42 protein-coding genes and 5 pseudogenes (1 of these 47 only partly in view) are annotated in these 51,059 nt (G+C 60.9%); 8 read left to right on the top strand and 39 right to left on the bottom strand.

Going from position 1 to position 51,059, the window contains the following annotated elements:
• The 14 genes from U0S50_RS16145 to U0S50_RS16210 all read right to left on the bottom strand — a co-directional run.
• Positions 1 to 489: the 5' portion of a UbiA family prenyltransferase gene (locus tag U0S50_RS16145; protein ID WP_322309703.1), read on the bottom strand. The gene continues 960 nt to the left of window position 1, outside the view; the window shows 489 of its 1,449 coding nt (coding positions 1–489); its start codon is at positions 487 to 489; its stop codon lies beyond the left edge, outside the window.
• 24 nt (positions 490 to 513) lie between these two features.
• Positions 514 to 882: a hypothetical protein gene (locus U0S50_RS16150; protein WP_322309704.1), complete on the bottom strand. Its 369-nt coding sequence runs from the start codon at positions 880 to 882 to the stop codon at positions 514 to 516.
• A gap of 272 nt (positions 883 to 1,154) precedes the next feature.
• On the bottom strand, positions 1,155 to 1,508 hold the full coding sequence (locus U0S50_RS16155; RefSeq protein ID WP_322309705.1) for a hypothetical protein: 354 nt from the start codon (positions 1,506 to 1,508) through the stop codon (positions 1,155 to 1,157).
• Positions 1,505 to 2,080, bottom strand: a complete 576-nt coding sequence (locus U0S50_RS16160; RefSeq protein WP_322309706.1) for an RNA polymerase sigma factor — start codon at positions 2,078 to 2,080, stop codon at positions 1,505 to 1,507. Before U0S50_RS16160 ends, U0S50_RS16155 begins: the two co-directional genes overlap by 4 nt.
• Positions 2,073 to 2,435, bottom strand: a complete 363-nt coding sequence (locus tag U0S50_RS16165; RefSeq protein WP_322309707.1) for a DUF6249 domain-containing protein — start codon at positions 2,433 to 2,435, stop codon at positions 2,073 to 2,075. Before U0S50_RS16165 ends, U0S50_RS16160 begins: the two co-directional genes overlap by 8 nt.
• A gap of 64 nt (positions 2,436 to 2,499) precedes the next feature.
• A complete protein-coding gene (locus U0S50_RS16170; RefSeq protein ID WP_322309708.1) occupies positions 2,500 to 3,894 on the bottom strand; it encodes a serine hydrolase domain-containing protein in 1,395 nt (464 codons plus the stop codon).
• Positions 3,895 to 4,438: 544 nt separating this feature from the next.
• Positions 4,439 to 5,629 carry a dipeptidase gene (locus tag U0S50_RS16175; RefSeq protein WP_322309709.1) on the bottom strand — a complete coding sequence of 397 codons (1,191 nt, stop codon included), beginning with the start codon at positions 5,627 to 5,629 and terminating at the stop codon, positions 4,439 to 4,441.
• On the bottom strand, positions 5,626 to 7,197 hold the full coding sequence (locus tag U0S50_RS16180) for a serine hydrolase (protein WP_322309710.1): 1,572 nt from the start codon (positions 7,195 to 7,197) through the stop codon (positions 5,626 to 5,628). Before U0S50_RS16180 ends, U0S50_RS16175 begins: the two co-directional genes overlap by 4 nt.
• Positions 7,194 to 8,324 (bottom strand): hypothetical protein, encoded by a 1,131-nt coding sequence (locus U0S50_RS16185; protein ID WP_322309711.1) that lies wholly within the window; start codon positions 8,322 to 8,324, stop codon positions 7,194 to 7,196. The genes U0S50_RS16180 and U0S50_RS16185 overlap by 4 nt, the downstream gene beginning before the upstream one ends.
• Positions 8,321 to 9,361, bottom strand: a complete 1,041-nt coding sequence (locus U0S50_RS16190) for a DUF1611 domain-containing protein (RefSeq protein WP_322309712.1) — start codon at positions 9,359 to 9,361, stop codon at positions 8,321 to 8,323. The genes U0S50_RS16185 and U0S50_RS16190 overlap by 4 nt, the downstream gene beginning before the upstream one ends.
• Before the next feature lie 20 nt (positions 9,362 to 9,381).
• Positions 9,382 to 11,574 (bottom strand): TonB-dependent receptor, encoded by a 2,193-nt coding sequence (locus U0S50_RS16195; protein ID WP_322309713.1) that lies wholly within the window; start codon positions 11,572 to 11,574, stop codon positions 9,382 to 9,384.
• 1 nt (position 11,575) lies between these two features.
• Positions 11,576 to 12,718 carry a dipeptidase gene (locus U0S50_RS16200; RefSeq protein WP_322309714.1) on the bottom strand — a complete coding sequence of 381 codons (1,143 nt, stop codon included), beginning with the start codon at positions 12,716 to 12,718 and terminating at the stop codon, positions 11,576 to 11,578.
• Positions 12,719 to 12,809: 91 nt separating this feature from the next.
• Complete coding sequence (locus U0S50_RS16205) at positions 12,810 to 13,817, bottom strand: dipeptide epimerase (protein ID WP_322309715.1); 1,008 nt, start codon at positions 13,815 to 13,817, stop codon at positions 12,810 to 12,812.
• On the bottom strand, positions 13,817 to 15,796 hold the full coding sequence (locus tag U0S50_RS16210) for a serine hydrolase domain-containing protein (protein WP_322309716.1): 1,980 nt from the start codon (positions 15,794 to 15,796) through the stop codon (positions 13,817 to 13,819). The genes U0S50_RS16205 and U0S50_RS16210 overlap by 1 nt, the downstream gene beginning before the upstream one ends.
• Positions 15,797 to 15,975: 179 nt before the next feature.
• Here U0S50_RS16210 and U0S50_RS16215 point away from each other — a divergent pair, with 179 nt between their 5' ends.
• Entirely contained in the window at positions 15,976 to 16,560 is a 585-nt protein-coding gene (locus U0S50_RS16215; RefSeq protein ID WP_322309717.1) for a helix-turn-helix domain-containing protein, read from the top strand.
• Positions 16,561 to 16,919: 359 nt separating this feature from the next.
• Here U0S50_RS16215 and U0S50_RS16220 read toward each other — a convergent pair whose 3' ends face one another.
• Genes U0S50_RS16220 through U0S50_RS16230 form a run of 3 tightly spaced genes read right to left on the bottom strand, consistent with a single transcriptional unit; the run spans position 16,920 to position 20,088 of the window.
• Positions 16,920 to 18,209 carry an amidohydrolase family protein gene (locus U0S50_RS16220; protein ID WP_322309718.1) on the bottom strand — a complete coding sequence of 430 codons (1,290 nt, stop codon included), beginning with the start codon at positions 18,207 to 18,209 and terminating at the stop codon, positions 16,920 to 16,922.
• A gap of 35 nt (positions 18,210 to 18,244) precedes the next feature.
• Positions 18,245 to 18,463 (bottom strand): hypothetical protein, encoded by a 219-nt coding sequence (locus U0S50_RS16225; protein ID WP_322309719.1) that lies wholly within the window; start codon positions 18,461 to 18,463, stop codon positions 18,245 to 18,247.
• A complete protein-coding gene (locus U0S50_RS16230; protein ID WP_322309720.1) occupies positions 18,460 to 20,088 on the bottom strand; it encodes a D-aminoacylase in 1,629 nt (542 codons plus the stop codon). The genes U0S50_RS16225 and U0S50_RS16230 overlap by 4 nt, the downstream gene beginning before the upstream one ends.
• Positions 20,089 to 20,733: 645 nt before the next feature.
• On the opposite strand from U0S50_RS16230, the pseudogene U0S50_RS16235 reads away from it, so the two are divergent.
• Both U0S50_RS16235 and U0S50_RS16240 read left to right on the top strand, forming a co-directional pair.
• Positions 20,734 to 20,841, top strand: a pseudogene (locus U0S50_RS16235) (transposase); the annotation flags it as partial.
• A 132-nt stretch (positions 20,842 to 20,973) separates the two neighbouring features.
• Positions 20,974 to 21,933 (top strand): annotated as a pseudogene (locus tag U0S50_RS16240) (IS481 family transposase).
• Between the two features lie 116 nt (positions 21,934 to 22,049).
• Here the strand turns inward: U0S50_RS16240 and U0S50_RS16245 are convergent.
• From U0S50_RS16245 to U0S50_RS16280, 10 genes and pseudogenes are all read right to left on the bottom strand, one after another.
• Entirely contained in the window at positions 22,050 to 22,463 is a 414-nt protein-coding gene (locus U0S50_RS16245; protein ID WP_322309721.1) for a hypothetical protein, read from the bottom strand.
• 124 nt (positions 22,464 to 22,587) lie between these two features.
• Positions 22,588 to 23,505: a hypothetical protein gene (locus U0S50_RS16250; protein ID WP_322309722.1), complete on the bottom strand. Its 918-nt coding sequence runs from the start codon at positions 23,503 to 23,505 to the stop codon at positions 22,588 to 22,590.
• A 9-nt stretch (positions 23,506 to 23,514) separates the two neighbouring features.
• A complete protein-coding gene (locus U0S50_RS16255; RefSeq protein ID WP_322309723.1) occupies positions 23,515 to 26,142 on the bottom strand; it encodes a hypothetical protein in 2,628 nt (875 codons plus the stop codon).
• The gene (locus U0S50_RS16260) at positions 26,139 to 26,942 is read right to left on the bottom strand and encodes a molecular chaperone (protein ID WP_322309724.1); all 804 of its coding nucleotides are present in this window, start codon (positions 26,940 to 26,942) and stop codon (positions 26,139 to 26,141) included. The genes U0S50_RS16255 and U0S50_RS16260 overlap by 4 nt, the downstream gene beginning before the upstream one ends.
• 116 nt (positions 26,943 to 27,058) lie before the next feature.
• Positions 27,059 to 27,814 carry a hypothetical protein gene (locus U0S50_RS16265; protein WP_322309725.1) on the bottom strand — a complete coding sequence of 252 codons (756 nt, stop codon included), beginning with the start codon at positions 27,812 to 27,814 and terminating at the stop codon, positions 27,059 to 27,061.
• A 141-nt stretch (positions 27,815 to 27,955) separates the two neighbouring features.
• Positions 27,956 to 28,480, bottom strand: coding sequence for a hypothetical protein (locus U0S50_RS16270; RefSeq protein WP_322309726.1), 525 nt, complete (start codon positions 28,478 to 28,480; stop codon positions 27,956 to 27,958).
• Between the two features lie 744 nt (positions 28,481 to 29,224).
• Positions 29,225 to 29,776: pseudogene (gene trbL / locus U0S50_RS16275) on the bottom strand (P-type conjugative transfer protein TrbL); the annotation flags it as partial.
• Positions 29,773 to 29,874, bottom strand: a complete 102-nt coding sequence (locus U0S50_RS18545) for a hypothetical protein (RefSeq protein WP_416195005.1) — start codon at positions 29,872 to 29,874, stop codon at positions 29,773 to 29,775. The pseudogene trbL and the gene U0S50_RS18545, both read right to left, overlap by 4 nt.
• A 137-nt stretch (positions 29,875 to 30,011) precedes the next feature.
• Positions 30,012 to 30,275, bottom strand: a pseudogene (locus U0S50_RS18550) (Arm DNA-binding domain-containing protein); the annotation flags it as partial.
• Positions 30,276 to 30,622: 347 nt separating this feature from the next.
• Positions 30,623 to 31,519, bottom strand: a complete 897-nt coding sequence (locus U0S50_RS16280) for a LysR family transcriptional regulator (protein ID WP_322309727.1) — start codon at positions 31,517 to 31,519, stop codon at positions 30,623 to 30,625.
• Between the two features lie 109 nt (positions 31,520 to 31,628).
• Here U0S50_RS16280 and U0S50_RS16285 point away from each other — a divergent pair, with 109 nt between their 5' ends.
• Together U0S50_RS16285 and U0S50_RS16290 are read left to right on the top strand one after the other, a co-directional pair.
• On the top strand, positions 31,629 to 32,579 hold the full coding sequence (locus U0S50_RS16285) for an alpha/beta hydrolase (RefSeq protein ID WP_322309728.1): 951 nt from the start codon (positions 31,629 to 31,631) through the stop codon (positions 32,577 to 32,579).
• A gap of 35 nt (positions 32,580 to 32,614) precedes the next feature.
• Positions 32,615 to 33,577, top strand: coding sequence for an alpha/beta hydrolase (locus U0S50_RS16290; protein ID WP_322309729.1), 963 nt, complete (start codon positions 32,615 to 32,617; stop codon positions 33,575 to 33,577).
• A 277-nt stretch (positions 33,578 to 33,854) separates the two neighbouring features.
• Here the strand turns inward: U0S50_RS16290 and U0S50_RS16295 are convergent, their stop codons facing one another.
• From U0S50_RS16295 to U0S50_RS16310, 4 genes are all read right to left on the bottom strand, one after another.
• Positions 33,855 to 34,481, bottom strand: coding sequence for a hypothetical protein (locus U0S50_RS16295; RefSeq protein WP_322309730.1), 627 nt, complete (start codon positions 34,479 to 34,481; stop codon positions 33,855 to 33,857).
• Positions 34,482 to 34,496: 15 nt separating this feature from the next.
• The gene (locus U0S50_RS16300) at positions 34,497 to 36,050 is read right to left on the bottom strand and encodes a hypothetical protein (protein ID WP_322309731.1); all 1,554 of its coding nucleotides are present in this window, start codon (positions 36,048 to 36,050) and stop codon (positions 34,497 to 34,499) included.
• Positions 36,025 to 37,050, bottom strand: a complete 1,026-nt coding sequence (locus tag U0S50_RS16305; protein ID WP_322309732.1) for a nucleoid-associated protein — start codon at positions 37,048 to 37,050, stop codon at positions 36,025 to 36,027. Before U0S50_RS16305 ends, U0S50_RS16300 begins: the two co-directional genes overlap by 26 nt.
• Positions 37,051 to 37,280: 230 nt before the next feature.
• A complete protein-coding gene (locus U0S50_RS16310; RefSeq protein WP_322309733.1) occupies positions 37,281 to 38,192 on the bottom strand; it encodes a hypothetical protein in 912 nt (303 codons plus the stop codon).
• A gap of 292 nt (positions 38,193 to 38,484) precedes the next feature.
• On the opposite strand from U0S50_RS16310, the gene U0S50_RS16315 reads away from it, so the two are divergent.
• Entirely contained in the window at positions 38,485 to 39,678 is a 1,194-nt protein-coding gene (locus U0S50_RS16315; protein WP_322309734.1) for a Fic family protein, read from the top strand.
• Positions 39,679 to 40,219: 541 nt separating this feature from the next.
• On the opposite strand, the gene U0S50_RS16320 is transcribed toward U0S50_RS16315, so the two are convergent.
• The 3 genes from U0S50_RS16320 to U0S50_RS16330 all read right to left on the bottom strand — a co-directional run bounded on the left by U0S50_RS16320 (position 40,220) and on the right by U0S50_RS16330 (position 44,192).
• Complete coding sequence (locus U0S50_RS16320; protein ID WP_322309735.1) at positions 40,220 to 42,724, bottom strand: AAA family ATPase; 2,505 nt, start codon at positions 42,722 to 42,724, stop codon at positions 40,220 to 40,222.
• An 86-nt stretch (positions 42,725 to 42,810) separates the two neighbouring features.
• The gene (locus U0S50_RS16325; RefSeq protein ID WP_322309746.1) at positions 42,811 to 43,572 is read right to left on the bottom strand and encodes a macro domain-containing protein; all 762 of its coding nucleotides are present in this window, start codon (positions 43,570 to 43,572) and stop codon (positions 42,811 to 42,813) included.
• Positions 43,573 to 43,688: 116 nt separating this feature from the next.
• Complete coding sequence (locus U0S50_RS16330; protein ID WP_322309736.1) at positions 43,689 to 44,192, bottom strand: TIR domain-containing protein; 504 nt, start codon at positions 44,190 to 44,192, stop codon at positions 43,689 to 43,691.
• A gap of 232 nt (positions 44,193 to 44,424) precedes the next feature.
• On the opposite strand from U0S50_RS16330, the gene U0S50_RS16335 reads away from it, so the two are divergent.
• Positions 44,425 to 44,565, top strand: coding sequence for a hypothetical protein (locus U0S50_RS16335; protein WP_322309737.1), 141 nt, complete (start codon positions 44,425 to 44,427; stop codon positions 44,563 to 44,565).
• 834 nt (positions 44,566 to 45,399) lie between these two features.
• Here the strand turns inward: U0S50_RS16335 and U0S50_RS16340 are convergent.
• The 5 genes and pseudogenes from U0S50_RS16340 to tnpA form a co-directional block, all read right to left on the bottom strand.
• Positions 45,400 to 45,591: a DUF6771 family protein gene (locus U0S50_RS16340; protein WP_322309738.1), complete on the bottom strand. Its 192-nt coding sequence runs from the start codon at positions 45,589 to 45,591 to the stop codon at positions 45,400 to 45,402.
• A 231-nt stretch (positions 45,592 to 45,822) separates the two neighbouring features.
• Positions 45,823 to 46,719 carry a hypothetical protein gene (locus tag U0S50_RS16345; RefSeq protein WP_322309739.1) on the bottom strand — a complete coding sequence of 299 codons (897 nt, stop codon included), beginning with the start codon at positions 46,717 to 46,719 and terminating at the stop codon, positions 45,823 to 45,825.
• A gap of 85 nt (positions 46,720 to 46,804) precedes the next feature.
• A pseudogene (gene tnpC / locus U0S50_RS16350) lies at positions 46,805 to 48,378 on the bottom strand (IS66 family transposase).
• Positions 48,379 to 48,507: 129 nt separating this feature from the next.
• A complete protein-coding gene (gene tnpB / locus U0S50_RS16355) occupies positions 48,508 to 48,861 on the bottom strand; it encodes an IS66 family insertion sequence element accessory protein TnpB (RefSeq protein ID WP_322309740.1) in 354 nt (117 codons plus the stop codon).
• Positions 48,858 to 49,316: an IS66-like element accessory protein TnpA gene (gene tnpA / locus U0S50_RS16360; RefSeq protein ID WP_322309741.1), complete on the bottom strand. Its 459-nt coding sequence runs from the start codon at positions 49,314 to 49,316 to the stop codon at positions 48,858 to 48,860. The genes tnpB and tnpA overlap by 4 nt, the downstream gene beginning before the upstream one ends.
• A 200-nt stretch (positions 49,317 to 49,516) precedes the next feature.
• On the opposite strand from tnpA, the gene U0S50_RS16365 reads away from it, so the two are divergent.
• Positions 49,517 to 50,938 (top strand): bifunctional DNA primase/polymerase, encoded by a 1,422-nt coding sequence (locus U0S50_RS16365; RefSeq protein ID WP_322309742.1) that lies wholly within the window; start codon positions 49,517 to 49,519, stop codon positions 50,936 to 50,938.
• The last annotated feature ends 121 nt before the right edge of the window (positions 50,939 to 51,059 follow it).

Genomic DNA, 51,059 nt, shown 5'->3' on the forward strand with positions numbered 1-51,059 from the left:
ACCCACCGACCAGCTCTGTCGCGCCTCGCGCCAGATACAGCGATCGGCGCGGCTGTCCCCGACATAGTCGAACTCGCCCTGCCCGCCTGTCCGCTGCCGTATCGCCTCCAGCTTGGCGGCCCCTTTCAGGTTGCGACGTCCGCGCGTGGCGAGAATGGGCTCCGAAAGTTCCAGATGCTCCGCAACACGGCGGATGTTGCGCCAGTGGCTGGCGCTCGCCAGGATAACGGGGCGTCCATCGGCTTTCGCGCTTTCGATCAGGTTGAGCACCTCGAGCCGATAAGGAAGCGCCGAGACATCCACCCGGTCGCGTCGTGCCGCCATTGTTTTGGCAATCGCCCGCCCGCGAAGAAGCCAGACGATCAACGCCATGAAAGCCAGAAGGCCCGACCGCCCGATCCGCACGAAGCTCTCGAGCGAAATGTCGGCGCGCGTCAATGTGCCGTCGACATCCACGAACAATGGAATGGGAGCGGTGTGATCGGACACGGACGACCCACGCATGGAAGGCCGTCAGGCCGATCGCGCGACAAGGACGCAGCCCGCCGCGATCATCAAGGTCCCCGCCACGCGCGCGACACCGACACTCTCCCCCAGCACGAGCGCACCGGCGAGCATGGTCAGCACGAAACCCATTCCGACAAAGGGATAGGCAAGCGACAAAGGCGCGCGGCCCAATACGAAGAGCCACAACATCGCGCCCAGACCATAGAGCGTCAGCCCCACCAGAACCCATGGCGATTGAAAAAGGCCGAGCAGTTCGCCGCCAACCCCCTGCGCCCGCCCCACCGCAACCTTGTCCGTCCCCATTTTCAAGGAAAGCTGCGCAAGCGCGGACAGGCCAACGCTGACAAAAATCAACAAGAACAGCCGCAACGTCACAGAAAAATTCTTTCAAAACAAAGGATTATAACGATAATATGGCACTAATATCAAGGAATGATGAAGAAGGAAGCGCCTCACCATTCCGAGGGAAAGAAGAAAATTCAAAGGGTGTCGGCAATATCCAATCCCGTCGATACTGGTGAAAGCCCATCAAGCAGTCAGTCCGCCGCTTCGCGCAGTGACTGTCGAGACACGATGGGACACCTCGAACAATCAATGGAGCAGGTCAGCGAAACGGGACCGTTCGTACCGCCGCCGGCGCTGCACTTTCATCGGAAGGCCAGGCGAGATGATCCGCCGTATCGATCATCAGCCTCGGCGATCGTCCACGCCAACGCCAAAGCCGTCATGCTCATCATCGATATCAAGAGCGTCATGGTTGATGTGGACGGGTATCCCGAAAGCCAGTCCCGCCAACCTGCAGAGGTGATCGGATCCGACCATAAACTGAACCAGCACGCCGCCACGCCAGCGAGTATCCCGGCAGCCATGGGCCAATTATTGCGACGCCGCCTGGCTGGGAGCCGATCAACCACGCGGGCGCAAAAGCCTTCGTCTGGCACTGGCCCTTCGAAATGTTCGCGCAGCAAAGCGTCAAGAACGTCCTCCGCCTCGTCGTTCATTGTTCACGCTCCTTCAGAGATTCCGTTTGCCAGTCCGCCAGCAGCGCGCGCAGCTTCGCCTTGCCCCGCCTTGCATGAGATTTCACAGTACCAAGCGGCATGGCCAGCACATAAGCAGCCTCATCATGCCCCAGACCGAGTTGCACGACATGTAATAATACGGCTTGCTCGGTCGCGGACAAGTGGCGCATCGCGCGCTCGACATCGAGCCTCAATTCGGCCGCTTCGCGCGGCATAGTGGGCGGATCGAACACAGCGGTCTCGATGCCTTCGGCTGCCGATGATTGTTTTCGATGGGCTTGCAGAAAACAGGAATAGGCGATGCGATAGAGCCAGGTCGAAAAGCGTGCTTCGCCACGAAACTGGTGCAGTTTGCGCCATGCCAGCAGGAATGTTTCCTGCGCGAGATCATCGGCCTTGGCTTCGTTGCCACGAAGAAGGCGACGCAGCTGCGCACGCACCATGCCCTGATGGCGCCGCACCAGCTGTTCAAACGCGCGCCGATCATCCGTCAGTAGAACGCGGGCCACCAACGCATGATCGACTTGCATTACGTCGACAGGATCAGCCACGCATGTCATCGCGCCGGTTGAGCCACCAGCTTGCCAGGTAGCCAAGTCCCGTCATCAGCGGCAACAAACCGAAGCCCCACAGGCTGGCAATGCGCTGTCCGCTATGAAGCTCGAACGGCAACGCGAGGAACATGGCCATCAACCCGACGCCGCCGCTTATGAGCACCAGCGCCCGGCGCCGATCGGCGTCGGAAGCACGGGGTTCGAGCAGCAGTTGATGCGGAAGTTCCACGCCCTTTTCAGCAAGCTGCAACAGCGTGCGATAGCGCTCTTTCGCCAGCGCCGTACGATAGCGCAGGAAAATCAGGAGGATTGCAACGGGGGTCAGCATGACCACGCCGGGAATAAAGAACATTACAAAGTCCATTGGTACCGCTCCTGAAAAAATTGCGGGATTATCGGATATGCGCAGCGGGACATCATGGCATTTTCCCCTGCGAGGCGAGCAGATCGGCGATACGCTCACTCAGCAGCATGGCAGTCGGGGTATCGCCTTGATTGCTCGTCACGGCAACCGCCGCGCCCGTTTCCCATACCATGGCAAGATTTGCGTTCATGCCTTCGGCACCGCCCGCATGGCCACGGATATGTCGCCCGTTTGATGGGCGATCACCGAACCCGGCGGCATATTTTCCGGGCCCTGCCGGTACGCCATCTTCAAACATTTTTTGCAAGGTCGCCGCCCCGATCAGCTTTCCGCCGCGCAACGCGTTCGCAAATCTCAGCAAATCGCCATTGGTCGAATAGCCACCGCCAGCCGGGCTCCCCTTGAACGGAAGGGTCATCCAGTTGGCTTTCCAAGAGGTCGCAAACGCCCCTTCCTTGAAATAGCCGATCGCCAGTTTCTCGGTGACGTCCTCCTGACTGTCGAAGCCGCTGGATGCCATGCCGGCTGGCGCAAAGACGTGCCGCTGAATATAATCGAAATAGGGTTCGCCAGAGACATTTTCGACGATCCGTCCCAGCACCACATATCCGGCATTGCTGTAGTTCCAGTCCCCACCCGGATCGGACAGCGCTGGCTGGCGGGCAATCAGGTCGAGATAGTCGCCCGGATTGACGAATTTTTCGCGATTCTGAAAAAATTCGGGAACGAAAAAATCTCCTAGCCCGGCGGTATGATGCAGGAGGTGCCACACAGTGATCTTCGCCGCCGCCGCCTGATCGGGGTACTCAGGCACGACTTCGGCAAGCGTGCTATCCCACCTCAACTTGCCTGTCTCGACAAGCTGGGCGATCGCAACCGCCGTGAACATCTTGTTCATCGATCCGATGTGAAATTTCGTCTGGCGATCCACCTTCACGCCAAAACTACGGTCAGCCAAGCCGCGGCATTCATCGAATATGATGTTCGCGCCATTCGATATGCTGAGACATCCCGAAAAATCCGTCGTGCGCTGAAGCTGGTCCAGCGCGGTATTGGCGAGCTCGGCAATCTCATCCTGCGACGCGCCGGTCTTGGGCCAGGCAGCATAGAGCGCGGGATCATCGACCGGAACGATGTCGGCCATGGCCAGCTTTCCTGGCTGCTCCGGATCGGGCAACAGCACGAGCGCGACCCGTTGGCCGGTCCGTCGTCCCTTGATGGTGACCACGAGCATACCCGGCGGCCCCTGCGTTCGCGCATCGACAAACTCGACCCCACCACTGTCCCGCACGGCCACGACAAGCTGTTTGAGAATGGCCGCTCGCATATCGGCATCGACAGATGTTGACAGGATAGTCGAAGCCCATTGCTGGATGCTTTCGGGGGTGTCGGCATTGATATGCGCGATCATCATCTCGCCAATCTCGCCGGCAGCTGTTCGCGGCATGGCGGTACTGATGGGACCAGCGATCGCCGGCGAACTGGTGACAGCAGTGCATGCAAGAACGGGAGCCAAAAGCGACGATAGGAGCGGAGTGCGTCGGATTGATAGCTTCATTGTCGATATCCCTGTGTGCGCCACATGGCGGTTGGCAGTAATGTCGACAGCTTAGATGCAGCATTGAGCGCATTTGGATGCAAAGAAATTTGTAGCGGGCAGCAGCCCCTGCTCAGTGAGCAGCGGATACGTTCTGGTCGAGCGATCAAACATGGCTGCCGTGCCGACCAAAGCCCTGCCCCGTCGGACAATCATGAAGCAGCCGATCAAACAACGACTTGCATCGCTCATGGCGTTCAACGCAGTCCGGCCCTGCAACCGCCAAGCTCAGTAGGTGATCACGTTGATCGCCGGGGATAGGGCTACGGCAACAGAAACGCGGGTTTCGCCTAGCGCCGGGGCGCGACCCGTCAGTCCGACGCGAACAGTCCGGGGCGAATTCCGGATCGCAGCCCCAGGGCCGACGTTTACCGGGATGATAATACCGGCTGGCCTATTTCCCCTGCGCTGCCAGCAGGCGCAAAATATTCCCGCTCCACATCTTTTCGATGTCGGTGTCTGAATAGCCTGCGGCCTTCAGCCGCTCGGTCACCTTCGGCAGCGCCGAAATATCTTCAATCCCCGGCAGGCCGCCGCCGCCGTCCCAGTCCGCACCAAAGCAGATATGATCGACCCCCGCGACTTCGATCGCGCGAAGAGTCATCTTCATATAGTCTTCGAAATCAGCGGCCCAAAGCCGCTCGCTCTTGTCCAGCTCCCGCCAGCGACGATTAAGATCGGCCTGCTCGGCGGGTGTCATGCTCCCGATACGCTCATACTGGCCGAATAGCTCGCCGCGAGCAGACGACATGTTCATCTCCGACATGAAGATTGTCGAAATGCACATCGCGCCACCTTTCGCCGCAAGGGCTCGCAATCGCGCCTCGTCGAGGTTGCGCGGGTGATCATAGGCCGATCGCAGGCTCGAGTGCGAAAGCAGGATCGGATATTTCGATAGCGCAAGGATCTGGTCGAACGCAGCATCCGACGCGTGGCTCGCATCGATCACGATGCCGAGCCGGTTCATCTCCGCGACCCACTGCTTGCCGAGCGGACTCAGCCCCTGCCAGCGCCCCCCGCCGGTCGCGCTGTCGGCCAACTGGTTGTCCTTCGAATGCACCGGCCCCGCAAGACGCACGCCCTTGTCGTAAAACTCCTTGAGCAATGAGATATCTTCGCCAAGCGGGTAGCTGTTCTCCATCGACTTGAAGGCGATCAGCTTGCCCGCCTTGTTCAACCGCACGGCATCGGCCACGTTCAGTGCGTGCGCAATGGCATCGGAATTCACCGCAATAGTTTTGTCGATCAGATCCGAACGCTTTCGGGCGAACGCCAATGCGTCCGCATAGCCCTTTTCGGTCAGCGGTCCCTGCTCGGTGTAGATCACGAAGAAGCCGCCATCGAGATGGCCGTCCTTCATACGCGGAATGTCGAGTTGGACCATGTCATCCGACAGCGCGTGGCGGTCAGCGAAGCTCCAACCCGCGCGCTCGAAATGGAGCGGCGTATCGAGATGCGTATCGAGGACAAGCATCCGGCTGTGCAGTGGCGTGCCATCCCCGCCATCGTCGGCCATCGGCTTGTCACCGCCGACCGAGCAGGCGGCAAGCATGGTCGCCGCCGACAAGACAGCAACGCGCCTCATTTCTTGTCCTCCACAGGCTTCAGGTCGAGATCCTGATAATCCCAACTGAAATCGGCGATCTTGCTGACCGGCTTCATCGTCACGCCCATCACCTTGCCGTCGGCGTCGAGCGCGAAGCTTACATAAGCAGGCTCGATCGCCGGATCGTCGAACATGGTGACGAAGCTGTCATATTGCCAATGTTCGAGCCGACCGGCCATACGCGGTGTCGAGGTAAAATCGATCGTCAGACCGCCCGCTCCCAGCCCGATCACAATATCGCCGTACCAGGGATCGCGGTAGCGGCCAGCATAGCGCGCGACCGGCAGTGACGGTCCCGATTTAGCCGGCGACGCTTTCGTTTGTTTCAGGAACTCGGCTCCACCCGCAAGCCGCGCCTGGTGCCAATCCTCCCATTTGTCGATCCAGCCGTGGTCGGGCACACCCAGATAATGGTCGATCAGATCGTATGTCAGGCCCAGCAGCATGCCGCTGTCCTCGCTGTTCAGCATGATCGCGAAGGCGACATTCTTGTCAGGGATGATCACGACGTTCGTGATCGACCCGAAGACGCCACCACCGTGCTGGATGATGCGTTGACCGCGATAGTCCTGCGCCTGCCACCCAAGCGCATAAGCCTTCTGGTTCGGCTGGGCAGGCTTGAGCGGATCGGGCAGCGGGGTAATGGGGATCGGTGTGACCGGCGTCCACATCTCGGCCGCCTGCGTCTCGCTGAAGAGGCGTTTTCCGCCGGGAAGCGCACCATGTGCGAGCTGGATCTTGAGCCACGCTGCCATATCGTCGGCGCTAAGCGCCAGCCCGCCCGCCGGAGCACCATTGCGGCCTAGCTCGTCGCGTTCGTCGAGCACTTGTTGCGGCCCGATGCCTCTCAGAGGCCCGGTCAAGCGCGCGTGCGGCCAAGATCGGTTGGCGACGCGAAAGCGCTCATCGCTGTCGCTGGTTGCATTCTTCATGCCCCCTGCGCGGAGAATGCGCGCGCGCGTAAAATCCTCCCATGTCTGGCCAGTGACTTCCTCGATCAGCTGCCCAGCCACGACGTAAAGTATATTGTCATAGGCAAAAGCCGACCGAAAACTCGTCTTCGGCTTGAGATGCGCAACGCGTTCGACCGTCTGCCTGCGTGTAAGATGCGTACGCGGCACAAACATGAGGTCACCCTGCCCCAGCCCCAGCCCGCTCCTGTGGACCAAAAGATCGCGGATCGTGATCTCGCGGGTGACCCAGGGGTCGTACATGCGGAACCACGGCATATGCTTTATCACCGGGTCATCCCATGCGATCTTGCCTTCATCGACAAGTACCGCAAGAGCGGCGGCGGTCATCGCCTTCCCGGTCGATCCTGTCTGGAAGATGGTCTGCGCGTCGACGGGTGCCTTATCGCCCAGCCTACGCACGCCCCAGCCGCGCGACAGTGTCGTCTTCCCATCTTCGACGATCGCGATCGAGACGCCCACTGCGCCGACTTTCTTCCGCAGCGCCTCAACGCTTGCGTCGATATCGGCGGGCGGCTCCGCCCACGCGGGGACCGCGACCGACAGCATGAGCGGCAGAAGGAACAGGCGTTTCATGGCAGGGCCTCCATAGGGGAACCATTCAACGGGCGCATCAGGCGCCAGGCACCGATGGTAACAAGCGGCAGGACGAACACAGCGAGGAACAGCCAGGCAAGAAAACGATATCCACTCGCGATCAGGTCGACGAGGCCGACTTCGCCGGCCACGAACATGCACCCGGCAAGGATCACCGCGCCGACAATCGCCCGAGCGCCGGTCGTAAGCGGTGGCCGCCCACGGCTCTCGACCGCGCCGGAGATGCGCTCATTGATCGCGTGCACCGCGCCCACGCCGCTTTCGAGCAGGGCCGCGAAAATCATCACCTGAAACAGCAGGTGAAAGCCCGGTACCGTCATCTGGCGCAGCAGAAAATCCGACGGCAGGGTTTCGGAACCGATCGCCGGGTAGAACGCCATCATCGCAATGAAGAAGAAAATCGCCGGCAGCATCGACAACGGCCCCGCGATCAGACCCGCGATCACCGCATCGCGCTGGCTCGTCAGGTGGCGCAGCATCGGCAGGACGATCACCGCGCCGACGATATTATAGCTTGCATAGGTCAGTCCGCCCGCGACCCAGTTTCCCGATGGCGGTGAGGCATTTGCGAACCCCTGCTCAATCAGCCCGCCGAAGCTTGCCAGCGCCAGGATCAGGAACAACCCATAGACGGTGTAAAGCAGGATCGAGACATATTTGAACATCTGTTCAACGGCGCTGGTTCCCCAGGCAGTGACGGCGATGATCGAAACTCCGAGCAGCAGCGTCCCCACAAGTTCGGGCCAGCCGAAAGTTGCAGCACCGATCGCTCCTGCCGCGGCGCCGAATACCGCGAGAATCAGCACGACGAAAATGAGATATGCAACCTCGAAGGCAAACTGGCCGGGACCAAGAAGCCCCTTGAAAAAGCTGCGATAATCATATGCATTAAGCTTGCGTGCGAGCACGAAGGTCAGCGCGGCAACGACGCTCCAGATCAGCGTGGCGAGCAGCATCCCCGCAAGGCCTCCCCACGGCCCGGCCGGGACGAAATATTCAGCCAGTTCACGCCCGGTGGCATAGCCGCCACCGATGATCACGGCCTTCAGGGCGAAACCCGGCAACAGAAAACGTTGGAACCAGGTCGCCTTACCGATCGCACTCATGCGAGAATATTTTCGACAAGCGCGTCGAATGCCGCACCACCGCGGACGGGATCTGCGACAGGCAGCCGGAGGCGTTCACGTTCAAAAGCCATCAGTTCCTCAGCCTTTTCGGGAGCGAAAGCGAAAGTGTTCAGGCTGACACCGCCGCAACGGATGGCAGGGTTGGTAAGACGTCCCAAACGGATCGTAAGGTCGATCACCTCTTCGACGCTCGGCAGCATGAAGTTTTCCATGCCAAGAATCGCCGTTCGCGTGGGATCATGGCAGACGACGAAAACGTCAGGCTGACTGCCGTGGAGCAGGCCGAGCGATACCGGGGCGTATGCGGGGTTGAAGATCGATCCCTGGCCTTCGATCACATCCCAGTGATCCTGAGCGGCGTCGGGACTGAGCATTTCGGCGGCACCAGCTTCGAAATCCGAGATCACCGCGTCCATCGGCATACCACCGCCAGCGATCATGATCCCGGTCTGGCCGGTCGCACGGAAATCGGCATCGACACCGCGAGCAACCAACGCGCGGTGCAGCGCAAGGGCTGTATATTTCTTGCCGAGCGCACAGTCGGTGCCGACCGTAAGCACCCTCTGCCCGGTTCGCTTGCGCCCGGTGCCGGTGGGGATTGCTGGAGGGGGAGTGCGGATATCGATGAGCCGCTGTCCCGTGCGCCGCGCCGCCTCGACAAGGGCGGGAGCGCTCGTGAGCTTGGCGTGGAGGCCGCTGACTATGTCGAGCCCAGCATCCATTGCCTCGACAAGTGCGGGGATCCATGCCTGATCGATCACACCCCCCTGGTTGGCGACGCCGATAACCATCGCCCGCGCTCCTGCCGCGCGTGCCTCAGCGGGCGACAGGCGCGGCAGCCCCGTCGATACGCTACAGCCTTCGATGCCCCATTCGCCGGTACAACGATCGCTTGCCCAGTCGGCAAGGCCAAAGGCCGTCTTGGCATAGCTCGCCTCGGTCGTACCACCCAGGAACAGCAAATAAGGGTACGGTAGGGTCAGTTCCCCGCCGAGCCTGCCGGTTGGCGCATTCATCTTGCCCAACTCCAGAATGATCAGAAGGACATGTCGAGCGCAGCACCGATTGTTCTCGGCTGCAACGGCGATATCTGCATATAGCTAGGACGATTCAGCCCGTCCGCCACGATACTGCGCGTCATCTCTCCCTTGTTGTCCAGCAGATTGCGCGCATACACGCGCACGGTCCAATGCTCGTCGAAGGCAATCGAGGCATTGAGATCGACCGACGTATAGGGCTTCGCGCGCGCGGCCAGCGGGTCGCCCTCGACTCGCGACAGGCGGCTGCTGGCATGGCGGATCCCGGCCCCCAAGCTGCCGGCACGGCCTCCACCAAGCTCGAACTGATAGTCGGCACGCAGCGCCCCGCTGAATTTGGGCACCGCCGGCAGGCGATCCCCATCGCGACCCGTGATGTCCGGCACATCCTCACTGAGCGTCGCATCGGTATAGGCGCCGGTCGCGGTCAGCGACAGGCCGGGAACCGGGCGCAAAACGAAGCTTCCCTCGACCCCCTTGCTGGCCGCCTTACCGCCATTGGCCTGACCCGTGACGCCGCCGAAGCTGCGCGCGACCTGAATATCTTTCCAATCCATGTAGAAAAGCGCCACATCGACGGACACCATCCGGTCGGCGAAATCCGCCTTCACACCCACTTCATAATTGGTGAGCGTATCGGCATCGACTGTCGGGGGCACCTGTGGCAGCACAACATTGGGGCCGCCGGGGCGATAACCCGACGCGACACGGGCGTAGATCATGCCGCCGTCGCTTAAACGGAACTGCGGACTGACCGAATAGGTCAGAACACTTTCCGCTGACTTACCCGGATTGTTGGCGGTCGGAAGGATCGCGCCGCTGCTTATCTGACGGAAATTCTGCTTGTTGCGCGCCCAGCGAAGGCCGGCGGTCATCTCGAACCGGTCCGTGAAGCGGACGGTGCCGTTCCCGAACACTGCATACTCCTTATAGGTCGTAGGCAAACCTGCGGTGGCCAACGGATCGAGCGCCGGAATCGTGTTGCCGTTCATGTCATACGAGCGGACGATCTGAGCGTTTCCACCCTTCTCATCGGTATAGAAACCACCGATCATCCATTCGAACCGCCCGCAGCCGGGCGAAGCCAAACGCACTTCCTGCGTCCATTTTTTCGTCCGGAGGTCGATGCTGAATGGCGAGATACCCGCCGGGACGGTACCGCCGGTCAGCAGCGGGAAAAGCACGCCATAAACGAAAGTCGTATCCTGCGTCTGGTTCGACCGGGTCTTGCTGTATGTCGTCGCCGAGGTCAGTGTAGCGCCGCCGAAATCATAATCGATCGTACCGGCGTAATAATCGAGATCGAAGCTATAGGGCTCGGGCACAAAATTTTTGTTGCTGTGTCGGTTTCCGACACGAACCCCAGCCAGATCTGCCGCATAAATGCCGTTGCCATCAGAATCGATCGACTGCCAAATGCCGCTCAGCTTGACCGAAAGCTGAGGCGTCGGCTGCCACAGCACGGCGACGCGGCCGCCGCGCTGTTCATAGTCATTCTGGTCGGTCAATCCCGCATCGTTCGTGCTGTCGACCCAGCCTGGCGAACTGCGCCAAGCAAAACTGCCGCTTACCGCCAGCTTGTCCCGTATCAGCGGCACCGAAACCATTGCCTGAGCGCCCCAACCGAACCCACCAGCATTCTTAATGTCAAAACCCTCGACGCCAGCGCGAACGCGAAAATCGGTCATGCTCGGCGGGACCGTTACATATTTCAGCAGGCCGCCGATGGAGCTTGCCCCGTAAAGGGTGCCCTGGGGCCCCTTCAACACCTCTACCCGCTCGATGTCGTAGGGCAGGAGGTCGAGCGCAAAATTGCCCCCGCGATTGTAGATGCTGCTCGATCCGACGGGCGCCTCATCAAGATAGATGCCGACGGTCTGCGCCGCGCTGAGCGGTGCAACACCGCGCAGCGTGATACGCGCCTGCCCGGGCGTTCCGCTGTTCGACACCTGCATCCCCGGAACATAGCCGCCATAGTCCGTAAGCGACGCGGCGCCCTGTTCCTGCAGTTCTTCGCCGCCGACGACACTGATAGAAATCGGTACATCCTGGAGGTTCTGGACACGCTTCTGCGCCGTTACCACGATCTCTCCCGATGCTTCGGCAGCGTCCGCTTCTCGCGCCTGCGCGGGCATCTCGGCCAGCAGCGCGGCCGCGCTTACCGCAACGAACAATCGCTGTTTCATCATCATCTTACCCCCAGACTTGGGCGAGCAGGCGGCGGAAGTTGCCACCAAGCACGGCCCGGATGTTTTCATTGGAATAGCCGCGCCGAATGAGCTCTTCGGTCAGGTCGAACGTCTTGAGCGGGTGGTCGAAGCCGTCGATGTCGATCTTGTCGCGAAAGGCGTAGCTGCCCTTGTAGTACCCCTTAAGCATCGCATATTCATCGGGATTCATATCGTCATAGCCGTGAAGGTCGGCGTCGGACCCGATGCCGACGTGATCGATCCCGACAAGCTTTGCGACATAATCGATATGATCGGCCATATGCCCGACATTGGTCGGATCGCTCGCGCGCACGAACATGCGCACACCGGTAATACCCATCACCCCACCCTTCGCGGCAAGCGCCTGAATCGCCGCGTCCGTCTTGACGCGCGGATGATCCACCAGAGTGCGGGCGTTGCTGTGGGTGATCGAGATCGGCCCCTTGGCGATGGCGATAGCGTCCAATGTCGTCCTGTCGCCGCAGTGCGACACATCGATCAGCATCTTCTGCTTTTCCATTTCGGCGATGATCGCTGCGCCATAGTCGCTGACACCACCGTCAACGCGCTCGGTACTTCCCGACCCGATCAGATTCTGTGTGTTATAGGTGAGCTGCGCGCAGCGAAGACCAAGGCGACGGAACAGCGCCACATCCTCCACCTTCTCGAATTGCTCGGCATTCTGGATACCCATGATGACCGCACATTTCCTGTCTTCCTTGGCGCGGTCGAGATCTTCAACCGTGTCAACGAGCGTGAAGACGTGACTGTTGCGTCCGGCAAACCCCTGCCAGCCGGCCATGAATTCAAGCGCCTGCCCCTTCGCTCCCGGACCACCGATCCCATAGGCATTGTGAAAGCCGGTGATGCCGCTCCGGCGAAATTCTTCCGCCTCAGCATCGGTCAGGCGATGCGCGACATAGTTTCCATCAAGGGTGATTTTGAGGGGCGCGAGCATATCGATGACGAGCGATGATGCGACCAGATCGACAGCCCGGCGTGAATAGGTGCGCCCCGGCGCCGCGGCGAATGCATAAACACCCTTGCCGATCATCGGCGCCGACAAAGCGACCCCCATGGCGCCGGCGAGTGCTGCACGGCGCGTTACCTGGAACGAAGCGGTCATCCCGATCTCCCTCTCCACCATTTTCTTATGGCTTGATTATTGGATTATTGTCCTAATTGGAAAATTGTCAACCCATTCAGGACTGGTATTTTCACTTTCCCCAAATTTGGGGTGAGCAGTGGATCATCCCACCTCGGTAGAAGACGCCAGGTTCGCGGTCGCGGGCCAGGAAAGTGGGGCCATCGAGGTCAACGATGTCGCAAAGCTGGCCAACAAGATAGGCCGGCGCCATCGACAGGCTTGTCCCGACCATATTGCCGACCATTACGTCGATTCCATATTTGCGCGCCTGGCGGGCGATCGCGAGCGCTTCCGTAAGTCCGCCACATTTGTCGAGCTTGATGTTCACCACATCGAAACGGCCGACGAGCGATGGCGTGTCGTCGGTGGACAGTGCGCTTTCGTCCGCGACGAAAGGCAGCGGCCGCTTCAATCCATCGAGATCGGCCTCTCGTCCACGTGGAAGCGGCTGCTCGAGTTGCGCAACACGTGCCTGGACAAGCACTGGCAACAGCTCAACGAGCGTCCGGATCGAATAGCCTTGATTTGCGTCCACGCCGATCCAGGCATCTGGCCGCGCGGTACGGATCGCAACGATGCGCGCGATATCGTCGGACAGGTCTCCGGTCAGCTTGACCTTCACAGGCGCTTCCGGATCCAGCGCCAGAGCAGCCTTCGCCATGTTCCCGGCGCTGTCAGCGCCCAAGGTCAACGTCGACCTCAGAGCCTTGGGCGCGGCAAGTCCGGCGAGATCCCAAACCGGGCGTCCCGCCTGCTTCGCCTCAAGATCCCAGAAAGCGCAGTCGAGTGCATTGCGGGCGCCGCCCGGCGGGAGCAACGCCTGCAATTCCTGTCGGGTAGCACCGCGTTCAATAACGCCGCGCACCCGGCCAGCCTCAGCGACCATATGGTCAATATCGTCGCCCAGATAATAGACCCCGGCCCCCTCGCCTCGTCCGACATGCTCACCGTCAGACAGCTCGGCGACGAGCACGGCAGTCTCGGTAAAGACATGGCCGGAAATGCGGAAGGGCTGGCGATAGGGATAGCGCTCGACCCGAAGGTCGAGCGTCAATTCCCGCGTGCTGTGCGTCGCCATCAATAGACCATCGTGAAGCCATAGAGATGGAAAGCCAGCGTCACCCAGACGAGCAGCGCCGCGGCAAGGATCAGCAACACCGCGCCGAGCTTCATCGTCCAGCGGCGCTTGTCCTTGATACTCAGCCACAAGTGCCAGCCCGCTGTGATGAGCAGGCCGAAGGTCGCAAGCGGTGTCAGGATACGCAGCAGATGGAGCAACCAGTCGAGCGAGCCGCCCAAATTGCCAATATCAGCCGAGAAGGCTATGGCCATGGTGATCCAGCCTGCGAGCGCGCCGAGCGCGAGCCAGGCGAAGAAGCGGGACAGGCGATAGGCACGAAGCGCCTTGCCCTCGAGAGCAAAGCTCGCCCCGAAACTCCGACGGACCAACGCGCGGACCGGCCAAGCGATCGCGGCAAGAAGAACGATGCCAAAGGCAAGGACCAGCGCGGGGTTCAGCCAGGCAGCGTTGACACCGGCCGGCGCGGGCTGAAACACCATGAAAGGCGATCCGGCGTCAATGCTGAAACGCACGATGCGGCCGTCCTTCACCTCTGCGGCCAGCCTTTCCCCAGTATTGAGATCGCGCCAAACGAAAGGCTCGACTTCAACCCAGTCCCGCGCTCCGGCGCCGAGAGCATCCATCGCCGGCAAGCTGATCTTTCCGTCCTCGGTCAACGCGATCTGCACTTGTCCGACAAATCCGAGCAGGCTCACAAAATTGGTGAACGATCCGCGGGTGCTGACGTAATTGCCGACCATCATCCGTGCATGCTCGGCCGCCATCTTCGCATCGACCCGGCCAAAACTTTCATCCCCCGGAAGGTAACGGTCCGCGAACTTGTGGAAAAGTGCGCTGCGAATCGCGCCCGCATCGCCCTGTGTCCCGGCGCTGTTCATCGAGATATAAACACCTATGTCGGCGTCGGGGAAAAGCCAGAGGTAAGAGTGGAACCAAATGGTGTCGCCACCGTGCGCGATGGCGCGATGGCCGTTGACCTGTTGCTCATAGAAGCCAAGCGCCATGCTGTTGAGCGGGCCAACGCCGGGCGCCTTGAAATCATGCATCAGCTTTGCAGTCTCTGGCCGCATCAGGCCGGCCCCGTCGGCCAGGTGAGCCATCATGAACTTGCCCATGTCGGCGCCCGACGCCGACAGGCTTCCGGCCGGCGCTGGGACAACAATCTCGAACGGCTTGGGTTTCTGGGTGACGTCGGGATAGCCCTTCGACATATGCGGCGCGAGCGCGGCCGGCAGCGGTTGACGGAAGGTCGAATGCGCCATCCCGAGCGGCGCGAAGATACGATTGTCGACATAGTCGTCAAAATCCTGGCCGCTGACACGCTCGACGATATAACCTGCAAGCGCGGTTGCATAATTTGAATAGGCTGGTGTCGTTCCCGGCGCGAAGACACGGTCCGGCAGCGCAAGCGGCATCTGTTTCTTCAATGCCATCACCGCCTTGGGATCGCTGCTAATCAGATAACGCACCGATTCCTGAAAACCCGGCGTGTGCGTCATGATGTTGCGCATTGTCACCGGCTTGCCTTCAAAAGGCGGAATCTTGAAATCAAGATAGGCGTTGACGTCCTTGTCGAGGTCGATCTTGCCCGCTTCGACCTGTTGCATGACGGCGGTCCAGGTGACGAGCTTCGATACCGATCCTGGACGGAACAGCGTGGTTGCGGGCAAGACCGGAGCGCGCTTGGCAACATCGGAATAGCCATAGCCCTTTTCGAGCACGACCCCGTCACCACGTACGACGACAACCACCGCACCGGGGATGCGGGCGCGCTCAAGGGCGTAAGGCAGATAGCCGTCGAGCCAGGCTTCGAGGTCCTTCGCGTCCAGCGCGACCGGCAACGCAGGCGGCTTCGCCGTCGGGACAGCAGCGGCCTCGACCGTCTTCGCCGTCGGCGCAGGCACAGGCCCCTGCGCCGCCAGCGGCACCGCGACCAGTGCAGCTATCCCCATCATCGTCCTTCGAAGATATCGCATCACTTCCCCCTTATCACGCGCGCCTTCACCCGCACTTGCAGCGAGGCACGCGACCTATTATCAAGGAACAACCAAAGACGTCCCAATGAGGATATAATGATCCCAATTAGAAAATTGTCAATTCTGGAATGGTGCTAACCATGGTGGATCGAACAAGCCCGCCCACGCTCGGTGCGGTCATGAAGGGAATTCGCGCCCGGAACGGTTGGACTCTCAAGGAAATGAGCGCGAAGTCGGGCATCCCTGTATCGACCTTGTCGAAGGTCGAGCATGACCGCCTGACCTTGAGCTACGACAAGCTTCAGCAATTGAGCCAGAGGCTCAAGCTGCGCATGTCTGACCTTTTCGCAGAGAATGAAGAGGATGCAGCACCGCTTATCACAGGGCGGCGCAGTATCGGAACGATCGAAGGTGCGGCACGGGTCACGACCGACAATTACGACTATCACTATCTCTGCACCGATCTGCGCCAGAAGCGAATGATCCCTATCCTCACGCGCATCCGGGCACACAGCGCCAGCGAATTTGGTGAGCTCGTCCGTCACCAGGGCGAGGAGTTCATCTATGTGCTTGAGGGACGGATCGATGTGCACACCGAATTCTACGATCCAGTCACACTTGATGCCGGCCAGGGCATCTATCTCGATTCGTCGATGGGGCACGCCTACGTCGTCGGCGAAGGCTTTGATGAAGCACTGGTGCTTGGTGTGTGTTCCAGCACCGACGACGGCCTCATGGATTCGCTGCTTAGCCTCCACGGCTAAGGCCGATGGCCTCACCCCTAACGGCGCAAGCCTGTGTACAAGCAGCCCTCCGCCTATCGGAGGATCCCGCGCAAATTGATTGTCGGCGCATGATACGGCGCCGTCGTCCGTGCTGCCTTCGAGCATCACAGTGATGGCGGAGAGATAACGGCCCCAAGCCACTCGTGCACCCGATGCACGAATGGCTTGGACGGCCCGGTGTCACAGCCCCCTTATATCGAGCCCCACTCCAGAAACGATACAGGCATCAGACTGATCGCTCAGTTTCACTGCGCCCAGCCTCCCGCAAAGCCTCGCACCGGATGCGATCCATCGCTACGGGACAGTCATCGCGGGCTACACAGAAAAACGTGACCGGATCACTCGCCGGCAGGCCGGACGATCGCCCCGCCCTTCATGACGAAATGCATCGCTTCCAGCAAGCTGACATCCTTAAGCGGGTCGCCGCGCACTGCAACGATGTCCGCCGCCTTGCCCGCGGCGATCGAGCCGATTTCATTCTCCAGCCCGATATGCGTCGCCCCCCAGACGGTAGCTGCGCGGATCGTATCCAGCGGGGTCATTCCCGCCTTGACCATCAGCGCGAACTCACGAGCATTTCCGCCATGTTTTGACACGGCGGAGTCGGTGCCGAAGGCAATCTTGACGCCGCCCTGATGCGCGCGGCGGAGCGCATCGATCATCAGCGGGCCGACGGTGCGCGCCTTGGCGCGGACCGTCGCGGGCATCCAGTCGGCAGTATCGGCCTGCCGCGCCACCGTATCTCCGGCAAGCAGGGTCGGGACGAGATAGCTTCCCTTCGCCTTGAACAGCCGGATCGATTCCGGGTCAATGAACGTGCCGTGCTCGACCGAGTCCACGCCAGCACGCAGCGCGGCGTTGACGCCATCGGTGCCGTGGGCGTGCGCGGCGACCTTGCGGCCGAGCCGGTGCGCGGTCTCCACGATCGCGACCAATTCGGCGTCGCTCATCTGCTGACCCAGGCCCGCCGCGGTGTTGGACATCACCCCGCCGGTCGAAGCAGTCTTGATAATGTCGGCCCCCTGCTGCACCGCCAGCCGCACGGCGCGCGCGCAATCATCGGCTCCCGAGCAAAGCGTGGGCGAGCGGAACAGGTCGATGATCTCCTGACGATAACCGTGGACATCGCCATGCCCGCCATGCGCGGCGACCCCGCCCGCGGCGATGATACGCGGGCCGACGATCTTGCCGCTCGCGATCGCATCGCGCAGCCCCTTGATCGCTTCCATGGATGCGCCGAGATCGACGACTGTGGTGAAGCCCGCCCGGACCGTGCGCCCGGCATAGACGAGGCCGTCGAACGCCTGGTCGGTGGTCGATTTGGTCACCGCGTCGAGCCGGCTGGTCGGGCTCGATTCAAAGGTCAGGTGGACGTGGCTGTCGATGAAGCCGGGCATGACGAATGCGTCACGCAGATCGACCACCTTGCCCTCCCCGACATAGCCGCTGCGAATTTCGACGATCTTGCCGCGCTCGACGACGATCGTTTTCTCCGTCTCGACACGGCCGCCCGTAGGATCGGCGAGCAAGCGGCCGGCATGGACATAGGTCCGTTCCGACGCTTCCTGCGCGATGGCGGGCTGGACGCATGCAGCGCATACCAGCGCCGCGACAATGGCCTTCTTCATACCCCTGCTCCTTCTCTTGTCGGTTTCGGGCGCGATCATGCGCGCGCCTGTGCAAAGTCGCATACGTCCGCCGCCATCACGTCGGGATCGTCGGTGCCGAAATAATGGACACCGGCCGCCCCGTCGCGTCCGCTGAAGGCGCCGCCCGAAACCGTGACGACCGCCGCCGACGCCCCGGCGAAGACATGACCCGATATCCGGAACGGCTTGGCAAGCGGCAGGCATTCCACCCGGCAATCGAGCGACGGCGTCATGACCGGGCAGCCCCTCCACACGGATGACGAAGAACCTTCCCCGCCTTGGCGCCGCTATGCTTGCCGTCGGCGAAGGTGAGGACACCGTTGACGATCACGGTCTCGATCCCCGTCGGTGAAGCGGTCGGCTTGTCCCAGCTGGCAACGTCATCGATCTTGCCCAGATCAAACACAATGATATCGGCGCGCATACCGTCGCGGATCAGTCCGCGATCACTAAGCCCCATGCGCTGAGCTGGCCAGCCAGTCATCTTGCGCACGGCATCCTCCAGCGACAGCACAGGGCGGCGCTTCACATATTCGGCGATAATCCGAGGGAATGTACCATAGGCGCGCGGGTGCGGCAGACCCAGGTCGTCCATTTCGCCGAACTTTTCCGACGCGGCGGCATCGCTGCCGATGCTGACCCAAGGTTGTTTGATCGCGGCCTCTATATCCTTCTCGTTCATCATGAAATAAAGCGCAACAGCGCGGTTGGGCAGGCCTTCAAGCAGTATGTCCCAGGCAACATCGGCCGGATCGCGCTTCAGCGCCGCGCCGATCTCGGCCAGGCTCTTGCCGTGATAAGGCCGGTATTTGTCGCTGAAGCCATTCGCGAGCCGCACGTTCTGGAAACCGCCCGATGCATGGACGAGGTTCGACCAGCCGGGCATCGATCCGGCGGCGACTTCCTTCTTCATCCGCTCCCGCATTTTGGGATCGCGCAGCCGCTCGATGCCCTTCTCAACGCCGTCCGCCCAAACCCAGCTTGGCGCGATAATTTCAAGCCCCGTCCCGCCGGCGGTATAGGGATAGATGTCGGCTGCGACATCGACGCCCCGCGCACGCGCCGCGTTGATCGCCGTCAGTGCCTGCGGCATCAACTTGCCCCAGCCGGGCGCATAGGCGCCCTTGAGATGAAAGATCTCAACCTTGACCCCGCCCTTCTCGCCGATCTCGATCGCTTCTTCGACCGCCTTGACCAGCCCCTCGCTCTCATCGCGCATATGCGTGGCGTAAAAGCCGTCGCATTGCGCCGCGACCTTTGCCAGCGTTACCAGGTCAGATGTCGTCTGGAAGCTGCTCGGCGGATAGATCAACGCGCTGCTGATACCGAATGCGCCATTTTGCATCGCGAGTTTCACCTCGCCGCCCATCTCCTCAAGCTGCGCGGTGGTTGGCGATCCCGCGCCGTCGCCCATCACCTTCATTCGAGCCTGAGTCGCCGAGTAATAGGTGCCGAAGTTGATCGAGATGCCCTGCTGCTCAAGCTTGCCGAAATAGGCCGGAATCTCGGCGGCGGGCACCGAGGTGCCGCCCTCACCCGCGATCACTGTGGTCACGCCCATGCGCAGTTTGTTCTCGGCCGCGCCATTTTTGAGCAGGACGCTGCCCGACTGATCCATCATGTCGATGAATCCCGGGGAGACATAGCGACCGGTCGCATCTATTTCCTTCGCTCCGCGTCCCGAAACCTGGCCTACCTGGACGACACGACCGTCCTTCACTGCAACATCGGCGCTGACCCAAGGGTTACCCGCACCGTCGAGAACGCGTCCGTTTCGGATGACAATGTCATATTCGGGCACCGGTGTATTCCCGACGAACACCAGCGACAGGGCACCGAACAATATCTTACGCTTCATCTTGCATCTCCCCTGCTGCCGGTGACCGGCAATCTTCTTTTCACTGCCAGTGCGCCCATAGTGTACGCCGACCGCTCCCACGAACCGGAACCAGCCAGAGCGAGCGATTGGGCGAGCGCCATATACATGCCGCAAGCGATATTGAGCCGAGCCTTGAGCGCGTCGATAAGCGCGGGGGATCTGGCTTCGGATTTGGCGCCGTCACTGCTCGCTCCTCCGGTCCGCAGGGGCCGCCGACCTCGCGTCCGCACCGCTGCCAGCCAAGCGGCTCGATACCATTGCTGACCGCCACGACCGGTAGGGCCCTTTGGCCAAAGCACCTTTCGGGCAATCGATAGCGAAACCCGAGCCACGCCTCAGCGCAGCCACGCCCGGCCATGACGCTGAGGAGGAACTGACTGGATTGCAGTAGGTTCAGGGGTCGAGAAATCGCAGCGAGAGAATGTTCGAAGGTCACACATTTCACCCCGCCAGAGCTCGAGGTCGCGGACGCCGCGCAAATTCTGGGGGACTCGCCGCATTCCCGATTGGGATATACTTTTCAAATTTGTAAATTTCAATCCCAAATAGGACAATTTTAAATTGGTCCTCAGTAGCGATCCACGCTGATCGGATGCGGAGGGCAAGCGGCGTGAAGCGGAGGTCGTGTTGGCGCAGGGCGCAACGATCGCCGAGGCGTGTTGCCGGACTGCGATCAGCGAGCAGGTGCTATATCGGTGGCGCAAGGAATATGGGGGCCGAAGACCAGATAAAGGATATGAAAAAGGAGAATGCACCGTTTCGCTCCACCTACGGTGAACACTGGTAATGGAGGCGTCAGTGCGCTAGTTGTTTGATCCCATGGTTTGATGGTGCGATCCTTTCATCGGAATGGAAGGAAGCATTATGGGACAGATACGTCACGGGAGCGCCACGACCACGCACGCCGTCCGAGCAGCAATACAGCGATCGCAAGCTTCGCTCGCGGCGCTGAGTCGAGAGTTGGGGATCAATCCGAAGACGGTAGCCAAGTGGCGCAAGAGAACGACGGTCGAGGATCTGAAGACCGGGCCGAAGGCCCCCCATTCCACAACTCTGACCGAAGCAGAGGAGGCGATGGTTGTCGCATTCCGACGGCACACTCTGTTGCCGCTGGACGACTGCCTTTACGCTCTCCAACCGACGATCCCGCATCTAACGCGATCCGCGCTGCACCGCTGTCTGCAGCGCCACGGCATCTCACGCCTGCCAGACGTCGAGGGCGACAAGCCGAAGCGGCAACGCTTCAAACGCTATCCCATCGGCTTCTTCCACATCGATATCGCTGAGGTGCAGACCGCTGAGGGCAAGCTTTACCTGTTCGTCGCCATCGACCGCACCAGTAAGTTCGCCGTCACGCAGCTTGTAGAAAAGGCTGACAGGCGAACGGCTTGGGAGTTCCTGGAGCGCGTGCTCGAAGCCGTTCCCTACAGGATCCACACGATCCTCACCGACAACGGCATCCAGTTCGCCGATCAGCCCCGTAACCGGAACACCGCCTTCTCGCGGCAAATGCGCTTCGACATGATCTGCGAGGCCAACGACATCGAGCATCGCCTCACCAAGCCGAACCATCCCTGGACCAACGGCCAGGTCGAGCGGATGAACCGAACGATCAAGGACGCAACCGTCAAACGCTTCCATTACGACAGCCATGACCAGTTGCGCACGCACCCCGCCGACTTCTTGGCCGCGTAAAACTTCGCGCGCAGACTCAAGACCCTCAGCGGCCTCTCGCCCTACGAATACATCTGCAAAATCTGGACTTCAGAACCAGACCGCTTCATCGTCAATCCGATCCACCAGATGCCGGGACTAAACAACTAGGGTCAGGTCTCATTGATCAGAGCCAGAAGATGACGGTTGCGGCGAGAGCGACGGCGGAAAAAAGGACCTTCGCGCAGCGCTCTATCGGGCTGCGCGGGGAGGTCAGCCGACGGTCGTCAGATGGGAACGATGCGCAATTCCAGGCGATCGGTGTCGAAACCATTTTCGCCGGGGACGGCTGCAATGATCCGTTCGCGCACGCGTGGGCCCGTGGTCCGGCTCAACACAGCCTGACCAGATCCGTTGAGAATGATTTCTTCGCTGCCAGCGATGATCCGCGCGCCGCGTAGCGACCCGGGCGCGTAATCGACGACCAGTTCATAGCCCGCGGGCGCATTGCAATATTCGCGAAAGGTACCGAGCGATACGGCGTTGCCGTTGACCGCGCCGAAACCGGTTGCATGATGGTTGACCACGCAGTGCACAGGGACGATGGCGCGTAGATTAAAGCCGAAGCTGGTTCCAAGCGCTGCGGTCGGTGCCGCTACCATCATGATGCTCGCAAGCCCGAGCGCAAGTTTCCGTTTCATTCGTCACCCCTTCCACCCGGCAAAGCAGGCCTTGGAATGCGAATAGAATTGTGATTCTAAAATTGAGTTAAATTACGGGCGGGGCGAGGAATTTTCGTAGTTAACCACAGCTAGCGCAAAAGGGTTAACGCGCGGTTACCGAAATGGAAACGACGTCGCTGTAGGTGCCAGCACGTCGTCCGCCGACATCGCCGATAAAGAAATGAATAGGCAAGGAGTCACGCCGGAAACCCGTGCCATTCGGTCCCGTTACCATGCCCGATCCCGCGAGGTTCACCGTGTTTCCACCAATCGCTACCGAATAGGGAATGAACCAATCGCTAGCGCCCAGGCGCAGGCGTCCCGAATTGGCCGATGAAACCGTCAGATCATATTGGCCCGTGCTGTTGACGCGTAGCTGCAAGGGAACCGGGGCGATTCCGGGCCGCAATTCGCCGAGGTCGACCACGGCATGACCGTCGTTCATTGTATAGGCGCCTGACAGGCCGATCCGTGCTGACGGCAGGACATCGATCCCAAGAACCAGTCGCGTGCCGCCGAGCGAACGAAAGTTTTGATCGAGTGCTTCTAGCGTGACGTCCTGCGTGAACGTCCCCGAATCGCGTATGTCGTCGGGGTCGGCGACCAGCTTGTACAGCAGGGAGCGCGATTCATTCGGCGCGAGCACCAGCTCGCGCTGCGACGGCGTCCGCACCGACCGACCGGCGCGCGGCGTTACATCCTGAGAATCGGTGAGGTTGAGAAGGGCGTAGCCGATTGGTTTACCGTGCCCTTTCGACAATCCGAATGGCGGCTGATCGATCTGGAAAATGGGTGCGAAGCGGCATTCGGCTCCGCCATCGTTGACGAAGGTGACGCTGTACGTCCCCTCGGGCACCGTTCCGTCATAAGGATCGAAACCGGTAATCATCCAGCTTGTTGGGGTTGCGTTCATGCGGACGATGCAGTCAGCGCCGCGAGCGGGCGCCGCGCTCGCGGGGGGCTGCGCCAGGGCCGGGACCGCGAGCAGCGGCGCGGCGAGGAAAAACATGGGGCGACGCATCGAGGCCTCCTATTGTGACGTGCCTTGCCGCACGGTTCCCAGATTGAGGAGCCCGTCGGTGTCGGTGGGTACGGTGAATTCGAAACTGCGATGGATGCTGCCCTGTGCGCCATAGGTTTCGACGAGATAGCGGCGGCCAGGCAACAGGTTGGCGATGGCGAAGCGCCCGACCGAATTCGTGAAGAAGGGGATGGGCTTGGGGTTTTCTCCATCCCGCACGTCGAGCAGCGTCACCCGGCCACCGATCAGCGAGACGGGTTTTTCCGGCGCAAGGATCAACGTCCCGATCGCGCTCGCGAAGGCATCGGTGCCGATCCGGGCGGCATAGCCGCTCTTGTACGGCGGATGCACCCTGAAAACGCCAGGCCCGGTATCATAGCCCACAGGCGGGTCCTCGACGTCATACTGCACCGACTGGGTGGTATAAGAGCCGAGGAAATTGTTGACGGCTGCGCCCAGTGAACCGCTCTTGCCGATATAATTATTCTCGGCGAGCGACTGACCGGCAACGACGCTGCGCTTGCCGAGATTGCGGTGCGGCTTGAGCAGCATGAAGCTGTCGTTGATGCGGCGGCCGAGCCCCAGCATGCCGTCGGCGAAAGCCAATGTGGTTCCGACGCGCACCGTCGTGGCGTTGACCGCTCCGAAATCCGAAAAACCTGGACCAAAACTGGAATGGCTGACCGCCGCATCGAAGCGATTGGCCGAATAGGTGGCATAACCTTGCGCGAGCACGCTGTTGTCCTGGCGTGCAACGATGCCGCCGAAACCGACGCTGTCGAGCTGGTTCAATCCGCTCTGATTATAGGAAAGTTCGCCCAGATTGTTGCGACTTTCGTACCGAGCCTCGGCGCGGCGTCGGAAATCGGGCTGGAATACAAGGCCGACGCTGACGCTGAAACCGTCGCCGCGGGCGAAGGCCGACGGATATTTTGCATATTCGACCCCGGCGCGCAACGTCCAGCGGCGGTCGAACCGATAATGGCCGGTCGTGCCGACGCGATAGCTGTCGCCGAGATTGCCGCGCCCCTTGAGATAGGAGGCCGTAGAGGTGGTCAGAAAACGGAGGTTGAACTGCCGCGTATATTGCGCAGACGCGGTGAAGGACGTGGTGTTGATCCCTTCCAGATTGCCGAGCGTCGCGAATTTGGGAGAGATATAGTCGGCGCGCAGGGTGAAGCTGTCGGAAAGGCCGCGGCGGTCGATGAAATGTTCATAGCTCACTCCGCCGGCAAAACCCTCGCCGGCACGTTTCGAATGGCTTGCGCCTCCGTCCACCAGCAGCCTTCCGCCGTTGGGCAGGACGAACTGGGTCTGTCCAGTCAGTGTCTGCACATCGCCGCTGACCTGCAAGCCGACCCCGATCGCCGGAGCGTTGATGAAAGCCTTGCGGAAAAAGCCTGTAAAGGCGACCGGGCCGCGATAATCGGGAGCCCTTCCGAAAGTGCGGCTGGTCGGCCCCAGAAAGGCGCCATATTCATAATCGCCGGGATCAAGATCGATCGGATCGAGATATTGCTGATACGACAGATTCTGGATCGCGCCCGTATTGTCGGTGACCTGGATGTCGATGTCGTTGCTTCCCGCGACGAGCGGGAGCGAGCTGAAGTCATAGCGTCCGGGCTGAAGCCGAACCTCGCGATAGAGCGACCCGTTGCGCAGGAAGCGCACGGTGGATTCGCGTTGAAGCACCAGTTGGCGGTTCGACTGGAGGATGGCTGAACGAAAGGTGTTGAACCGGCGTTGCTGCCGCAGCACCCCGACGCCGCCCATCTGGACGAAGGATTGCTGACCGCGAATTTCGGGATCGAGATCGCCGATGAACCAGCGGCGATAGGCTTCGGGCTGATCATAGACCAGCCGCGCATAGTTGCGGGTGAACTTGTACTTGCTGCCAGCGAGGGTGAAGGCCTCGCCCAGCTGGGCATCGCCCTCGAGCACGATCCGGCCAATCCGGAACGCGCCGTCGAGATTGATTGTCGGCGGCGCCCTTTCTTCGGCTTCCCAGACATGGGTCTGGATCACGTTCATATTGAGATAGGCAGAGAAGCCGGCTGGCTCGAGCGTGATGTCGTTGACGTCCTCGCGCGGCGGTGCGAACAGATTCTGCGTTGCGCGCTGTTCAGGCGAAACCTGGACGACCACGACCGCCAGCGTCGCGGGGTCGTATGTGAGCCCCACGCCCGTATCCTTGAGATCGTCAGGGCCGAATTGTTCGATGCCGCCGAGATGCGCACCGAGCGCGCTATGCGCCTCGTCGTTCAGGATCGGTCGGACTAGCTTCAGAAAAGTTTCGGATTCGAGCAGAAAACGGTCGTCTGCCGTCAACCGCATCGGAATGTCGCCAAGGCTGCTGCTGAGGAAAGTCAGCGGCACCGTCATGTCGATGTCGCGGTCATACGGGTTGATATCGGGGCGCCCATGCGGTCCGATCGGCACCGCTGGAACAGCGGGATCGGGGGTGGGTGTCGGCAAGGGGACCGGCGTTCCAGGCAGAGGGATGGGAGTGCCCGTCGGCGGAGCGGGTTCGGGCGCATCCGGGCGCTGGGGCAGCGGGATCGACACTTGCGCAGCGACCGGCGCAATACCCAGCGCCGACCAGGCGGCGCCGCACAGCAGGGCGCGGCCGAACGTCACTGCTTGAACGTCAGCTTGATCGGGCCGGGGCCGAAACCGGGGACCGGCAGCTTGAAGCTGCGTTCGCCTTGCGCCGGGACATAGCCGGTGCCCACCGCGCGGTTCAATTCTTCCGCCGATACGTCGACGCGCAACCATTTGCCTTCGCGGTCGGTGCCTTCGAGCTGCCAGCTGAAATTCGACATCATTGCGTGTCGGCGTCCATCGTTACGCAGCGTCACTTCGACGCCGTCCTGCATCGGAGGCAGTTCGGTCGCTCCGGGAGGCGCGGGGGGCTGATAATCGAGTTGGCGGACGCTCGCGGCCTTCACGTCGGGCTTGGCGCCCGGCGGGGCTACCACGACCAGCGCGCGCATGTTGTAAAGGACCTGCACCTGGGCGCCGACCGCCTCGTTCGATCCCGGCTCGAAGGCTACGGGCAGCTGTTCGACCGATACGTAAAAGGCTTGCGATGTCGCGGGTTCGGCTTCGCCGACCCACTGCAGGCGAATGACCTGGCGCCCGCCCGCGGGCAGTGCGCCTTGCGGCGGAAAGATCAGGAACTGGTCGTCGGCGGGGGTTTCGATGATCTCGCCGTCCTTGCCCAGCTCCATGCGAAACACGCGGGTTTGGAATGCCAGCTTTCCGGGGTTGATGTTCTGAACCTCGATACGGGCAACGGCGCCGCTGCCGCGCGATTCCATTTCGACGACCATCGGCGAAACGCGCATCGCAAGCGCGGGGGACGCCAGCAACATCAGTGCGGCGGCAACCGCCAGCAACATGCGCCATGGGCGCGCCAAGATGGTCGATGCTGTCATAATCTTCTTGCCCCCTGGGCCGGCGTTTGCCGGGCTCGGCGAACCCATGTCTTCATATTGTGAAGAAAGGGGAAAGATTGCTCTTTCCCCTCTCCCCGAAAGAACGCTTGCGTGTCTTAGAGCGCGCGCAGCGTCAGGGTCGTCGTACCGGTATAGGTGCCGGCGACGAGGCCCTTGTTGGTGATCGCCGGAGCGACGATGTCGATGTTCATCGACGAACGCCATGCACCCTGCGTCTTGGTGCCGTTCAGCTGCGACGTCGAAACGGTCAGCGACTGCGCGGTACCGCTGGTGACGGCGTTCTGGGCGACGCCCGTCCAGCGTGCAGCGACGCTGTAGGGGATGTTGGCCTGGAATTCGTCGGTGTCATAGCCACCGGCAGCGGCGTTCACCATGCCGTTGACGTTGCTCTTGGTGATCACGACTTCGTTGTTGAAGTTGCAGCCCGCGGTCAGCGATTCGATTTCGGCGGTTGCCGGGCCGACCATTTCGAACGCCGAGTTGACGTTTTCGTTGTTGCCCGTGCGGACACCGATCACGCCGAAGTCGATGTTCGTCGCGTTGGCGTTGTTACCGGCATAGAAGGAGCAATCCTTGTTCACGCGGCCCGACAGGCTGAACTGGACGTTGACGGTCGGGGTTGCGGTTTCGCTATCGCTCGGCGCATCAGCCTGCGCGGTGTAGCGGGTGCCGATGCCGCCGAGCAGTCCCAGTTCAAGAAGACCGGTCTGGAATCCGTTCGGGTTGGTCGAAGTGTAAGGAATGCCGACGATCGTACCGGCATAGTGACGTTCGTTGGTCTGCGCTGCGGCCGGGGCCGCGATGCCGACGAGAGCAATGGCGGCAACGGCGCCGCAAAGCATCTTTTTCATATTCTTCTTCCCTCTATTCTTTCATCCCCGCCCTCGGATGGCCGGGGTTGGTTTGCACCGATTGGTCGGAGAACCGGATGGGCGCGGTGCCTGCCCATCGGCCTATATTCCGCTCGCGAGGATTGGGCCCGCGAGCGAAGCTCAGATCGGAGAAACGGTGATGGTGATCGTTTCCGAATAATCGCCCGCCAGCAGCCCGGCCTCGCCCGAAGGCATGCCGAGTTCGACGGCCAGGATCAGGCCGTCGGACGCGATGCCGCCGTTGCTGGAAATCACCCCGCCGCTTTGCAATTGGGCGCCGGTGAACGAGCGGTTGATCACTTGGGTCGCCGGGTGGCGAACCGGCATGCGAACCGCCAGATTATACGACAGGCGCCCGCCATAGGGGCCCTGGCCATTGGGCATGTTCCTATGGGTCAATGCCCCGCGCGCACCCTTGATCGTCATCGTGAACGGGATGTTGCAGTCGAAAGCGACCGGGGTCTCGATGCCCAGACCTCGACGCTCGAGGTTTCCGAAATCCATGTCGGCGATGCCGCCCATGGCGCAATGTTCACGCACCGCGCCGCTGACCGCGATGTCGAGCGTGCGCACATTCTGTATCTCGCCGGCATTCGCTGCCGTCGCACAGGCCGCCGAAACCAGCGCCAAAAACAATGGACGCATGACTATCCCTTCAAAACCCAGGAACGGCTTGCGGCTCGCAGGCATGATTGCCTGCGGGCCTGGGTGTTCCAGAACCCGGGGGAGTCGCGACCCGACTCACCCCCTCCGTTAGGAAAAATACTACATGGGTTCAGTTTAAAGTGAACCCCCTCAATGGAGGGCGAACGGATTTGCGAGTTGGGGTTTTTGGGGATGCGCGGTTTTCTGCCGTAGAATCAGCTTGTTCAACACCGCATAGCGCTGGCAATGGTCCAGGCGTCCATGAATGGCACAATGGAAACTAGAAAGTTAACCAGCTTGTACGGGTTCGATAACACTTGGCCAGCTCGCCTTGATGGGTACCAGCCTGGCGCGAGATCGCGGGCAACCGCAAACCGCGCTAGGGGCGGGCGCATCGAGCAGATCTGGAGGATGGCCGTGACGGCGAAGGCAACGGCAGAGAAGCAGGCCTTCGGGCGCCGATCATGGTGTGTCGCGATGCATCGATCGCCCATGACGTCACCTCGGTTGATGCGGCCAAGGACAATTTCGATGCGGTTGCGGCGTTTGTCATATTGGACGAACCTGTTGCGCATTTTTCGACCCGGGATGCAGGACGTAAGGCCTCTTTCCTCCAAGGTGGCGCGGAACCAGTCGGCGTTAAAACCCCAGTCCGCCAGCAGCCATTGCGCTTTGCGCAGACTGTCACGAAAGCCCCCCCCCGTGTGGCCGTCGGCCTGCCGGCCCTTATATGGAAGTTGATAGGGCGAAGGGCAGCAGAACGAAGCCTGCAAGCGTCACCAATTTGAATTCCAAGATTGTGACGAAGACCTGCACCGCGAGGATGAAGAAGGCGAGCACGACGATCACCCAGGCGATCAGCAGGATCAGGATCTGGACGAAGTTGGTGAAGAGGCCGACCGGGCCGACGAGGTCGGCGGTTGCATCGAGCAGAGGCTCGGCCGCATCGAGCCCGGTCGCTGCGATCATGCCCGGGCGCATGAAGTCGCCGATCGCCATCGCGCCGCCGCTCGCCTTCAGTCCCAGGCCCGCGAAGCTCTCGAGCAGGATCACCGAAAGCGCCTGGAAATTGCCGATGATGAAGGCGAAGACGCCGATATAGAGCGTTTTCTTGACGAGCCGCTGCAGCACATCTTCGTCGGTGCCCCACGCCCAAAAAAGCGCCGCGATCGTCACGGCGATCACGATCAGCGTCGAGGAGAGAAAGCCGACCTCGCCGCCGAGCAGCCCAAAGCCGCTGTCGATATAGGTCGAGAATACCGACAGGAAATTGTCGATGACGCCGGTGTCGTTCATTGATCGGACTTTCCAGAACGGAAGAAATGGCGCCGCTTCGTCTCCCATGCCGCCTCGCACTCGGGATCGGCCTCGGTGGCGGTTCGGCAGCGGCGCAGCGTGTCGCCATATACATCTTGTCCTTGTCCAGAATCGTTCGCGGCTTCAGCTTCTTCCTGTCACCACGGCGCATCGCGTCCATGTAGATCGCATGCGCATCGGCAACCGACATCGCCACGGCCTCTTCAGCGCGCCTGGTTTCGCGCGGATCCTCGCCTCGCGCGACGGCCTTGCTGAGTGGCCCCGCCCATTCACGCGCTTCATCGATTGAAAAGCCCGGGTAGACCCCAAGGATCAGTTCGACGGTCTTCTTCGAGCCGGCGACAACGCGCTTGAAGCGCCACTGCCTTTTGGCGGGACTAGCGACGACAACGGAAAGGCCCGGGACTTCCCGGTCAGCCAGCGCGCCGCTCTTCAGCCGCTCGATATGGGCGGGGGTCAGAATTACACTTTTGGTCATCGTAACCTCGAGGGGATCGAGGCCATGAAACACTCGCGAAAATTCTCGCGAAAGTTGTGTCCAAACGGGTCCAAATCTGACGTGAGTTGTCCAAATAACTCACTTCTGGACAGGCATATGTCACCATTGGAACGACCTCGATGAATGGCAGAAAACTGCCGAAAATGCGAGGCTTGAAGGTGATTCGCGATGGTAGCGGAGGTCCGTAGCGGCCGTTACGCCCATCCGCAGGCAGCAAGGTTTTCGTTCCGTTACCCAGACCATCCGAAAGATCCCGACGACTAATGGCCGCTTGCAGCCAGGCAGCTTTCAACCTCCAAGGTGAGGAAAGCTGCCGTCGTCAGAAATCATCCAGCCCTGAACCGGAGAGTATCGACAAGAAGTTTGAACGCCGGCGAGGCGAAGCGCCGGTTGGGATAATAGAGGTGATAGCCGGGCAAATCTTCGGTCCAACGATCTAATATGCGCGCCAGCTTACCCGCGGCCATGGCTTCGTCGACATAGTCGAGAGGAAGATAGGCGAGCCCCAGGCCGTCGAGCGCCGCGTCGCGGATTTGCGCGATCGCATTGAAGGCGAGCTGCCCCTCCACCTGAACGCGCATCGTCTTGCCGCGTTGGCGAAAGTTCCACCGGTTGAAGGTGCCTGAGGTCGGTAGCCGCAGATTGATGCCGCGATGATGGACGAGCTCGCCGGGCTCGGACGGCGGTGCGTGGCGCGCGAAATAGTCGGGTGAGCCGACCACCGCCATCGGGATGTCGGGCCCGATCCGCACCGCGATCATGTCCTTGTCCACCTGTCCGCCGAGGCGCACGCCCGCGTCAAAACGCTCGCTCACGATGTCGGTGAGGCCATAGTCGATAATCACTTCGACGTTGATGTCGGGATGGTGGGGCAGCAGGCGCGCCAGCGCCGGGCGAAGGATCGTAGCTGCAGCGTGTTCGACCGTCGTGATGCGGATATTGCCGGCTGGCCTGTCGCGATATTCGCTGAGCGCTTCGATACTGGCGTCGAGATCGCGGAGCATCGGCGACAACGTTACCAATATGCGCTCGCCGACTTCGGTGGGCGCCACGCTTCGCGTCGTGCGCGACAACAGGCGCAGCCCGAGCCGCTCCTCGAGGCGCCGCACGACTTGGCTGACCGCCGATTGCGACATGCCCAGCTTTGCTGCGGCCTTGGTGAAGCTCTGTTCTTCGGCGACCGCGACAAAGGCGGCGAGGTCGGCCATTTCTTCGCGGCGCATTCATCACCTCATCGATAAGCTCATGCAGTTTTCAGTATCTAATCGATGGACGCGCGAATCGCTAGATTGTCTGCAACGCTGCACCCCGCGGCGATGCAGGAGCAAGACGATGGAAAAGATCAGCTTCCCCAATTCGAACAATGAAACGATCGCCATGTCGGCGGTCATCAATTTCCCCGAAGGCTTCGACAAAGGCGGCAAATATCCCGCCATCGTCGTGTCGCATCCCGGTGGCGGCGTGAAGGAGCAGGCCTCGGGCCTCTATGCGAAGAAGCTCGCGGAAGAGGGCTTCATCACCATCGCCTATGACGCGAGCTACCAGGGCGAAAGCGGCGGTGCGCCGCGTCAGCTCGAAAACCCCTATGTCCGTACCGAAGACGTCAGCGCGGTGATCGATTATCTCACCACCCTGCCCTATGTCGACGCCGACCGCATCGGCGCGATGGGGATCTGCGCCGGTGCCGGCTACACCGCCAACGCTGCGATCAACGACCAGCGGATCAAGGCCGTGGGCACGGTCAGCGCGGTCAATATCGGATCGATGTTCCGCAACGGCTGGGAAAACAACATCAAGGACGCCGACGCCGCACCGGTGATCGGGATGGGTGACGATGCGCGCAGCAAGGATGTCCGAGGCGGAACGCCCGAAATCTTCCCGCTCGCGCCGCTCAAGGAAGAAGATGCGCCGAACGAGGAACTGCGCCAGGCCTGGGAATATTACCACACCCCGCGCGCCGAATATCTGACCGCGCCGGGCTATATGACCGCGCGCAGCCTGTCGCAGATCATTCCTTATGACGCGTACAACAAAGCCGAGGCCTTCCTGACCCAGCCGCTCCAGATCGTTGCGGGCAGCGAGGCCGGCAGTAAGTGGATGAGCGACGACCTGTTCGACCGCGCTGCGAGTAGCGACAAGCAATTCCACGTCGTCGAAGGTTCGAACCACATGCAGCTTTACGACGGCGAAAAGGAAGTGGGCGAAGCCGTGTCGGTGCTCGCACCCTTCTTCGCCGACAAGCTCGCGCTTGCGAACACCCCCGAGACCGAGGCTGCCGAATAAGTATCGGAGCGAGCCTTCTGAAAGGAGTAACGATCATGGAAACTGTGAGCATCCGCAATCCAGGCATGTATTGGGACATTGCAGCGAACCTGCATTTCCCACCTGATTTCGACGAAGCGAACAGCTATCCGGCTGTCGTCGCGAACCACCCGATCGGCAGCTGCAAGGAGCAGACCGCGGGCAATGTCTATGGCGCGGCGCTCGCGAAGGCCGGGTTCGTGGTCATCGTCCCCGATGCGAGCTTCCAGGGCGGCAGCGGCGGCGACCCTCGCTGGATCGAAGACCCCGAGCAGCGGGTGAAGGATTACCGCGATGTCATCGATTATCTGCAGACGCTGCCCTACGTCGATGCCGAACGGATCGGCATTCTCGGCATCTGCGGCGGCGGTGGCTATTCGATCAAGGCCGCGATCATCGACAAGCGGATCAAGGCACTGGTCAGCATCACAGGCGTCAACTTCGGGCGGCTGTTCCGCGAAGGGTTCAGCAACTTCGATCCGGTCGGCACGCTCGAGGCCATGGCCGCGCAACGCACCGCCGAGATTGCGGGCGCCGATGAGCGGATCGACATGCTGCTGCCTGAAAGCGTCGAAAAGGGCAAGGCGGCCGGCATCACCGATATCGATGTGCTCGAGGCCACCGATTATTATCGCAATCGATGCCCGGCGGAGGGTTCCGGCACGCGGATGCTCTTCTCGCACTCCGCACCCGCGATGGCATGGGATGCCTTCGCCTTTGCCGAGACGCTGCTGACGCAACCGGTCATGCTCGTCTTCGGCGACAAGCCCGGCGGCTTCGGCGCCTATCGTGACGGCATGGAGATTTACGGCCGCGCCGCCTCGAAGACCAAGCAACTCGTCGTGGTCGAAGGCTGGTCGCACTATGACCTCTACGACCAGCCGGTGCCCACCAAAATCGCGCTCGACCGTGCCATCCCCTTTCTCAAGCAGCACCTCGGCGAGCCCGTCACCTCGCGGGTAGCAGAGCCAGCGGAGTAAGCGCCTGGGCATGGGTTCCAAGCACGACCCGTGCCCCGCTTGGTTACGCAGATGGCCGTTCGGAGACCGTCCGCTTTTAGGTGTCAAACGAAGAGAGCGGACGTTCCGCCACGAGCTGGAACGCTCGCTCTCGTCAGTAGTCGGCTCCGTCTTGACAGTGCAGTTCCGAAGAGCCCATCTCGACGTAGGCCCTCGCAGCGCAGTGTGACCATTTCGAACGCTGTCCCTGAGGCTAGCCGTTAGCGGAAGGGTTCCCCTCAGGTGGAAAGTGATGGCGTTAGCCCTGGCGCGGCGCTGGATGCCCAAGTTCGACCGCCTTTCGGCGCTGCGCGCTCGTGAGCGCCCCCCAAAGACGGTGAACGCGCGAGGTCGGAAGATCGCGGAGCGCGTCGATATGACGGCGCTCGCGAAGCTCGATCGCGAAAAAGGACGGCTGATGCTCGATGCGGTGGCGCTGAAGCCGCCAGAAGACGACGTCGGCATAGCGCGGCGTCAGCTTCTTCTTTCTCGCGTAATAGTCCAGCGCACCGCGCAGGATATTGCTGTCTTCCCGGTCGGCAAGGATCGAAAGCGCCTTGATGCAATATTCTATTTGCATCCGGCGGACATGCGCCTGGAGATGTGCACGCGCTTCGGCCGGCGCAATTTGGCGGCCGCCATCGAAAACGGGAAGTTCGAACTGTAGGATACAGTGCGATCCGACCCAGAGCTCGGCGCCTGTGAGACCGTTCGCGATCTGGAAATGGTAGCGCAGGTCGCGCTTGCCGCAGAGGTCGCAGATCTCGGTCGCTTGCTCATGATCGTGCGTGATGCCAGTAAAGGACCATTCGGCAAAGGCGGCAGGAAGCGTCCCCCCGACCGAGAGCGGCAACAGGCTGTCCCGCACCACCTGCTTATAGTCCATCGCGCCGTCGCTCCCCTACTGTGCCGCCCTCTGTCTGGTCGCTTGCGTTTTTGCCGATGTCGCGGGCGCTGATGTCGGCGGCGCCTTTGCCTTCGCCGCCACGCCGGGCCCGCCCGGCGCAGCGATGGACGCACCGCGCGCGCCAGCTGCCTGCTCGAACCTCGCCGCCGCGCCGGCGCTTCCTGCACGGATCGCCGCCGAAGCCGCGGCGTCATCGGCGCGTACGGCAGCACCGGGCCGGTTAGAAAAAGCGAAGAGGGTCAGGAGCACGACGAGGATGGCGTAAAATCCGCCGACCCAGCAGCGCACATTTTTGTAGCTCTTGACCGACTCCTTGACCGGTGGATCGCTGAGCGCGTCCACCTCGTTCGGGTCGAGAACGAGATTGAGCTGCGACTTCCAGATATCGCGCGCATTCTTCTGTTGTTCGAACCATTTGGCGTTGATGTGCCACTGCATTGCATAAGAAAAAATCAGGAAAAGCGCGGCGCCGATCGCAAGCCCGCTCGCGATGAAGCTGGTCTCGGCCTTGCCCGCGTCGGGAAAAATCTTGAGCGCGAACGGTGCTGCCGCGACCGCGACGTCCTTCCACATCGCGCCGATGAGATCCTGCGCGCGCTGGCTGATTTTTTGCGTTTCATCGACGATCGATTTGCGCAGTTCGGCCAGCGCCTTCAGTGTCTCCTTACTCCCGGCCTTAACGTAAGCGCTGTAGGCTCCCTTCGCGGATTCCAGGCTGCCTTGGCCCATGTCGGCCATCGCGGCCTTGCGGCCGGTGCGCGCCCATTCGTTTGCGAGGAGCAGATGGCGGGTATCGGCATCGCGCAGCCCCTCGGCATAAACCCAGACCGCACCTTCGGTGACGCGCTCGAACAGCGTCGGCGCGTCGGCGTCGCCAAGAGCGACCTTGCAGGCGGGGGGACCGCTGAATGCGTAGATGACCTGCCCTTCCTCGATGCAGACCCGGTCCGCGAGGCTCGCGAGCAGCTTTCGCACGGCGATGAGCCGCCACGCCGCGAACATCGCGCTTTCCGTTTCAGGGGCCGTCCCGAGGAGCCAAGGGCGGATATCCTGCGGCACGGCGTTCAGCTGCGTGAAGTCGCTCGCGTAGGTGCGCGGATCGGGGAGCTTTTCCAGAGGGGCGAAGGGCACCGGCGCATCCTCGGTCCAGGCCTCAAAGCGCGTGCGATAGGTCGTAAATGTGCCGCCCGTCGGCATATCTGCGACGCGGACATGGCCGACAGCGCTGTGCGTGTCGGCATTGTCTGCATAGCCTTCCGAAAAGAACAGCAGAAGAATGTCGGCCGCGCACCGCTTCGCAATCCGTATTTGGAACCGGTCCCCGGGCGCGATCGGACGATTGTCCTCCAGGTCGCCGTCGCTATCGCCGATCTTGATCGAGATACCGGTCGCGAATGGCGGCGGCGTCTGCGCAAGCGCGAGCCATTCGGCGCGGAGAGCCGGCTCGCCCAGCGCGGCGGCGAAGCTCAGCGCATCGTGACGCTCGTCGATCTCGCCCTGCGGATCCGACCGCCGGACGAGGTCAGCCAGTTGGCTCGGGGTCATCATAGGTTGCTTCAAGCCGGTCGTTGATGATGATCTGGTTTCCCTCGACCTTGATCGCGTCGATCATCTCGGTGGGAACACGGATGTAGATCTTGTTTCGCGTGACGTAGCGGCGGCTCGCGGGAGGCTTCACCGCCGATGCGTCGAGCGTGACCGGCGTACCGTCGATCCGCGCCCGCCGAAGCGCATTGTGATATTTGGCGACGAGCGGATGATCGTCGGGCAGCTTTTGACCGAGCACCGTATCGAGGAAGCTTTTCTGATCGTCGACCCCGATCGAGCCGCCAGCAGCGGCGGCATCATAGGTGCGCTTCGTCATTTCGCGAAACACCTGTTCGGGCACGAGCTCCTTGTTTTCGAGGAATAGGTCGCGCGTGACTTTGACGAGAGTCGAGGTGATCTCGGCATTTTCGTGCACACGCTTGGCACCAAGAAACGTCTCGAAATACCGAGCGACCTTCTGCTGATTGCGCCGGTCGAGAACGACGAGTTCGCCGCCGCCGTCGGTTAGCCGTATCAGCGCAGACTTCTGCAGCGCTTCGCGGTTCTGGACGAAGGTCCGCTCCAGCGCTTCGAGACTGACTTTCTTGCGGCCCTTTTCATCCTCTTCAAATCCGTAGCTCAGCACCGTCTCGTCATCATATTTGAGCAGCGCAAAACATTGCTCACCTGCGACATCGATTTCGAACACCAAAAACGCGCCCGCGGCCGCACTGCCGCCATGATGCTGCTGAAAATCTTCAGCGAGCCTTTCGCTCTCGGCCTGGAAGGTCTTGCCGTCGGCGGCAATGCGCGCAAGGCGCGTGCGGGTCGAGGATGCGTCCGAAAAACGGTACAAAATCCCGCCATTCACCGACAGAATGCGACCGAGAAAGAAATCGGCAAATTTGCCGGGGCTCGTCTCCTGCAACAGCACGAGATCCTTGGCTTCGGGCCCGACAAGGTGAAATACCATCCGCTTGATCGTGACTTTCGCGCGCTGAGCATCGTCGAAAAACGCCATTCATCCCCCCGTTTCATCGTGGCGGCTCGGACCGCTCGCTTGCCTATTATTCCCCGGTGCGCAGGGTCTATAGCCGCGCGTGCCCGCGATCAACGTTGCGCGCGCCCTTTGCGTCGCTTCCGAGCAAGCATTTGCGCAGAAAATCCCGTAAGAACGCCGTATCTCAGTGGCTTGGTAATTTTGGTCCATATTGGCTGCGATCGCTCGGGTTCGCTCGATCCGACCGGATATCATAGGGTTTGCGAGGGCAGCGATGCGTCGGCAACATTGATCGAAAGCATCCATCGCGCCGAGAAGCGGCTCGCGTAGGGCGCCGCCGCATCGAGCTTGCGGGAGCTGCCGCGCTGCGCATCCGAAACCCAAGCCGCGACCCGCGGATCGTCGATCCTGAGCATCTCTTCCAGAAGATAACCCGCACGAACGCGCAGGATCTTCTCGGAACTGGCATCCACCGTCGCGATAATGGCGTCGCGATGACGCAAGGCATGGCACTGCCACAGGGCAATGACCGCATCGATACCGCCGCACCATTCGGGTTTATCGAGCGAATCGCGGAAAGTCTCGCCAATGGCGGTCGCCCGGAGATCGCCGCGTTCTGCAGCAACAATGGGATGGCGCATTTCATGGCGGTGGACGCGGCGCCCGCGCACCATGACATCGCAACGTGGGCGGACGGGCCGGAACGGCACATCCTCGGAATCGATGTCGTAGATCGGCTTTCCGAGCGCCTGTTCCATCAGGCGCGCCGCCCGTCCGACCCAGCCAGCCCGATCGGGCGCGACCAGATGCACGTCGCTGCTCTCGTCGCCCAGACCATGAAAAGCGACGGCGCTTGCGTGCGAAAGGCAGCAAAATGGGTCGGCTGCCATCATCACCGCGACTGTGTCGCCCTGCCCTGCGATATAGAGAGGAGACAGGAATTCGGGATCATACGGCAATTTGTTTGGTGGCGCCTCGCTAGTCAGCGTAAAAGCGGGATTCCATATCGCCTGGGAAACGAGAGTGCGCGCGCGGCGCGCGGACAAGGTCCGGTTTCGGGGCGGTATGGGCGTGTCTCCATACCCGCGGTCGGCGAAAAGCCGGCGCGCGAGCAGATACAGATCAAACTCGCTGACGACGGGGGGCGCGGCGTCGCGCGCCATACGGACAAGAATTTCGGCTGCCGTTTCCATGACTGCTTCGATGCGGCGAATGTCCTAAGGACATTCGCCGCATCGAAGCACAAGTCAAGCGTAAAATCACGATGATCCTCGCCATCGAGGGCTGTCCTTAGGACAGCCCTCGATGGCGAGGACATGTCAAGTTGAAAAGTACATAGGAACCGGACATTAAACCGGACATCCGACCGGCCCTTCTGACGATGGCCTATCCGCCTTATCCTTGCAAATCAGCCATTTTTGCCTTCTTAATAAATGGACATTAAAGCGGACATGCATGAGCCTAGATCGCGGTGAAACAATCGACAAAATGCAGCCGATGCGGATCGGTGAGGGATCGCCGCGTCTCGGCGTACTTCGCGACCTGTCGGTGGATCTTGCAGCGAAGGCTGCCGCGTTTCGCAGCAGCCTGCCTTCCGAAATACAGGTCGCACTCGCACATCTCGTTCGGGCGATGAACTGCTATTACAGCAATTTGATCGAAGGGCACGATACGCATCCCATCGATATTGAGCGCGCGCTCAACAATGATTTCAGTGACAATCCCGAGCAACGCGATCTTCAGCTCGAGGCCCGCGCCCATATCGCGGTCCAGGAATGGATCGACGCGGGTGGTCTCGCTGGCCGCGCGCATAGCGTCGCGGGCCTTTGCGAAACGCACGCACGTTTTTGTGAGCAGCTTCCCGAAAGCCTCCTCTGGGCTGAGATGCCTGGAACCGGGGAGCGCGTTCGTGTCGAACCGGGTGCGCTTCGCACGAGCGATGTCCGCGTTGGACGCCATATCGCCATCAGTGCAGGCGCCGTCCCGCGCTTCCTCGACCATTTCGAATGGGCTTATGGACGGCTCGGGCGCAGTGATGCCATCATTGCGCTAGCCGCCGCGCATCACCGCCACGTGTGGATACACCCGTTTCTCGACGGCAACGGCCGCGTCGCCAGGCTCATGTCGCACGCGATGTTGCTCGATACACTCGACACGGGTGGTGTCTGGTCGGTGGCTCGTGGGCTCGGACGGACCGCGCAGGACTATAAGCGCCATCTCGCCGCCTGCGATCTGCCGCGCCGCAACGATCTCGATGGACGCGGCGCACTCAGCGAGGAAGCGCTAGCCTCCTTCACCTCCTATTTTCTCCAGATCTGCATCGACCAGGTCGATTTCATGGCCGGCCTTGTCGAGCCGAACCGTCTCCGGACGCGCATTCATCGATGGATCGACGAGGAAGCAACGCTCGGCAATCTTCCTGCAAAGGCCGGGACGATCATCGATGCGATCCTGTATCGCGGCGAACTGCCGCGCGGCGAGCTAGATGCGGTTGTGGGCTCCGGCGAACGGCATGCACGCCGCATTGCCGCAACCTTGCTCGATCTCGGAGTGATCGTCTCAGAAAGCAGCCGCGCGCCACTGCGCATGGCCTTTCCCGCCGCGCTCGCCTCGCGCTGGATGCCCGGTCTCTTTCCCGACAAGAATTGAGCCATTCGTTGCGGGATGCACGCTGACCGACCGCGCCCTGCTCGACAAGGTCAGCCAAGAGACATTCCCCTGCTATCTAACGGGTGGACTTCAACATACCCTCATCGACAGGTGGGGAACCATTGCCCCCTACGCCTGATCGCAAGCTGGAGGTCGCACGGAATTGCTGCCGTTGGGGCTGCTTTTACCAAGACCGACAGCGGACTTTTCCTGTTCCTCAAGAAGCTGTTCCGCCCGAATGCGACGCTGTCTTTCGAAGGGATCGGGAACTTCTTCGAGGACGAAATTGCTGTGGTTCGCCGTGCCCAGGCGCTCGCGGCCGAGATCCCGCAGAACGAAGACGTGAAGGCAACCCTCCAGTCCCTTAAAAGCAATTCGACCTTCTACGGCGTAAATCTCGCGGATGTGATCGAGGTCCGCGATAAGCGACGCCACAAAGCCGGGGGAAGCGAAAGCAATGGCGATATGATAGCGAAGACCAAATCACCTAGGGCAACCAAGAAATCCGACATCGTCGTTCGATATCAGCCCCGCGCGTCTTTTAACTCGCTTCTGATTCAGTCGGGGTGGCCCCGTTTGATCGACCCTTACGCGCTTTGCCCGAGGACACGGATTTCGCTGCGGCGCGGGAGGCGCCCGCCGGTTTCGACGCTTTCGCCAAGCTCGCCGCTGGCATGTCGGCGGGACGTTGAGCGCCATTGAGTTGCGCCCGCCAAGCATGTTTAAGGCCCTCAAGCTGTTCGATGAACGATCGATAATCGGCAATACGGGCGGCCGGTTCCTGATTGAGCTGATGGCCGCGGCGGATCGGGACCATCGCGTTGCGAATGGCTTCGGCCTCGGGTGAATCGTCCAGCAACGTCTCGATTTGACGAAGCGCGATACTGGCCTGTTCCCGCGTCGCATAATGGGGGTTATCGACCTTAAAGAGGGCAGCCCTTTCGGCAACGAGCGTCTCCAGCTTTTTGTTAGCCGCATCATCGGTCGCACGGCGTACCGCTTCATTGACCTCCCGGAAGATGATCCGCATGCGATCGAGAAACAAATCGACATGCGGACGCATCTTGGCGTCGGGATAGTTACACGCCTCGACGAGTGCTTTCGCGAAGGCGATTTTGTCGATTCTGCCCTTGTGACGCTTTACGACGCGATTGATCGCGTCGAGCAACGCTCCACCCTTTTCGACTTCAGCTTGGACGGCACCGAACGCGATCCGCGGGGGATCACCCTCGCGAAATTTCGTCACCTCTTCGATCACCAACTCCATAGCGCGGTGCGCAAGCGGGACGGGTACGAGATCCTCCAGTGCCGGGCTCGCCGGCCAATCGGGAACCGTTTCACCCAATTGTTGCAAATCGAGAATATTTTCCGGCTTGATGAGTTTACGCAGGCGCTTGTCACTTATGAAGTCCGCCTTCGCGCTGGTGCCCTCGTCATCGCCGTCGAGCAAGGCAACTACCGGCGGCTTGTCGGCGCCTTGCCCGCGAATGCGGAAAACCGTGTAGCCGACCTCCTGCGCGGAGCCACTCGGGACAATGACCATTCGGTTCAGATCGAGCGTCTCGTCGAGAATGCCCGGATTGTTCAAGCGGATGAGATTTGCGGCGCCAGCCAAGATAATCTGGTCCGCGGCGCCCTCCACGAGAAGATTGACCGAGCCGACAAAAGCGCTCTCGCCGACAAACGCTCCGAAGGCTGAGCGCAGCGGCTCATAATGATTGCGGCTTACGCTAGGGACGACCCGCGTTCCATCGAATCCGCTGCCCTTCTCGAGCACGCGAATACGTTCGGAGTGATTCTTGTCGAGCAGAAAGGGCGAGTGGGTCACGTAGAGGACCTGAATGGGGTCGCCCGACTCCGGCTCGGCGAGATCGCGAAATACGCGCATCAGGTCCTGCTGCGCCTCCGCCGACAAAAAGGTATCGGGTTCATCCATCAGCAGGATCGACTCTCGCCCCGACGACGGGCGATGAATTTGCGTCTGAATGAGATAGGAAAGGAAGTAACGTAGACCGCTGCTTCGCTCGGAAAATGTGTAGACGGTGCCCGTCCGGTCGCCGATCACAAAGACGAGTTCGCGATCGCGCGTCGCGACTTTCAAACTGAAGTCCCTGTCCTGAACCCAATAGCGGCGAAAATTGAGCTTACTTTCGAGCTGCTGATTGACCGCTTCGAGCAGGCCCCCGACATATCCGTCATATTGCTGATCGATCCCGTGCGACAGTTCGGCAAGACTGTTCGGATCGATTTCACCAAGCGTGAGAAGCAGGCTACGCCCTAGTTTGAGCGACTTGAGCTCCTCCTCCTTGACGTGCGCTTCCATCGGCTCGGCAAAATTCGAAAGAGCCCCGACGATCCTCCCGGCATTCTGCTGGACGGCCGCGTCACTGCCGAGAAAGGATTTCACGCTGCCCAGCGCATTGACGAATTCTTCCATGGTCGACCGCGAATAGGTTGCGGCAAGCGCATTTCCTTCTTCCGCAAGAAAGGAGAAGGGAACCGAATTGGGTAGCGCAACCTTTGAATCGATTTCGAAAGGCCGCGGCACCAGTCGTTCGAGTTCAAGGCTTTTTTCTTCCGAAAGCTCATGTTTCACAAACGTCTTGCCGCTCGGTGTCCAGACGATGAGCCTTGCCGGTTCCTCGCGAAACATGAGGAAGCGACGAAATTTGGCGTCACCGGTCTCAAGCACCTCGGCGATGGCTCTCGCCTCGGATTCCGAAAGCTCGTCCCAGCCGACGCCGACATGTGGCCAGCAACGCTGACCAAGTGCCACCCCGAAAAATGGCGAATAGCGGCACAAGTCGCGCTGTTCGATCTCTTCGCCGGTAATGGCCTTCTTGATCACACCGATCAGATGGCTCTTGCCCGATTCGTTGGCGCCGACGATTGTCGTAATCCGGGGATCGAGTTCTACCGTCACATAGGGGTAGAAATGCTCGCGGAACATTTCCCAAGGCTGTTTTTCGACCCGATCGTCAAGCTTGCGGGCGTGATCGAAATTGAACGATTTGTAGAAGCGAGCGTAAGCGGTCTTCAACTTCATGAAAAATCCTTCCCCGGGTCGGTTTTTCCTGCTCGATATGATCGGTTATCAGGAATCCCGAAATTCGGCCTAGCCGCCCATTAGCGTCATGCATGCAGGCTTTGGACAAGATAATCGCGTATCTGATAGAGATTCACGCCATGTTTTTCCGCATCTTCGGGCCGAATCACGATCGAGAGCTTGTCCGAGAAGATTTTTTCGGCCGACGCATCGGCAAAGGATTGCGCGATCTGCTCGGCCATCTTCTTTCGCGATACGGGAAGCCGCCCCCTGCCCGTTCCCATCAGCGGGATCGCTAGCGGACGATGATTGCCGCGCTCGGCGACAGCCGCCCATAGCCCATCGAGCGCATCTTCGACTTCGCGCTTCGTCGACGAAGCCGTACCCTGCTCATTGAGCCGCGACATCGCGACGAAGAAGAAGGTTCGGCCGTGCGACGATACGCGCGCCACCGTACCGATCGGATATTCCCGGCGCTTGCCCTTGGCCGCGGGGCGGTCCACAAATGCCACGCCATCGAGGTCCTCGTCGAGTTGCCTGTCGATCTCTTTGGTGTTCGCCTGGAAAAACCGGGTGGCTACCTGCCCCTGCAGACTGTCGGTCGCGATCAGACCCGATGCCATGTCGGTATCGAAGGTCGTATTGGTACTCACAACTACATCATCCTGACCCTCGAACAGATCGCCGATCCGGACATCGATGCGATAGTCCCTGCCCCCCGGCTTGAAGGATATTCGGGTGACGGGCCGGCGGGTCAGAACCACATAGACGACCGCAAAGACAAAGATCGGGATGAGAACGAGGCGGCTATATTGATCCTTGGTATAGATACCGAAAAAATCCAGCATCTCCACGAAGAGAAAAAGCCCTCCGACTATTGCGAGTATCTTGCTCAGTGCCTCAAACGAAAAGAGAGCATAGCGCCAGAAGGACAACGTAGTGATCGATTTGAAAAAATAGGCCATCATGTGACACCGAGCGAACGGTAGACACTGTCGTTATAATGGAAAGCACCCGATTTTCCGGCCTTTCGCTGCGCAACATCTGTCGCAGGCCAGTTCTCAAGTGCATAGCCAATCATCTTCTCGCTGAACGGAACATAGATCGCGAGTGCCTGCTTGAGAGAAGGAGGGCAAAGCGCGTCCTGCCGTTTTCCCTTGTTCAGATTGACGGCGATAATGGGGAGGCCGAGCTTGATCGCCGTTTCAATCTCCCATTTCACGAATTTGGTGAGAAAGCGCGTGTTGTCGCCGATCAGGACGATGAAGGCTTTGGAGTTCGCAAAGCGTTCGCGAAGTTGACGCTTGATGCTCTCTTCCTGGCTCGTGTCGCGCGCCGAGTTGATATCATGCGCGTCGTAAAAGGAAAAATCGAACTTCTCGTTCGCGGCCCATGCGGTCATTAGGCGATAATATCGCATGTCATTGTCGCCATCAAAAGCAATATAAGTCTTGTTCCGATAAGCCATCGGATCATCCCCTGCAGAAATGGCGCCCTATCGGCGCTTCTCGATCATTGGTTCACGCAACCTATTTAGGGACTCGCCTGCGTTCCGCCAACTTGTGACATCGCAGCGCTGTTCCAGATTGAACCAATTTGGAGGAGATCGGTCTTTTTAGCCCAGCGGCCATCGGTCGGCTAAACCGTGATTAACCCGATCAACTACACCACAGGAGCTGCGGGTGAATAGATGTCCGAGAATGCAGCCACGCCGTCCGGGCGCAATCACGGGCTCGTCCGACCATGTGGTCATCGCCGAGCGGGTGAAGATGACCGTGCGATCGCCGACGCTCGCCGTCTTGGCGCTATCGGCGGATTGGAGCGAAAGCCGGATGCCATAGCCGCCCGCCATAAGACCACCAGGATCCGGCGATAAGGACGAACGGCGTCGAGCGAATCGGACAGGATCGTCTCACCCGCCTGCACCCGGCAATGCACCGAAAAGGGCATGCTGAGCCCGATCACCGGACACGGCATTGGCGACGAAGGATCACGTACTTCATCGCGAGCCCACGGACGAAGCAACGATCAACCGCCGGCAGAACCAGCGGCAGCTTGGACGTCGAAAAAGCCATCCGCAGTTTCCGCTCGTCGCGTCCTCTTCGCCCTGCGCCGACGTGCGCGAACGGCAAGTTTTGGTGAACCATGCCGCAGCTGGCGACGACTGAGATTGGGCGCAAGGCTGACATTCGAAACTAGGGCATCATGACGAAAATGCGAAAATTTTTATCGCGAGATTTTCGCCACTCTCAGCCTCCTCCCAGCCACATTCCACAAGAAAGGGTGGTACCCTTCCGACCCACGGAGCAGGCTTCTTAAGACCGCGCCCACCGCCAATTCAAAATCTTCGTGATGACGGTGGCACTAAAGTCGCTGACCTGACCCCGTCGACCAATTCGTTGAGCCGGATCGCGTCCTTGTCCCAATCAACAACTTCGAGCCGGAGAGGTTGGACACGGCAACCTGATTTCCATGCGCATTGTCGACACCAGAAATGGCGGCAGGCTTTGCGAAGATTGTCGTCCCAGCCCTTCCGGTGGAAGCGATACCAGAGTAGCCCCGCGTCGAACTTCGCGAGATGACCGCACCGACACACAGGCTGAACGGCATAGTGCCAGATAGCCGCCTCGAAAATGTGCGTGGCCCGCGGGATGCCCGATTTCGTATGCTGCACGTCACAGCGCCAGCACCAGCTGGTTCGGGTCGATCGCCGAAGGGCGGTCGCCGGACATTTTCGTGAGCGTCAGCGCGAGCTCCTGCGCCGCGGCTTCGCGCGTGCTCTCCTTAGGAGCCGAGATGCCGACGCTGGCCCAGCCCGGCGCTGCAAGGATCGCTTTCGCGACTCGGTTCTCGTCAATTTCGTCCATGGCGACATAAGAACAAAAAGAGAACTCATCGTCAAGGGGTCGGTCGTGTCAGCGACCCTGTGCCAATCGACATCGAAGGTAACCGTCCGCCCGCGACCGTTGGCGGCAGAAAACGCCCCTTCTTTGCCAACTCATCAGGCCATCCGCCTCCCTGATTCTGGTCATCCATTCTGACGGCGGGGCCAAAACTGAATAACGAAATTTGGTGGGAATCCGCCGACACGCCATTTTCTAGCGGACAGGCCGGTATTGTCCCTTGGCCCACCATGTGAAACGTCGCGCGGAATCGCGACGCTCGGGGGGCGTGCGGAGCCAAGCAAAGACCTGGTCGGCAGTTTCATAGCGGGCTCGCCATCCGGCAATCGGCAGGCGCGTACTTTCGAAGCTCGCCGTCCAACGTGGCTGGCCGAGTGCAGTAAAGTGTGACCATTCCTGGGGGCGGAAGCTGGCGGCAAGTCGGCGTGGAAGCTTGTCGGAGCCGATCCGCCAGTCTTGCGCATCAAAGCGCAAAAGAATTGGTCGCTTGTCATAGACGCGACGTACCTCGCGCCATCCGTTTCCAACATCATAGCCGTCAGACGGCTGCAACCCGGCCAACAAAGCGGTGTAGGGTTGAGCTTTGTACTCGGCAACTGATTGGTAAGTCACCGCCAACCGGTCGTAGCTGAAGGGATAGCCCCAACTTGAGTCCGATCGGGTCCAACTATCCTCGCGCGGCCGCAATGGAAACTCGAACGTAAAGGTCAGGCGCAAGAACGGGTCGACATGGTTGTTCGGCAACGGCTGCGCAGTGCTGTCGGATCGAAAGAATTGGCCGGGCGGGAGCGGCTCGGCTCCCGCCAGAGGACCTAGCCAAGGCTGTTCCTGACCCCAACCGCCCGTGTCGATCCTCAGGCCGTTGGGCCAAGGGCGTGGATCAGTCGGGTGAATGCGGTTCCATTTGACGGGGATGAACAGATGAACGCCATCTACGTCGAGAGGGGCATCGAAATCGGGGCGGTGATCGACAGTTGCAGTCTGGCCGTCGCAGGCGACGAGCAATAGGGGGAGAAAAATCGAGTAACGCATGGGCTGGCGTTTACTAAAGAAGAGTTTCGAAAGGGTGAGGGCTGAGGAGTCTGCGAGCATGCTCGCGATCAGGATGATTCCAGTTCATACGAGAACATCAGATCCCCAAAAAGCTGACTGACCGCCATCCGCCCAAAATGCGCGTTCACGCCTGCGGGGTGGCCCAGTTCCAAGGCAGCAGCTCGTCGATCCGATTGATCGGATGCCCCTTGCCGATACGGTCGAGTACATCGGCTAGCCATTCCTGCGGATTGACGCCGTTAAGTTTGGCCGTCTCCAGCAGCGAAAGCATGGAAGCGGCGCGCTCACCACCACAATCGGCGCCTGCAAAAAGCCAGTTTTTGCGGCCAACGGCTATGCCTCTGAGGGCATTTTCTGCCGGATTGTTGTCGATCTCGAGCCTACCGTCATCGGTGTAGGTGAGCAGCTGTGGCTTCAGCTTCACGGCATAACGCAGGGCCTCGGCTAGCGGTGAACGGGCCGATGCCCTAGACAGCACATCATCAGCCCAGGCGAAGAAATCCAGCGCCTTCAGCTTTGAGAGCTTACGAGCCTTGCGGCGGAAGTCTGCGGGTTCGCGCACGATCTGCCGCTCGACGTCGTAAAGCTCGCCGATCATCTGCAGCCCATCGAGGGCAGCTGAGTTCGGGTCTGCTTTGTAGACATCGTTCAGCTTGCGCCGGGCATGGGCCCAGCACGCAACGGGCGTGATTGGCGCTGGCTTGCGGTCACTCGCGTAAAGGCGCTCGAAACCGGCATAGGCATCGGCCTGCAGGAAGCCCGCAAAGGTCTTGAGATGTTCGCGCGGTCGCTCGCCCTTGCGATCAGGGCTGTAGCAAAATAGCGCTGCTGGCTTATCCAGATGGCTCCATCGTCGGTTATCGCGAAGGTAGACCCAGAGGCGACCTGTTGCCGTCTTCTCGGTCCCCGGCGCCAGCACGGGAACGGGTGTATCGTCGGCGTGGAGCTTTACGCTGGCCATGACGTGATCGGCGATCCGCTTGACGAGCGGTTGCAGCAGCCAACTCGCCTGGCCCAGCCAATCCGCCATCGTTGAACGGCTGATCTCCACGCCCTCGCGGGCGTAGATCTGCGATTGGCGATACAGAGGCAGGTGATCGGCAAACTTGGAAACGATGACATGGGCCAGCAGGCCGGGACCAGCACGGCCGCGCGGCACGGGAAGCGCCGGGGCCGGTGCCTGGCTGATTGTATCGCAGCGGTTGCAGGAAAGCTTGGGCCGAACATGACGGACGACGCGGAAGCGACCGGGGACATACTCCAGCACTTCGGTCACGTCCTCGCCGAGCTTGCCCATTGTGCCCCCACAGGCGGAGCAGCCATCGGCATCCGGCGCTGCGTGCACAACCTCGTCGCGAGGGAGATGGTCGGGCAGCGGAGCACGGCGAGGCTGCGAGGGGCAGCCCTGGCCGGGTAATCTTCGGGCGCATGGCCCTCGATCACGCACTCGGCATGGGCATGCTCGGCCTCGAGGTCCTCCAGCGTCAGTTCGAGTTGATCGGCCTGGAGCGCAAGGCGCTCCGAAGACTGGCCGAACTTCATGCGCCGAAGGCGGGCCAACTGGACCTTGAACTTCTCGATCTGGAGCGTGGTCAGCTTGATCGAGTTCTGGGCGGTCTCAAGCTTCTCACGAGTCTCGTCATGGGCTGCCCGTTCGGCTTCCAGCGCCTGTTCCGACGCCGCCAGACGTGCGCGCATCGCCTCGGTAAAAGCGCGCAGTTCTGCGGGATCGGAAGGGAGTTCGAGATCGTCGGGAGACACGCTTCCCGTTAGCAGAATCCAGCCTTCCGCCCAAGCAGAAAGCCCGGAAATACGCCAATTATCGCGTCAAAGTTGTACCGGTAGACGGGGCGGATCAGGGGCAACCGTGCGCCGCCAATCCATTGCTTCGATCAGCAACGCGAACTGTGCTGGGGTCAGTACGACACCGCCCTCGATGAGTGGCGGCCAGACGAAACGACTGCGTTCCAAACGCTTGGCGAACAAGCAAAGCCCGGTCCCATCCCAATGCAGCGCCTTCAGGTAGTTGCCGCTCTTGCTGCGGAACAGGAAGACATGCCCGCCGTAGGGCTCGACCGCAAATAGCGGACGGACCAGCGCCGCCAGCCCATCGAAACCGAGCCGCATGCTGACCGGCTTGCTTGCCAGATAGACCTTCGTTCCGGGCGCCAGGGAAATCACGAGACATCCCGGAATGCGCGCAATACGCGGGCCAACGCCTTCTCGTTCACGTAGCTGTCTACCGACAAGCGCACGCCGCTCGGCAGATCTATGCCTATCGCCCCGGGGCGGGCACCGGGATGTGGGCGGATCAGTTCATCCGGCGCTGGCGGCATCGGCGACGGAACAGGTTGCGGCGCCTTCTGGGGGTCAGGCACCGCTGGCGTAGCTGCGGGCTCCGTCGTTATGATCGCGCCGTAGGGAATGAACTCAAGCGCCTCGCTGGCAATGGCTGCTGCCTGGCGGCGCGCCGACCGCCAGTTATAGATCAGGCTCTCGGCAATCTCATGGCGCTCAGCCACCTGACGGACTGATACGCCGTCCGCATCTGCCTCGGCAAGGATCGCCGCCTTCTCGGCATCCGAAAACTTCCTGCGCCGTTCGGTGCGCGCGATGATCTCCACCCGATCCTTCACTTGGCCTCCTTCTGGAGTCCAGAAAGAGACTCCTTAGCAGAGGTCCATCAGCGCCGAGCCTGAATGCCGCAACACGCGAGAGGCCGTACGCTTACCATCGAAGCTAGGTTTCGGTGTTCGGCGGACCTCGACCGCGCCGATCTATGGCCTACATGGACCGCTCCCAATCAGGGATCACAAGCCTAATCAGGAGCTTATCATTGAAAAACAACAGTCTTAATCCCATCCGCTTCGCGGAGGCGGCGCGGTTCGGGTTCCGCGTCTTCCCCGTGAAGAAGGCAGGCAAGGAGCCTTCGGTCCCGTCGTGGAAGGCGTATGACGAGAACCCGGCCACGCCGGAGGAGATCGTCGCGTGGGACGCCAGCGTGCTCAACCCCGGCGTTACTTGCGGCGCCAACAGCGGCATCGTCGTCCTCGACGTTGATAGCGCGGAAGCGCAGACCCTCGTCGACAGCTGGAACTTGCCGGCAACGCCGTGCGTCAGCACCGGCCGCGGGCGCCACTACTATTTCCGGCACCCCGGCTTCAAGGTCGGCAACGCTGTGCGGATCGCCGGCACGAAGTTGGACATTCGCGGTGACGGTGGATACGTCGTCGGAGCCGGCTCTTTGCACGAGAGCGGCGCGTTTTACGAGTGGGCGGTTTCGCCCGACGAGGTGGATTTCGCCCATCTCCCGTCCATTGTCCTTGATCAGCTCAAGGCAAAGCGGGCTCCCGCACCCAAGCGCAAGGCAGCCGGGTCTGAGCCGGGCGTCTCGTCCCGCTACCCTGACGGCGTGGTAGCCGCGCTGGCCTCGGCCGAGCATGATGCCACCATCAAAATTGCGGAAGCCTTGGACGGCGAGCGCAACGACATGCTCTTCTCCGCCGGCGTCCGGCTGGCGGCGATGGTCGCAGCAGCTGGTGCTGAATGGGGGGACTTCGCCGACCGCCTCCGCGACGCGGCTACGAGCACCGGGCTCGGGGAGGTCGAAATCGACCGCACCCTGGCCAGCTGCTGGAAATCGGGCTCTGAAAACCCCGATCCGTTCATCGCGACGGCGCGCAAGTGGGTCTTCCTGAGCAAGCCCAACGGTTTCTATCACGTCGAAAGCCGCGAGATGCTGGACGTCCCGGCTTTCAACAACACGCATATGAACATGCTCGAGAAGGGGCAGTTCGGCGGATACCTGCTGCGCAATGACTTCATCAAGCGGATGCACGACTTCGTATACGAGCCGCAGAGCCCTGAGGGCGTGATCAAGCGGGACGGGCTCGAACTGTTGAACACATATCGGTCCTCAGGTTTGGAAGCGATCAAAGGCGACGCAAGTCCGTTCGAGGATTTCCTTTCTTACCTCGTGCCCGATGCGGATGAACGCAGTCATTTGCTGAAGATGATCGCGTGGACCGTCCGCTATCCGGGGCAGAAGCTCCGCCATGCGCTCTTGTTCCGCAGCGAGCATCAGGGTGTCGGTAAGACGATGCTCACGGAGATCTGGGCCGAGCTCCTGGGGACGCATAATGTGCGCAAGTCGACCACCGAGGAAATCACCGGGCCGTATCAGGGCTTCATCATGAACACCCAGCTTGTCGTCCTGGAGGAGCTCAACCTTGGTGCCGGCATGCGCGATTACAACTGATCTGCCCCCTTCTGAGTGGTCCAAAATTGATGATATTTTGGACGACGAAGGAGATATAGAATGCCGAGCAAAAAGCATCGCCCGGAAGAGATTATCGGCAAGCTACGTGAGGCGGAGGTTG

The organism is Sphingopyxis sp., from assembly GCF_034380315.1.
Lineage (GTDB): Bacteria > Pseudomonadota > Alphaproteobacteria > Sphingomonadales > Sphingomonadaceae > Sphingopyxis.

What these genes read in the sequence shown, in the direction of transcription:
- U0S50_RS16155 (WP_322309705.1), bottom strand. Translation starts at nt 1,508, where the DNA reads ATGAACGACGAGGCGGAGGACGTTCTTGACGCTTTGCTGCGCGAACAT.
- U0S50_RS16165 (WP_322309707.1), bottom strand. Translation starts at nt 2,435, where the DNA reads ATGTTCTTTATTCCCGGCGTGGTCATGCTGACCCCCGTTGCAATCCTC.
- U0S50_RS16170 (WP_322309708.1), bottom strand. Translation starts at nt 3,894, where the DNA reads ATGCCGCGAACAGCTGCCGGCGAGATTGGCGAGATGATGATCGCGCAT.
- U0S50_RS16175 (WP_322309709.1), bottom strand. Translation starts at nt 5,629, where the DNA reads ATGAGGCGCGTTGCTGTCTTGTCGGCGGCGACCATGCTTGCCGCCTGC.
- U0S50_RS16180 (WP_322309710.1), bottom strand. Translation starts at nt 7,197, where the DNA reads ATGAAACGCCTGTTCCTTCTGCCGCTCATGCTGTCGGTCGCGGTCCCC.
- U0S50_RS16185 (WP_322309711.1), bottom strand. Translation starts at nt 8,324, where the DNA reads ATGAGTGCGATCGGTAAGGCGACCTGGTTCCAACGTTTTCTGTTGCCG.
- U0S50_RS16190 (WP_322309712.1), bottom strand. Translation starts at nt 9,361, where the DNA reads ATGAATGCGCCAACCGGCAGGCTCGGCGGGGAACTGACCCTACCGTAC.
- U0S50_RS16195 (WP_322309713.1), bottom strand. Translation starts at nt 11,574, where the DNA reads ATGATGATGAAACAGCGATTGTTCGTTGCGGTAAGCGCGGCCGCGCTG.
- U0S50_RS16200 (WP_322309714.1), bottom strand. Translation starts at nt 12,718, where the DNA reads ATGACCGCTTCGTTCCAGGTAACGCGCCGTGCAGCACTCGCCGGCGCC.
- U0S50_RS16205 (WP_322309715.1), bottom strand. Translation starts at nt 13,817, where the DNA reads ATGGCGACGCACAGCACGCGGGAATTGACGCTCGACCTTCGGGTCGAG.
- U0S50_RS16210 (WP_322309716.1), bottom strand. Translation starts at nt 15,796, where the DNA reads ATGCGATATCTTCGAAGGACGATGATGGGGATAGCTGCACTGGTCGCG.
- U0S50_RS16215 (WP_322309717.1), top strand. Translation starts at nt 15,976, where the DNA reads ATGAAGGGAATTCGCGCCCGGAACGGTTGGACTCTCAAGGAAATGAGC.
- U0S50_RS16220 (WP_322309718.1), bottom strand. Translation starts at nt 18,209, where the DNA reads ATGAAGAAGGCCATTGTCGCGGCGCTGGTATGCGCTGCATGCGTCCAG.
- U0S50_RS16225 (WP_322309719.1), bottom strand. Translation starts at nt 18,463, where the DNA reads ATGACGCCGTCGCTCGATTGCCGGGTGGAATGCCTGCCGCTTGCCAAG.
- U0S50_RS16230 (WP_322309720.1), bottom strand. Translation starts at nt 20,088, where the DNA reads ATGAAGCGTAAGATATTGTTCGGTGCCCTGTCGCTGGTGTTCGTCGGG.
- U0S50_RS16245 (WP_322309721.1), bottom strand. Translation starts at nt 22,463, where the DNA reads ATGAAACGGAAACTTGCGCTCGGGCTTGCGAGCATCATGATGGTAGCG.
- U0S50_RS16250 (WP_322309722.1), bottom strand. Translation starts at nt 23,505, where the DNA reads ATGCGTCGCCCCATGTTTTTCCTCGCCGCGCCGCTGCTCGCGGTCCCG.
- U0S50_RS16260 (WP_322309724.1), bottom strand. Translation starts at nt 26,942, where the DNA reads ATGACAGCATCGACCATCTTGGCGCGCCCATGGCGCATGTTGCTGGCG.
- U0S50_RS16265 (WP_322309725.1), bottom strand. Translation starts at nt 27,814, where the DNA reads ATGAAAAAGATGCTTTGCGGCGCCGTTGCCGCCATTGCTCTCGTCGGC.
- U0S50_RS16270 (WP_322309726.1), bottom strand. Translation starts at nt 28,480, where the DNA reads ATGCGTCCATTGTTTTTGGCGCTGGTTTCGGCGGCCTGTGCGACGGCA.
- U0S50_RS16280 (WP_322309727.1), bottom strand. Translation starts at nt 31,519, where the DNA reads ATGCGCCGCGAAGAAATGGCCGACCTCGCCGCCTTTGTCGCGGTCGCC.
- U0S50_RS16285 (WP_322309728.1), top strand. Translation starts at nt 31,629, where the DNA reads ATGGAAAAGATCAGCTTCCCCAATTCGAACAATGAAACGATCGCCATG.
- U0S50_RS16290 (WP_322309729.1), top strand. Translation starts at nt 32,615, where the DNA reads ATGGAAACTGTGAGCATCCGCAATCCAGGCATGTATTGGGACATTGCA.
- U0S50_RS16295 (WP_322309730.1), bottom strand. Translation starts at nt 34,481, where the DNA reads ATGGACTATAAGCAGGTGGTGCGGGACAGCCTGTTGCCGCTCTCGGTC.
- U0S50_RS16300 (WP_322309731.1), bottom strand. Translation starts at nt 36,050, where the DNA reads ATGATGACCCCGAGCCAACTGGCTGACCTCGTCCGGCGGTCGGATCCG.
- U0S50_RS16305 (WP_322309732.1), bottom strand. Translation starts at nt 37,050, where the DNA reads ATGGCGTTTTTCGACGATGCTCAGCGCGCGAAAGTCACGATCAAGCGG.
- U0S50_RS16310 (WP_322309733.1), bottom strand. Translation starts at nt 38,192, where the DNA reads ATGGCGCGCGACGCCGCGCCCCCCGTCGTCAGCGAGTTTGATCTGTAT.
- U0S50_RS16315 (WP_322309734.1), top strand. Translation starts at nt 38,485, where the DNA reads ATGAGCCTAGATCGCGGTGAAACAATCGACAAAATGCAGCCGATGCGG.
- U0S50_RS16320 (WP_322309735.1), bottom strand. Translation starts at nt 42,724, where the DNA reads ATGAAGTTGAAGACCGCTTACGCTCGCTTCTACAAATCGTTCAATTTC.
- U0S50_RS16325 (WP_322309746.1), bottom strand. Translation starts at nt 43,572, where the DNA reads ATGCTGGATTTTTTCGGTATCTATACCAAGGATCAATATAGCCGCCTC.
- U0S50_RS16330 (WP_322309736.1), bottom strand. Translation starts at nt 44,192, where the DNA reads ATGGCTTATCGGAACAAGACTTATATTGCTTTTGATGGCGACAATGAC.
- U0S50_RS16335 (WP_322309737.1), top strand. Translation starts at nt 44,425, where the DNA reads ATGCAGCCACGCCGTCCGGGCGCAATCACGGGCTCGTCCGACCATGTG.
- U0S50_RS16340 (WP_322309738.1), bottom strand. Translation starts at nt 45,591, where the DNA reads ATGGACGAAATTGACGAGAACCGAGTCGCGAAAGCGATCCTTGCAGCG.
- U0S50_RS16345 (WP_322309739.1), bottom strand. Translation starts at nt 46,719, where the DNA reads ATGCTCGCAGACTCCTCAGCCCTCACCCTTTCGAAACTCTTCTTTAGT.